The organism is Nocardia vermiculata NBRC 100427 (genome assembly GCF_001613265.1).
Taxonomy (GTDB): Bacteria; Actinomycetota; Actinomycetes; order Mycobacteriales; family Mycobacteriaceae; genus Nocardia; species Nocardia vermiculata.
On the sequence record NZ_BDCA01000030.1, the window covers coordinates 1 to 57,233 of the forward strand.

Consider the following 57,233-nt stretch of genomic DNA (forward strand, 5'->3'; position numbering starts at 1 on the left):
CGTGCTCGCGGCCGTCCCCGCTCAGGTGAAGGAGGACCAGAAGCAATGACCATCATCCGCCGCGCCGCCGAGACCGAACCGACTGTCCGGCCGATCATCGAACCCGACAATCTGCGTGACGACCGAGACGAACTAGCCGGCAACGCACCACAGGACCACGCCGAGACCATCGCCACCATCCCGGCTGACGCCGCACTCGCTGTCCGCGCGAGTGAAAGCGCTGATGGGATCACAGATCTCCACCACGCCGAGCAGCCAGCCGACGACCTCGAACCGTTGCCGCCGCTGTTTCACGTCATGGCCGCGACGCCCAAATCCGGCGCAACAACGCTCGCCGCGTGGGCTGGATGCGCCGCCGAGGTCGAAAGGGATCTCCAGTGGCGGCCGCCGCCCGATAGCAGCCCTCACCTGGTTATCACTGCACCGAAAAGCCCCGACGGCGTACGCGCCGCCCGGCAGCTGGCCGGGGCACTGAGCAGGACCGTCGGCGGCGGGGTCCACGTCGCAGCGATCGCGCTTCTCGAGGACCAGCCTCGCCCAACTCTCGCACTTCGCGAGCTGATCGAGGCCGCAGAACGCGCCGGAATCCCGATCCACACCCTCGCCCACGACCCACGAATGAGGTTTCCCACCGACCTCGAACACGAGCGCGCCTGGACCCCGCAAAACGCTGAGCACCCGGCAGTTCCCCCCGTGCTCGAACACATTTACCGCCACGTGTTCCACCACATCGCCGCGAAGGAGACCAGCAAATGAGTGCCATCACCACTGCCGCAGTACTCGCCGTCAGCCAGCCCACCGCCGACGGCGGCCCCTTCGAACAGATCGCGCAGAAGTTCCTCGGCCTGCTCTGGGCGCTGTCCGGATGGGTCGCGCTAGCCGCCTTCCTCGGCGGTGCCGCCGTCTACGCCTATCAGAAGTGGACGATGCAGAATTCGAGCGTCCTGGGCTGGCTTTCCGGTGTCCTGCTGCTCATCGGGTGCGGCGCGATGGGTGCCACCATCATCAACTGGGCCATGGGCGCATGAATCGGCCCACGCTTCTCGCTGATCAGCTCCCGCCAGCGGTCCTAGACCCACTGTTGGACCTCGGCGGGCAGCTGATCGGATTAGCCGGCTACTTCGCTCTCGGAGCGATGCTCGCGGCCATCATCTCCGGCTGCGTCCGCTACCACGAGGGCGCAACCATCACCACATTCTGGCGTGAACTGCTCGTCATCCTGCTCTGCGCCGCGCTCGCGGCCCGCACGTTCGATATCGCTTCTTGGCTGCTTTGAAAGGACCCAATCCGATGCGCATGCGTAACCGAGTTGCCGCACTCCTCGTCGCTGTCGCGGCCCTTTCCGTAGCCGGATGCGGCGGCGGCCACGAAGATGGAACACCGTTGACCATCACCCAATATCGCGGTGCCGATTGGGTCACCGACGGCGCGGTCACCGCACCGACCTCTCCTGGTCGAGGCAACCGAATCCACTATCCGCACACCATGGATGGTGCCGTGATGGCCGCCGTGGATTCGCAAACCCTGCTCGACACCGCCCCAGACGACGCATTCGGGGCGATCGCACGTGACTACTTCTCCATAAGCCCCGGCCTCACGTCCTACCTCGCCGCTCGCGCCAACATCTCGGTCACAGGCCAGCCCGATCCGAACCGCCTGCCGCGCATAAAAGGATTCCGATTCCTGGACTACCAGGACAGCGCCGCCACCGTCGAAATCCTCTTCGAACAGCCGGACAAATCGATCAGCGGGCTGACCCGCAATCTTGTCTGGCTCGGCGAAAATTGGCTCATCCAGCTACCCGACCCCAAAGACAACACACAGGTGATCAAGGCATATCCGGACCTACCCGACAACCTCGAACGCCTCCCACAGACGTAGCTACACCACCAAATACATGGCAAGCCAACGGAGTTGGCGCGGCAGCCCCGCACCACGCACCCCATCGAATAAGGAGCACGGCATGAAACGCAGGACCATCGCCGCGTGCGCCGCCGCACTCGCCGTCGCGGTCGGACTCAGCACAGTCGCCGCATGCAGTGAGACCAACGACAACGGCGGTAGTCCAACCAATCCCGGCCAGGCTGACGCCACCGGCCAGCCGCTCAAACAAACTCAGTGGTTTTCCGAAAACTTCGGAACACCGCTGATCGCATCCTTCGACGCCAACCCAAAGACCATCGAACAAGCCAACGACATCCGCGGAGTAACCCTCCCGCAGACCGATGCCGCGCTCGACGGCCCAGTGATGTGGCAACGGGTCCGCTGCGGCGTCCTGCCATTCAGCACGACCGACGGCCCAACCAATCAACGCGGTGACACCATCTACGGCGGATATTCACACACCCCGCTGGGCGCCGCTATCGCCGCCTACCAGCTGGGCAGCTGGAAAGACACGGCTGCGAGCGCGGATGCGCTCCCTACGGTCCTCGCGCCCGCCGACCGTAAACGCCTGCGCCCAGACATCGTTGCGTACGCGCCCGACAGCCGATTGAACGATCCGAGCTGTGTTGCTCGGCAAAAGAACATCTTTCGGTTCACCCGCTGGAAGGCCGATGCACTGTCCGACACCGTGATGCGCGTGCAGCTCTGGGGCCCCACAGGCTCCCCGGGGCAGGGACTCGCCATCGACACCACCGTCGTGTGGAGCGACGGGGATTGGTACCTCACTGAACAGACCGCAGCGACGACCCGGCTGACCAGCAGCCAGACACCCGAGGTACCGCCGTTCACTCCAGAGCCGGTCGGGTGGTCGACGTGGTAACCATTCGCCGCGCCGCCACAGCGCTGGTAGCGGCGCTTTTCGTTCTCGGAGCGCTTGCCAGCATCGCACAAGCAGAGCCGACGGCTCCCACGCCCAGTACTTCGCCGACCACGACCACTCCTGCGACACCAACCCCAACTACCGCGCCGCCGGCGACAGCTCCAACCACCACGGAGCCCGCGCCTTCGTCGAGTGAGGATCGGCCGGCCTCCAACGACGACGAATGCAACGGCATCAAAGTCCCAGTGGTGGGAACCTGCATCCCGACCCCCGGCAGCCTTGCCACAGATGCGGCGAAAGATGCCACCAGCAGCTTTTTCTCCGACATGGTCGACGCGGTCCTGGCCGGGTTCGTATGGATCATGAAGTACGTCCTACAGCTGTTCATGAACGTTTCGGTCGACGTCTCTGGCACCCAAGGCGCCATCCAGAAGATGACCGCTTTGACCAGCGACCTCCAGGGAATCGCGCTCGGGCTCGGGCTACTCATCGCCGTGATCGCCATCCTGTACCAGCGCGCGATGCTGTCCGGCGACAACGCCGCCCCCGAAGCATTCGGCGGGCTGGTCCGCTGGGCCGTCGCCTCAGCGATGGCCGCGCCGATCCTGCTGGCCATGTCAGGAGCCAGCGACGCCTTAGCGAGCTGGATCTTTACCAGCACCGCCGGACCGGAAGGTCCCACGCATGTCGTCGATGCCCTGGACTCGGCGCTCTCCGGACGAGACGCCCGACTCAAAACCGAGGACGTGATCAGCCTCGCGCTGTGCCTGCTAGGACTGCTCGCCTACATCGAATTGATGATCCAACTGGTTCTCCAGAAGTTCTGGATCATCTACGCCGCCGTTGCCTTGCCGATCGCTGGTGCTACCAGCGTCATCGGCGGCGGGAAAACCGTATTCTGGGCACTCGCCCGCCTCGCGCTCGCAGCGCTGATGTTCAAGCCCATCGCGGCGATCTGTTTCGGGGTGGCATTCCTCCAGATCCGAGGCATGGACTCCGGCGGGGATGTCCTGGTCGCGGTCACGCTCATGGTCGCGCCCGCGTTCATTCTGCCGCAGCTGGTTGCCCTCATCGGCACAAACGTCAGCTACGCCGGTACTCCGATGCTGCGCGGCACCATCCGCAATACCCGCGCCGCTTCCGGTGCCGTGGCCGGTGGTTTGGCCAGCTTTGCTGGTGGGTTCAAAGCAGGAGCAGCCGGCGGCGGTGGCCGCGGCAGTAGTGGCAGTAGCAGTGGGGGCGAGCGATCCAGCGCGAAAGCTGTGGGGTCCACGTCCGGATCGGGTAGCTCGGCGGCCTCCCCCGCGCCGAGCTCGGCCCGGCTGACCGGTGCCGCCGGGGTAGCGAACAAGGCGACCTCGGCAGGAACGAGCGGGACCCGCACCCGAGCAGGCGCAGCTCCCGCACCTACTACCGCCGGAGCCGCAGGCGGCACAGGAACCCGCACAACTGCCGGGGCCAGCGACACAAAAGCCAGCAGTAGCACCACCAGTGGCGAGAAACGGGCCGCGAACACGAATTCGGCCACTGCACCCGCGGGCGGCCGCGGGACTGACAGTGCAGGACGCCGACGGAGTACCAACGGTGACGGCTCCGGCGAAACCGCAGCACCGACCCGAAACCGTGGCGGCCGCAACAGCAGTCGAAACGCTGCGGCCAGCCCAAATAGTGACAGTCGCCGCCGCAGCACAACTGACGGGAACACGCCCACACCGCAGACGACGCAGAGACCCAGACGCCGCACTGCTCGCTCCGGCACACCACGTGATTCGTCGTTCACCCGAATCGTCTGATCCCCCCGATCTTCCGACACCACCAAGGAGCATCTGAAATGGGTTCCCAGAAGTACGCCGGATGGCGCAAACCAGAGTCCACCGGCCTGATCCCCGGCCTGTCCGGAACTATGTCGATCGTCGCCGTCGGCGCTGGCGCGCTGGCTATCGGCTCCGCCTACCTGCTGCATTCCATGACAGGAGCAGCCGTCATTCTCGTGATCGCGGTCCTGCTCATCGGCCCCAGCATGCTCCGGTTTCAAGGCACTTCCGCCGGCGACTATTTCGTTGCATGGGCACGCAGTCTGCCGATCCGCCGGCGACTGGCGCATCGTTACCGCACAGGTCTGTTCGCCCAGGTCCCCGGTGGACATTCCCGCTTGCCCGGCCTGGCATCGCCCATCATCTTGGACCGGCTGTTCGACCCGATGACCGGCGACGATATCGGCGCCCTGGTCAATACGGTCCATCGCACCGTCACCATCGTGATGATGTGCTCCGCGACCGGTCGCGGCACTCAGCCCGAGGACGCCACCAATGCCCAGGTCGCAGGATGGGGAGAATTCCTCCGCCGGGCAGGCGAATTCGGCGACGTCGCCGGGATAGCCGCGGTCACCGAGACCTCCCCAGAGACCGGGGCGCGCTACGGCGTCGAAATCGACCGCCGCCGCCACGATCACGCGCCCCGCCGAGTCCTCCAGCTCATGGAAAGCCGAACCGGCTACCCACTCGACCCCGACCCGGACGAGTGGATAGCCGACGAACCCACCAGTGAGCTGGCCGCCGACCGAATCCGCTACACCCAACGTGTAGCAGTCACCTTCCGGTACAGCTCCGGAAACTTCCGCTCCGGAATCGAATCGGTCTCGCGCCACCTCGAACAGCTGGCCGATGCCGCCGCTGGCGCTGGGCTGTTCGCCACCTTCGCCACCGTCGGCGAAATCGTTGCCTTCACCCATGCCGCCTTCAACCCCGCAGCTGGCCCCATCCTGGATGAGTCCATGGCGCGCACCGGCGATCCGGGCATCACCTGGGATGACGCGGGGCCGACCTACCACGATGACGCGCACCGCTACTACATCCACGACTCCGGAAAGTCATTCACCTTCCGCGCCTACGACTTCCCGGTCCGCCCCGTCGAAGACAGCATCCTGGAAAATCTGCTGGCCCCCACTCACCGCGCACCCTACAAGCGCGTCACGATGATCTACCGCCCCTACCGGCCACAAGACGCGATCGAGACCACCGACTCCGACTACCGCGATGCCTTCCAAGCCGTCCAACGCCGCAAACGAGGCTTGGTCGACGCCCGCCAGCAGATGCGCTTCGACGACATCGCCGCCACCCGTGACGACCTGGCCGAAGGCCACGGCCTGACCCGAGTCGGAATGCTGGTCACTGTCACCGTCCCCGTCGACGCATCCGGCGTCGACGAAGCCGCATTCATCCGCGGCGCCGGCGTTGCCGCGTCGACCAAATTCGCCGCTTGCTACGCCGACCAAGGCGCGATGTTCCTGTCCGGACTCGGCATCGGCGTCTACCCCGACATGGACGAAACCGATATGGCCGACATCCTGGCTGCCTAACAGGCCCGGGTCGCATTCGCCCAGCTCACGCCGCACCAAACACCCATATGGCCGCTATAGCCCCTATATAAGGAAGTCCACAATGGCAATCCAGCTTCTTTCCTCCCGCCCCACCGGAAGGCAGGAAAACGACGCGCGCGGAGCCGACGGCGTCATGGACGCCGACGAGGTGGCCTACCTACGTGAAGCCATGCCGACGATGAGCGTTGCGCAGAAGTTCAATGCAGCACGAAAGCTTCGCGCTCACGAGCTGGCAGTGTGGCGCGCCAGCTACGCCGCTGCCCGCCTGCCGTGGCAGGCCGACCGTCGCCCGACCCCGCGCGGCTTCTATGCCCCCAACGGCGGCTACATGAAAAAGCCGATGCCGATCCCCGAGATTCGCGGCACCACCAACCGCGTGTGTGGCTTGTGGCCGTTTCCGCGCAGTACCGAGTTCGTTTCTCCCGGTTGGCCGGTCGGCATTCAGGACGAAACAGGTGCTCCGTTCTTTTTCGACCAGATGGCCTGGTTCGACGCCGAGATGATTTCCGCACCGGTTGGAGTCGTGATCGGTCCCAACGGCTTCGGGAAGTCGACGTTGGGCCGCCATTTTGTTCTCGGCGGGCTGGCCAGCGGCCGGCAGCTCATCTGCCCAGCCGACATCAAACCCGACTACCGGCGGCTCTGCGAGCTGCTGAACGACAACCACGACGGCCGAGAAGAAGGCCAGATCATCGAAGTCGGTCCCGGCCACGGCGTTCTCAACCCTCTCGATCCAACGTCATACGCGTGGGCGATCGACAAGCTTCCCGATCGCCACCCCGCCGTGGGCGGGCTGATGGCCGAGCTGCATCAGACTCAGCTGTTCAATGTCGAGGCACTGGTGAGCTTGCGGCGCCGAGCGCCCCTCGAGGATTTCGAATCCACCGCCATCAGCGCAGCGCTCGCCGAGCTCTATGCAGGCGGTCGGTTCTCACCGGCTCGCCCGCCGATCATTTCCGATCTGATCGAGCAGCTCGAAAACCCGACCGAAGATATGCGCTACGCCGTGGCCGCCCCGAGCATGGCGGAATTCTCCGCTACCACTCACCGGTTATTGCAGTCGCTGAAGTCGCTGACTGTCGGCATGTTCGGCGAGAGCTTCAACGGCCAGACCACCACACGTCTCAACCTCACCGCCGCGATGATCGATATCGACCTGTCGATCATCAATGTGCACTCCGGGCGTGACTTGCGCGCGGCGATCATCGCCCTGACCGGTATGGAAGCGCAGGCCGCCGTCTCAGCTCGGATGACGTTGTCCGACAACGGACTGACCCGAAAAACCGTCACCGATATCCACATGGACGAGCTGTCGCAGCTGCTCGATGTAGGCGGCAGCAGTCAGATCAAGACCTTGGACCGGATGACGCGCACCAACCGCACCGATGGCGTTTCACTCATGACCTACACCCACACCGTCACCGACTTCACCAAGGTCAGCGGCGATATCACCGAGCAAGGTAAGGCCACCGGATTCATCAGCCGAAGCAAGATCACATTCAGCGGCCCGATCAACGGCTGGGAAATCGACGCCCAGCAGGGACTGATCGACTACACCGACCGCGAACGCGCCCGCCTCCTGTCGTGGACATCCGCGCCGCCGCCGGCGCAGACCGGGCACCGCACGCTGCCCCACCCCGGCAAAGGCCGCTTCATCGCCAAATGGGGTGACGATCCGGATCGACCGGGCCTGGCATTCCGGACGTGGATCAGCCCCCTGGAACGCGAACTCGGCATCCACGACACCAACACCGGCATGGCGACGGACTGACCGATGACCGCCGCTGCTGTCGTACTGGTGCGCCACTGGCGCAAAATCCTCGCTGTCCTGCTCCTATTGCTGCTGCTGCTCGCCAAATGTGCCGCAGAACAGAACAACACCGCGTGTGGAACCAACACCGGCCCGACCACCGTGAACGGGCCCTTGGCCTACCCGCTGGACCCCAGCGTCGAAATCGGCTCTGGATATCGCAGTTCGGACCGGCCCAACCACCGCGGCGTCGATTTCCCCGTGCCCGAAGGCAGCCCGATCTATGCCTTCGCCGACGGCACAGTCACCGCCGCCCAGGACACCGGCGTACAGGGATTCAGCGCGTGGATTGTCATCAGCCACGTCATCGACGGAAAACCCATGTCCACCGTCTACGGCCACATGAACCCCGGCGGCGTGCTGGTGAAAGTCGGCGACCAGGTAACCGCCGGCCAACTCATCGCTCGATCCGGCAACTCCGGCCAATCTTCCGGCCCTCACCTGCATTTCGAGATCTGGAACGGCGACCGGCTAGCCGGCGGCACAGACACCGACCCGACCCCCTATCTGCAACAAGCCCGCCAGGCCGCCAGCGGTGGCGCCAGCCAGACCCTGAACGCCAATCAGCGAGCGGCGGCCGCCAGTTCGGCTACCGACCGCAACGCCGCCATCGTCATCGCCACCGGCAAACAGATGGGCGCCCCCGATGAGGCCATCGTCAGCGCCCTGGCCGTGGGACTCGTCGAGTCCGGCGGACTGAAGAACCTCGCCTCCGACGCCGTACCGGAATCGAAGAACTACCCGCACGACGGCGTGGCCCCCGGCGACTCCGACTCGGTCGGCATCATGCAGCAGCAGTACACCCAGGGATGGGGATCGGTGAAAGACCTCATGAACCCCGCATTCCAAGCGCGCAACTACTACACCCGATTCCTCGCCAGCGACTGGCAGCACAAGTCATTCACCGAGGCCGCCGCCGACATTCAACGACCCCGCGAAGACCTGCGCGGCAAGTACGGCGAGCGGGAAGCCGACGCCCGCGCGTTGTTCGCCCGCCTGCAAGGCGTAGCGCCGTCAGGCGCTCCCGGCGGATGCACGCCCGGCGGCCACGCGCCCGGCGGACCGACCACACCCGGCGATCCGGACGGTGGAGCCGCCATCGTCGCGGCCGCCCGCTCCCAAATCGGCCAGCCCTACGTCTGGGGCGGCGGCGACACCAACGGCCCCACAGGCGGCGGTTTCGACTGCTCCGGGCTCACGATGTACGCCATCGCTCAAGCCACTCACGGCTCAGTGTCGTTGCCGCACTACACCGGTGACACCAGCAATCCTGGCCAGATGGGACAAGGCCAACCCGTCTCCGACTTGTCCCAGGCTCAGCCCGGGGACCTCGTGTTCTTCGGCTCCGGCGGCACCGCCGAACACGTCGGCGTGTACGAGGGAGCCGTGAACGGGGTGCCCACGATGATCCATGCCCCCACCGAGGGCCAGGACGTAACCGAAGCACCAGTCGCCGACGGCGGCCAACTGATCGCGATCCGGCGATACACCAACCCCGACAACAACAGTCGCGCCACGGTCGCGGCGTCCGGTACCCAAACCACGACAGGAGTGCAGTAATGCCCAGACTCCGATACCGCTCAATTGCCGGATTCGCCGCCGCCCTGGTTGTCGCCGCCGTTGCCCTGACCGCGTGCACACAATCTGGTGACGACACCTACGGCGAGCACGACACCCACGGCACCGGCGTGCCATCCGGCGCGAGCATCGAGACACTACCGCCCCTGCCGGCCCCATGGACCGATCTCGATCGAACCAACCCCGAGGCCGTAGCGCTGGCTGCCGTACGTGCACTGTTCGATTGGCGGCCCGCCGACGGCGACACCGGGCCCGAAGACGCACTCGATCGGGCTCGACCGCTGCTGACCCCGCGTGCCGCAGATTCCTACCGGCCCTACCCGATCCCCCGCCCGATCTGGGAATCGTGGATGAACAGCGGGGCCTCCATCACCGCTTCCAGCGAAGTCAGCAGCGAGCAGCATCCTGCGGACACCGACACGACATGGCAACGCAAGATCTCCACCCGCATTCACGCGGTCGCCACCGGGGACCTGAGTGCAACCACGCTCGTCACAGTGACCAAACAGCCGTTATGGACCGTCACCGCGGTGACGACCCTCCCGAATTGACCAGCAGAAATGCGAGGCAAGCCAACGAAGTTGGCGCGGCAGACCTTCGGCGCGTAGCGGCAACTCGCGTCGAGCAAGGCAGCCGCAGATGGAAAAACCGGGCACCGACCGGCGTGTCCTACCTAATCAATCCCATTGGAGCGACTAAGAATGATCCAGGCCAGCTGGCCTGAGTTCTTGAGGAGCACCATAACCCCATAAACGAGGAAAAGCCCCCCGGTTGCCGCCGGAAGGCTTTTCAAGTCCCTGAAGGACCATGCTTTGGATAGCGGTTCCCAGGGTAGCAAGCACACGCGTGCCGCTCAAAGCATCGCGACCGCCGTCATTGGTCACGATCGTGTGAGCACCGAGGCTGAGCTACCCATACGTGTCCCCGCGAGAGGCTGCCACACCTCCCCGCGCCGCCGGCGAACGTCGGCGCACCCGAGTGCCGCCGCGCTGTTCGTGCTGCCGCCGCTGCGGCTGACACTGCCCGAAGACGCCTACACCGGCACCGAGGACCAGCCCGCCCCGCCGTGCTGGTGGGGCCGAGAACGCTGGATCGCTCACTGCCTGGCCCTCTACGACGAGCATTACTCAGCGCTGCGCGCCGCTCAGACCGTCGAGTCAGTGAGCCGAAAGACCTTCGCCGCCTACGTCATCGCCGAATCCTCCGGCGCGGACTACGCCACCGGCCGCAACAGCCGCGTGACCGTCGGCCGCCTTCAGCGCGAGGTCTCCCGCAGCGAATCGACCATCCACCGGTGTCGCCGCCTGCTCGCACGGTTCGGATGCCGCACGGTCGTATTCGGCCCTGGAATCCTGAAGCTGGCCCGAGCCGCAAAGTAGAACGCGCCGGTAACTGTTGATTGGGCTTACGGTTTCGGTTCGTGCGGCGGGAGTGGTCGACTGAGGATCTGATCGGGTCGTGGACGCTGGTCGGCGACGACTGGCAGCTGGTGAAGAACAAGTCCGGGGCGACGCGGCTCGGATTCAGTGTGTTGCTGAAGTTTTTCGAGATCGAGGGCCGGTTCCCGCAGGGCCCTGATGAGCTGCCTGTGGTGGCGGTGTCGTATGTGGCCGAGCAGGTGAAGGTCGATCCCGGCCTGTTCGAGGAGTATCGGTGGTCGGGGCGGACGATCGAGTATCACCGGGCGCAGGTCCGGGAGGTGTTCGGGTTCCGGGAGTTCTCCCGCGGCGATGAGGACAAGTTCGCGTCGTGGCTGGCTTCGGAGGTGTGTCCGGTCGAGCTGCGTGAGGAGCAGCTGCGTGAGGCGCTGCTGGTGCGGTGTCGTAGCGAGCGCATCGAGCCGCCGGGCCGGATCGACCGTGTGATCGGTTCGGCGCGGGCGAGTTTCGAGCAGCAGTTCTGCGAGCGCACCGTGGCCCGGCTGAGCGAAGCGTCTATCGACCGGCTGAACAACCTGATCGCGATCGGGGCCGCACCGCCTGTCAGCGGGCGGAATCTGTTGGCGGAGTTGAAGTCCGATCCGGGCAAGGTCAGTCTGGAGACGCTGTTGCGGGAGGTGGACAAGCTGGCGGCGGTGCGGGCGCTGGAACTGCCGGCGGATCTGTTCGCTGATGCGAGTGAGAAGCTGGTCGATGCGTGGCGGGCGCGTGCGGCACGGTCGTTCCCGTCGGATCTGCGGGAGGCCCCGGAGCTGATCCGGTTGACCCTTTTGGCGGCGTTGTGCTGGGTGCGGTCGGCAGAGATTACCGATGCCTTGGTGGATCTGCTGATCGAGCTGGTGCACAAGGTGAACACGCGGGCGGATCGGCGGGTGGAGAAAGAGCTGACCGAGGATCTGCGGCGCGTGCGCGGCAAGGAGAACATCCTGTTCCGGCTCGCTGAGGCCGCTGTCGATCATCCCGACGATATCGTACGCGATGCCTTGTATCCGGTGGTCGGGGAGAAAACGCTGCGGGAGCTGGTGAAAGAGGCCAAGGCCAACGATCAGGTGTTTCAGGCGCGGGTGCGGACCGTGTTGCGCAGCTCGTACTCCAACCACTATCGGCGGATGCTGCCGGCGTTGCTGGCGGCGCTGGATTTCCGGTGCAACAACACCACTTACCGGCCGGTCATGGTGGCCCTCGAACTGCTGGCGCGGTATGCCAGTGTCGACGGCAAGGTCCGCTTCTACGACATTCACGCGCTGGCCCCGTTCGATGGGGTGGTGCCCAGGGCGTGGCGCGAAGCGGTGGTCGATGAGAAGGGTCGCGTCGAGCGCATCCCGTACGAGCTGTGTGTGCTGGTCGCGTTGCGCGATGCGATCCGCCGCCGCGAGATCTACGTCGACGGCGCGGGCCGGTGGCGCAACCCCGAAGACGACCTGCCCGGCGATTTCGACACCGCCCGCGAGGTGCACTACGCCGCGATCCGCCAGCCCCTGGACCCCACGGAGTTCATCACCGGGTTGCAGCAGCGAATGAGCAAGGCTCTGGGCAGTCTCGATCAGGGCCTGGCCGAGGGCACCACCGGCGGGGTCCGGCTGACGCGGCGGCGCGGGGAACAGTGGATCAGCGTCCCGAAACTGGAAAAACAGCCGGAGCCGGAGAATCTGGAGAAGATCAAGGCCGAGGTCACGCGCCGTTGGGGCACCCTCGATCTCCTGGATGTGGTCAAGGACGCCGATTTCCTCACCGACTTCACCGCCGAGTTCACCTCGGTGGCCTCCCGGGAGGTCATCGACCGTGACACCCTCCGTAAGCGGCTCTTGTTGGACTTGTTCGCGCTGGGGACGAACATGGGGATCCGGGCGATCGTGAACACCGGCGAACAGGAGGAGTCCGAAGCGGCGTTGCGGCATGTGCGCCGGCACTTCATCACCCGCGACAATCTGCGGCGCGCGACGACGAAGCTGGTGAACGCCACCTTCGCAGCACGGGATCCGCACTGGTGGGGTTCGGGCACCTCGTGCGCGTCGGATTCGAAGAAGTTCGGGTCGTGGGAGTCGAACTTCATGACCCGATATCACCAGCGCTACGGCGGGTACGGGGTGATGATCTACTGGCACGTCGAGCGCCGCAACGTGTGCATCTACTCCCAGCTCAAATCGTGTTCGTCGTCGGAGGTGGCGGCGATGATCGAGGGATTGCTGCGGCACTGCACCGACGCGGAGATCGAAGCCAATTATGTGGACACGCACGGTGCGTCGGTGGTCGGGTTCGCCTTTACCGAGCTGCTGGGGTTCAAGCTGCTGCCTCGGTTGAAGAACATCGGTTCGATCCGGTTGTACCGGCCCGACGACGCGGGTGTCTACGGTGAGCTGGGGCCGGTGCTGACCCGCCCGATCCGGTGGGAGTTGATCGCGCAGCAGTACGACCAGATGGTCAAGTACGCCACCGCGCTGCGGCTGGGCACTGCCGAATCGGAGTCGATCCTGCGGCGGTTCACCCGCGGCGGCCCGAAACACCCCACCTACCAGGCCCTCGAGGAGCTGGGCCGGGCGGTGCGCACAATTTTCGCCTGCGAATATTTGGCGTCGGAAGACCTGCGGCGCGAGATCAACAGTGGGTTGCAGGTGGTGGAGAACTGGAACTCCGCCAACACGGTCGTGTTCTACGGCAAGGACTCTGCACTCACCGGCGCCGACCGCGAGCACGCCGAGGTGTCGATGCTCGCCCTGCACCTACTCCAGTCGGCGCTGGTGCACATCAATACCCTGCTGCTCCAGGCGGTGTTGGAGGATCCGCAGTTCCATGACCTGGTCGGCGACACCGAACGACGCGCGCTTTCGCCGCTGTTCTGGTCCAACATCAACCCCTACGGCCGATTCCGGCTCGACATGACTACCCGTCTGGACCTGACCCGGGACAAGGTTGCGGGATAGCTCGCCGAGCCACGTGCCGAAATGGTGCGGGGTCGAGTCAGTGGGTGCGCACGATCAGGATGTCGCATCCGGCGTGGCGGGCCAGCCGGATCGCGGGGGTGTCGAGAACGCGGCTGGTAGCGCGGTCGGTCCAGGTGTGTAGCGGGGGCTGGCCGATGACGATGGTGTCGGCGTGGTGAGTGGCGGCCAGCCGTAGCAGCGCGCGCAGGGCCGGTTCGGGCAGGAGGCGGGTGTAGACCTCGGGTGCGCCGTGGGCGCGGGCGCGGTCTTTCGCGAAGCGCGTGAGGGTGTCGGCGGGGGTGGTGCCACGCAGCTGGTAGTCGTCGGGGCCGACGCGGTCGAGGTCGACGCCGAGGGTGCGGGGGTCGAGCGGGTGGTTAACGCAGGTGATCAGGAGCCGGGCTCCGCGCTGGCGGGCCAGGTCGGCGGCGCGGTCGACGACCCGGTAGCCGCCGTCACCGGTGTCGGTGTCGGCGGCGGCGATGATGGTGCGCACCCGCGGGACGGCGGGGGCGCTGCGGGTGCGGCGCTCGAGGACCGCGACCGGACGGGGGTGGAGCCGGTCGGCGAGGGTGTGCAGCCAGTGCGGTAGCGGGTTGTGGTGGGATGTCATGGCTGGTCTTCGGGGTGAGGGTGGTAGGAGGGGCCGGGGGCGATCAGGGCCACGACGGCGCCGGCGGCGGCGATGCCGGCCAGAGCGAGGGTGGCGCGGTGGGTGCCGTGCAGGAAGGCATCGCGGGCGAACTCGGCCAGCGGCCGGGCGACGGGCCCGGCCTTGTCCGCCACGGCGAGCGCGGCGGCCAGCGAGTCGCTCACCGGGCCGCGCGCGGGCGGGGGCAGCTGGGCCAGGGCCGGCTGGATGCGGTGGTGGTATCCAGCGGCCAGCACGCTGCCGGCGACGGCGATGCCGATCGCGGCGCCGATTTCACGGGCGGCGTCGTTGACCGCGGCGGCGATGCCGTGTTTGGCCCGCGGGGTGTCGGCGACGATGGCGGCGGTGGCCGGTGCCGCGCACAACCCGAGCCCGGCGCTCATGATCAGCACCGGGCCCAGGAGGTACAGGTAGGTGGTGTGGGTGTCGATGCGCGAGAGCAACACCAGTCCGGCGGCGATGACGCTCATGCCGGTGGCGGTCATGACTCGTAGTCCGGCTCGTTCGCACAGCCAGGGCGCGGCGAGGGAAAGCCCGACAAGCGGTCCGGCCATGGGGGCCAGCGCGAGCGCCGATTGCAGGGGGCTGTAGCCGAGGATCAACTGGAAATACTGCACGATCAGGTAGAACAGGCCGAAGGTGACCAGGAACTGCAACGCCAGCGATACCACTCCGGCGGCGAACCCGCGCCGGGCCAGCAACCGGATCGGCAGCAGAGGGTGAGTCACCCGGGATTCCACGAACACGAACACCGCGGTCGCGGCCAGCGCGGCGGCCAGTGTGGTGAGCACCTGTGGTGAGATCCAGCCGTGTTCGGGGGCCGCGGTGAGCGCGAGCACGAACACCCCGACCGCCGCGGCCGAGGACACCGCCCCGGCGACGTCGACCGGTGGCCGGTCTCGGTCGCGGGATTCGGTGAGCGTCAGCGCGGCGAGGACCAGGACGGTGGCGGCGGCGGTGAGCGCGACGAACACCGCCCGCCACGAGAACACCTGCAACAGCAGACCGGATCCGAGCAGGCCGATCACACCGCCGGATCCGGCGACTCCGGCCCACACCCCGACCGCGCGGCCTTGCTTGTCGGCGGGAAAGCCCGCGGTCAGGATCGACAGTGTCTGCGGCATCACCAGCGCCGCACCCACACCCGCGACCCCACGCGCGGCGATCACCCAGGCCGGGCTCTCCGCGAACAACGGAATCGCCGAGCCGGCGGCGAAGATCACCAGCCCGGACACCAGCACGATCCGGCGCCCGTAGCGGTCACCGACCGCGCCCCCGGCCAGCACCAGGCACGCCAGTGCCAGCGTGTAGGCGTCGACCACCCACGTCAGCTGCGCTTGGGTGGCGCCGGTGGACTCCGCGATCTGCGGCAGCGCCCCGTACAGGGCCGCCATCGACGCGATCACCAACCCCACCGACACACACGACACCACCAGCGTCCACCGCTGCCCACCCGACAAGCGGGCGGGGACGGGTATCGAATCGATTTGCGGGACAGCCACCAAACCTCCCAAGAAACGCTAACGGCATTATCGTTTCGCTGCTGTCGGTAGCGTAACCCCACCCGCGGCGTGAACACCAGGGTTTGCCGGTCCGGCACAATGAGGTCTGTGAGCTCCACCTCCGCCCTCAGCGACGACGACGCCGGTCAGCGGGTCGATCCGCGCCGGGCCCGCTCCCGCGAACGGCTTCTGGACGCCGCGACCCGGCTGCTGGCCACCGGCGGAATCCACGCGGTCACCGTGGACGCGGTCACCAAAGCCTCCAAGGTCGCCGCGACCACCCTCTACCGCAACTTCGGCAACAGCGCCGGACTACTCGCCGCCGCGTTCGAACGCCTCCTGCCCCAAGTCGAGCCACCCACCGGCACCGGCAGTCTGCGTGAGCAGCTCACCGACCTGCTCACCCGCCAAGCCACGCTCATCGACCAGACTCCCGTCCACCTCACCGCCCTGGTCTGGCTGGGCCTGGGCCCCACCGAACCGGTCGACCCCACCGAACCGGTCGACGCGGCCGACCCGGGCCGCGGTGACGGCGAACTGCACTCGCTACGCGCCCAGGTCATCGACCGCTACCGGCAACCGTTCGACCACCTGCTCACCAGCCCCGCCGCCCGCGCCGAACTCGGCGAACTGGACCCCACCTACGCCATCACCCAACTCGTCGGCCCCCTGGTCTTCACCCGCCTCACCGGCATCCACCCCATCACCCCCGCCTACTGCCGACAACTCCTCGACGACTTCCTCACCGCCCACACCACCTGACCGGCCACCCCCAACCAGAGCGCAGCGGAGCCGCCTGGAGTGAACCGGGGTGTTCCGTAAGCCGATCCACCACCGGAACACCCCGGTCGCAGAACCCAGGCCCTGGTCACGGTGTTCCGTAGAGGTGTTCCGCTAATTGTTCCGATGAACCCTCCCTATATGGAACACTTCGGGACATGAGCACCCCGTTCCGCGTCGGATACTGCCGCTGTTCCACCGACGAACAAGACGTCGAGATCCAAACCGAGCAACTACTCGCGCTCGGGGTGCCGCACGAGCGGATCTTCATCGACAAAGGATTCTCCGGAACCACCCGGAAAAACCGGGCCGGGCTGGACAACGCACTCACCGCGGTCACCTCCGCCTCAGCGGCCGTCACCGACCGGCAGGTGGTGCTGACCACGACGAAATTCGACCGGTTCGCACGCAACATGGCCGAGGCCGGCGAAATCCTGACCAGCCTGCGCGAGCGCGATGTCTTGTTCGGACTCGGCAGCCAGATCTACGACTGGGCCGACCCGTTCGGCAAACTGTTCCTGCAAACCCTCGCCATGGTCGCCGAATTCGAGGCCAACCTCGGCCATCTGCGCACCCGCGAAGGCATGGCCAAGGCTCGCGCGAAGGGCCGCCTCAAAGGCAAACAGCCGAAACTTCCTCTCGCAGCACGCAAAACGATCCACCGCCGCTACCACGACCCCGCCGACAACGCGAGCCTCGCCGACCTCGCCGAGGAATACAGCGTCGGCCGCTCCACCATCCACCGCATCATCAGCGGCCCCACACCACGGGTCTGATCAAGATCTCGCAGGGCCACACCGCGGGCCCACCGGACACCTCAACCTCGAACCAGCCTCTACGCGAAGCTACTTTGCGGCTCGGGCCAGCTTCAGGATTCCGGGGCCTATTCGCGGGCCGTCACCGGACCCTCGCCGAGCGCCTGGAGTCCTGGAAGCGCAACGACCGCGCCCGAGGCTGGGCCGCCGTATGCGCACTGCACGAATCCACCACCCTGCCTGTGGATAACTCAGCAGTAAAAACACTCCTTGACCAGGGATTTGGCACCCCACCGGAGCGAAGCTACGGTTCTTCTTTCCTCTCACGATCGAAATCAGTTCCTTCAGCAGAAAACGAGATGAACCGACGCGCTTCGCGCGGCATCGACAAGAGGAGCCGCGCCAAACAGCACCGCGCCTACGACCAGAGAGCCCTATTGCTGGCCGAGAAATGCCGTAGAGACGAACGAATCCCGCTCTGGGTACGTCGAACCAGCCGTAGCCAGCTGGCGGCCGCCCTGACGCGCTACGCCGTCGCCGGATGGATGGTCGACGACGTGTACGGGGCGTTCGAGGAGTTCCGGATCTCCGGGAAGAAGCTGATCAGCAACCCGGACAAGCCCGTCGGGTACCTGTGCCACATCCTGCGATTCGTGCCCCCGGAGGTACCCCCGGCCCTGCTCGACCGGGCCCGTGCCGTCGCCGAGGACGAGGCCGAGCGCGCCGCGAACCGGCGGCTGTTCGCCGAGATGCGCGCGGCGGCCATGCGCGCGGCCGCCACGGACTCCCCCGGCCGTGCCGCCGCCCGCGCGGTCGTTGTGCAGCTGGCCCACCGCAACGTGGGCCAGGAGCGCGCCCGCGGCCGCCAGGCCGACGCCGACGACCGGGCGCGGGCCCGCCGGACAAACGCTGAGGCCGACCGGTGACCCCCCCGATTCGGGGTAGCCGGGTCCGGCCGGCCTCAGCGTCCGTGAAGAGGGATCTAGCTGGCCTTGCTCGTGGTCTGACTCGGGTAGAGCCCGTGGAGAAGGCGCGACACCGAGCCGATGGACACTCCGAGTTCCGCGGCGATCTCTTTGTACTTCGCTCCCCCGGCTCGCAGCTCGCGGGCCCGCTCGCTCAACGCCGCCGAGCGCCCCTCGAAATCGTCGCGCGGTTCAGCGATGAGCCGCCGAATCGTTCGATCGGAGCACTTGTGCTTGGCCGCCAGTTCCTTGGCCGTCTTCGCCCGCCGCACCGGGTTCTTCGCGGTCATGTGTCCTATCCCTCCAAAGCATCCGCAAGGATCGCGTCGATATCCAACCGTGAGCCACGCCGTCGATTCGCCGCGGCGATGGCCGCCCGCCGTTTATCGGTCATCGTCTGCCCGCCCTTGCGACCACGACGGGCGAGTTCTTCGGGTCCAGCCTTCGCCGCACTCATTTTCCCACGTCGCGCCTGTTCTTCAGCGAACGACCGGCGAATGTGTCGCCATGTCCACCGCGAGATGGATCGCGCGATCTGGTTTACCTCGGGAAACAACAGGGGGCCCTTGGTGAAGCACGACCCGATCAGCTCGACATTGCGGTCCCAGGCGTAGTCGCTCACCGCGGATTCCCACAGCCCGAGGTCGGTGTAGTCGCCGCGGTGCGGATACGACCATTTGCGCGTGACCTCGAAAATCTCCACGTTCCGACCGGTGTCGGTGTCCGCCAGCTTCTCGCGCCGCTCGCGCGCCCCCGACCATTTCGGCAGAGCCCCGAGCCGTTCCAACGGGCCGGCCAGGTCCTTCAGTGAGTACACCGCGTAATCCGGGCCCCATAAGGGCAAATGTTCCTGGTGCCGCGGATTCTTGGTTGTCCGGCCACCGTAGGCTACGTCGCCGCCCAACATATTGTTGAGCCCGGACTCCACCCGCGACAACAGATTGACTGGCCGTCGATGGCCGGCGTTGGTCAGCACCACCGGCGCCGCCAGAGCGTAGACGATATGTCCGTTGCGCAGATGTGGGTTCAGCGCGATGTAACTCGGTGGCGGCAGCCCGGCCAGGCCCACGATCTCATCAGCTCGGCCGCCGTCGTGATCGGTGATGATGAGCGACTTCATCACCAACGGGTTTGCCTCGATATAGGGACGCTCCAATGCCGCGGGCCTGGACATACGGTAGTAGCCGCCGTGCTTGCTCGTGCCGGCCAACGGCCGCCGCGGTAACCAGTGTTCTTCGAACGGGAATGGCGGCGCGTCTACGTCGGTCCAGTCGTCGACCTCGGTGTCCATGGCCAGCAGTCTGCCCCAACCTCTCGACTGATTAGGTAGGACACGCCGTAGCGGCCTAATCCGGTAGTTCAGGGTGAGCGGGGGTTAAATCAAGGATTTCGGGATTTGATTAGGTAGGACATCTCGAAGCCACCTAATCAAGTGATCCCGTTCGTCCGGTGTGCGAGACGAACGAGGCTGCCGCACCAACTTCCGTTGGCTTGCCATCTGGACCCTATCGGTTGCGCCGGGCCGGGGGGACGTGTTGGTTCACCGTTTCGTTGCGGCCGCCAATCGGCCAGAACCGAGGTCTGATCGGCGGGTACGCGTCGGCGATCAGTGGCACGATCGAGCGCATGACCGACACCGAGCAGCCCTACCGGGTGGTGGACTCGCACAACCAGGGATGGCACCGCGAGGGCGGGCCCGAGGGGCTGTACCGCGGATTCGACGCGACCAGCACGACCAAAGTCCTGGAACACCGGCCATACGACGACATCGTGCGCGAGTTCGGCCCAGTCCGGCCCGTGCTCCAGCCGCTGGAAGAGGACCGCGAGCAGCTGCGCGCCGCGCTGGAGACCGCCGGCCGGAAAGCAGTCGGCTCCTTGGCCTCCGCGCTGGAACAGGTGCACCACGAGATCCGCGAACGCGCCAGCGAGCCCGGAGACAACTACCGCCAAAGCGGCTACCGTTTCGCCGTCCGCGCGATGACCGCCGGACGGCCCGGATCGTGGGAATCCGAATTTCTGCACCACGTCTGGATTTTCGGCAACGGCCTGAACCTCTGGCCGTACAAGCCGAACGACCACAACCCCGACGAGATGCGCGCAACCGGCCCGAACCCGAAGCGGGTCCACATCGAGGCCCGCGACCAGATGGCCGCCGTCCTGCGCCGCTGGGTGGACTCCCCCGACCGGTACACCGAGGTCGCCGAGCACCTGGCCGCCATCGTGAGCAACTACGCCGACGAGGCGCACGGGCCCGACGGATGGGCGAAAATCGCCGACCAGTGGCTACAGCCCGGCGGCCTGGCGAAGGACGACATCCACGCCTGCTACGGCCTGCTCTACAGCGTGTCGGAGCACTTCAGCGCGGACAGGATCTACGCCTAGAACGCATATCGGCGGTAGCGCCCCTATGGGCACTACCGCCGGTATCGGCCGCCTTCGCGCTGGTCAGACAGCCTTGCGCTTCGGAATCTCCGGCCACTGAGCGCCGTCGTTGTACCGCGCTTCCAGCTCCGCGCACAACTTCGTGATGGACCAGCGGATGAACGCCTGCTGCTGATTGATTCCGGTGTGCGGGTAGGTGTACGCGATCACCGATTCCATCCGGTCCTTGAGATCTGACGGCAGCGACAACAGCACATCCGAGGAACCCGCCAGCCGCTTGCTGCGCTCGCTCCCCTCCCCCGACTTCTTGCCCTTACCTGCGGTTTTTCCGCCACCCCTAGGGGCGCTAGTGGAAGAAGGGGCACTAGCGGTGCTCGCCGCTGTCGCGGCCGGTGCGGCGGCCGCGGGCGACTCGGCGGCCTCCTGCTCGCGCTGCACGCGCGCCGCCTCAGCACGACGTTCCTCGCGAGTGAGAACACGAGTCGGCCCAACATTGCCGAGCCCTGGTTTCTGCTGGCCACTCACTGGCGAGTCCTTTCCACGATGCGGTTCGCGACGAGTTGGAAGTCTTCGGCAGCGGTTGAGGTCGGCGCGTGCGCGAAGATCGGCACCCGCCGGCCTTTCGCCTCCGGCACCTTCACCGTGTGGGCGATCGTGCCCACGAACCGGCCGCCGTCTTCCCAGGCGCCCCAGTCCTCACTCAGCTGGTTGCGCACGTCCTTGCTGACCTGGTTGCGGCCGTCGAATCCGCAGACGACCAGATACCTGATGTCGATGTCCGGATTCAACTCTTCCTGCACGTCAAGGATGGTTTTTCCGAGATCTACCAGGCCGCCGATCTCATCCGGGCCCGGTCCGACCGGCGCGAAAACGTCATCGGCGGCTGCCAGCCCGGCCGTGGTCAGCTCACCGAGCGCGGGCGGGCAGTCGAGCAGCACATAGTCATAGCCCTCGATGCTATCGAGCTGCCGGGCCAAGCGTAGCTGTCCCCCGCTGCCGAGCCCTTCTCGCTCCAGCTTCTTCATAGCCTTGTGAGCTGGGGCTACGTCAATCCCGAACTCGGTCGACTTGATGACCTCCACCAGCTTGACGCGCTCGGCGCGGTCCGAATGCAGCACCTCGTACATGGTCGCGTCGTCCGGGGCCAGCTCGACACCGAGGCCCGTCGTCGCGTTGGCCTGGGGGTCGAGGTCGATAACGAGCACCCGCATACCCATGGCCGCCAGCGCGGCTCCGAGGTTGATGGTGGTCGTTGTCTTCCCCACTCCCCCTTTTTGCAGCGCTACCGCGATGATGCGGCATGACGCCGCAGACGTACTGGTCATAGTCCACCGTTCCTTCGGAAGTTCAAACAGCAGGTCAGGCGGCCGGACGAAGCCCCCTTCTACCGCAACCATATCAACCACATGGCCCACATGGGCGCTATTGCCCATACTAGGGATTATTACCTATAGCGCCACTACAGGCGCATAACACCCATAGCGGCGCAAGAGCCCATATCTGAGGGCATCACCACTAATAGCACTAGTGTCTATAGTGCCACAATATCCCCTACTAGCCATTTCGCACATAGTGTTACTAGTGCCCATATGGGCACTAGCGCTAATATGGTTCTGGTGTCGAAATCGGTCGAGCCGTATCCATCCGTCCAGCACGGCATATACGGTATGTCCTGTCGCCACTGCTGCCACCACCCGGAATCAGCCTAGGTAGCGGCAATAGTGCCACTACTGCCCATATGGGCAGTAGTGGACAGTATCAACGGAATGGTTACTAGAGGCTCTATCTACCATAGTGGGAGTAGGGGAGCGGAGAGGTTAGGTGAACGCCATGACGGCGACACAGCACCTGGTCGGCGACGAGACGGACCGGTTCCACCGCGCAGCACTACGAGGCCGCGAGCAGCAGCGCGACGCCGCCGTTTACGCCTGCGAGCAGATGCGCGCGGCCGGGATCGAGCCCACGGGGCCCGAAGTCCGCCAGTGGCTCGCACAGCACGGCCGCACGGTCGGCCGCACAACGGTGTGGAAGGTGGTCACCGAGTACCGGCGCGAACACGGCTTGCCCGACCTGGACGACGGACTGTTCAGCACCGGGGGAGTGAACACCGAACACGACAGCGAACAGAGCACCGAACAGCCGTCAGGAGGCACCAACGTGTTCACTCTCGACCAGGCCGACCCCGCCGCGGGCCCGGCCTCGGCGGCCGCCGACGAGACGCCGGAGCGGGGGAGCGGTGAACACGCCACCGAACAGCACGAGCAGGTGAACGTCACTGACGAAACAGCCGAACACCGGCAGCCTGTCGCAGTGAACGCCCCCGCCGCGCCCGCCGAGCGTTCACCGGCGGACATGGGCGATAGCGGCCATATGGGCACTACTGCCGACAGGGCGGCAGCCGAGCAGGTGAACACCGAACCCCCGATCCCATCAACGGCGGCCCGGCCTGGCCGCGGACTGCCGACATGGCCGGTTCTGCTGATGGCCTTCCCTGCATTCGTCGCCATCTGGTCGGGATGGGTCGGACTCGGCGAGGCGACCGGATTCGGGGTCGTTCACCCGCTGCCCGGCATCGCCGATGGCTTCGCGATCAACAGCGCGATCACGTTGCCAATCGGGGTCGAGGCGTACGCGAGTTACGCCCTCTACGTGTGGCTGTCCGGCCGGATCAGGATGCATACGACCCGCACCTACGCCATGGTCTCGGCGTTCGTCAGCCTCGCCATCGGCGCGGCCGGCCAAATCGCCTATCACTTCATGGAAGCCCGCCATATCACCGCCGCGCCCTGGTGGATCATCACCATGGTTGCCTGTCTCCCTGTCGCCGTGGTCGGCATGGGCGCGATCCTGGCTCACCTGATCATCCGCGAACGTCACGTCGAGAACGACTGAACAACCCGCATCCCCCGCGTAAGCGAACACGAGGGCGGCCCTCGGACAGTTGGAGCCTGTCCGAGGGCCCTCGGCGTGTGTTCAGTGAACGCAACCACGAGATCCAGGAGGCAAGCCAACGAAGTTGGCGCGGCAGCCTCGATCCGGTCCCTGTTCAGCGAACGAGCGAACACAGGATGCAGCCGATCCGATGCGTTCATCCCGTTCACTGACCACGGGGTGAACGCGCGACCGGAACACCCCGTGCCCGCCGCGCGGCAGGCGCCGAAGATGAACAACCAACCGAGCTGTTCACCGCCGTTCGCGTGAACCAGGTGAACAGAGGGAGCGCCCTACAGTGGAACGGACCAGCGCCAAGAAACGACACACGCCGGGTTGCCAAGCCGCGACGAAACAAGGCCGCCGAAGCGGGCCCGCTATCACCGCGGGCAATGCCCAGGGCGGAAGGACGGGGGAGAGGCCAGTGCCGGAGCGTTCAATGTTCGAGACGAACGGGGAGCCCGCCGACGCGGCCGCGACTGCCCGACTCATCAAGTTGGGATATCTCCGTGCGGACAACGCGCGGCGATTTCAAGACGGTCTGAAACTCCTGGTTTCCCACCTTCAGCATGAGCCGGTCCCGAACCCCGCAGTCCTCGCGCAGCGGATCGAGGACTACGCGGCTCGGCCCCGGCCGTACCTGCCCCGAGGATCACGCGATCTCGGGACCTCCGAGACGTTCACAGCATGGATCAGCCCCGCCCGAATCCTGCTCAAGCTGCCGGGCACACGGTCGTTCATCCACGACAACAGCAACGCGGCCCGGCGTCGCCAGACCGGCACAAGCCGATCGGAATACGTGCCCGCCAACCCAGTAGCCGGCATCGCCGAGTTCGCGGCGCGTATCGCGATGGAGCGCGGAGAACCCGCCGGCCTGGCCGAACTGCTCGGCCATCCCGACGAACCCGCGATACAGGTTGAAGCATGGGACACGCCCGCAGGACCGCTATTCCGCATCGAGACCAACGGAAATCACCGCGTCGCAGCGCTGGCCGCACTCGCCGTTCCGTGCGTCCTGGCCGAGGTGCGGCTACACACGGGCCTGTTCGACACATCGCCGACAGCGGACCTCGATCAGATGGACGATATTGACCGGTACCGCCGACTCCTCCACACCTTCGGCGTAGCCGCGTTCTCGGACACCGGCATGATGGGAGCCTTCGCGATCAGCTCCCGATGGCCGATCCTGATCCGTGATCCTGAGTCCGCCGTGAAGTCGCTCACGTCTATGGAACAGATCATCGGTTCTCCGATCACCGGAAACATCGGCCAGATTCCCCGATCATGGTTTGCCAGCGGCGACGAGTTGCGCGCGTTGTCACGCGATCTGGACACGTCGTTGACTCGGTTCCTAGCTGGTCATTCAAAGCCGCGAATGCGCCGGTTCAAGTGGCGATCACCCGCCTGAAACTGCGTACCGGGACCAGTGGCCGCCGATGGATGCCGTGCAGCCCGCTACGCTGGCAAAAGAGCGCTATCAACCGCAACACTCCAGGAGGCAGATCCGTGGCGATCACCAAAGAAGTCGTAGTGAACTTGGCCGACGATCTGACCGGCGAAACCATCCCCAAAGGCGGCGGCCGCACGGTGCGGTTTGGGATCGGCACACCCGACAAGTTCGTGACCTATGAACTGGAACTCACCACCGCCAACGAGCAAGAACTAGAGGGGTTTCTCAACCGGTACAAGGAGGCAGCCCGCATCGTGAAACCCGATGCGCCGAGGCGCGGCACGAAGACCGGCGGAACCACAGATTCCGACATCCGGAAGTGGGCCCGCTCCGCAGGCTTGGAAGTCCCCGCACGAGGAAAAATCAGCGACGAAATTCGAGCCGCCTACCGAGACCGGAACAAGTCGAAGAAGCCAGCACCAAACAGCACGACCTGGGTGGGGTAGCAGGTGAGGTAGAGCTTGGGGAGGAGCTACCCCTTTCATTACCTCATGCTGTACCCCATACTGAAGTAGGCGGCATAAGGTCAGCACAAGGCGCTGACCTGTGGGTTCCCGCTCGCCCCCGCCCCTTTCTCCGCTGCGCTCCGATTTGAAGACCACCCTTGCTCTGCGAAAAGCAAAAGATTGCATACCAAGGGTGGTCTTCAAAACCAGGGGCGGAGGCGAGCGGGAACCCACAAAAGATGAAGAGAGAAAGAAAGAGAGTGTGTATGTGTGATGGTCAGGGCATGTATTCCGCAAGCTCCATAAGCACATGCCCTGACCATCACACATACACACATCAAACATCCCTGCCCTTCACCTTTGAAGGGTTCCTTCCAACCCCTGCCCCTCCTTCCAGGCGGGGTTCCTCCCCCCTTCCGCCCACGCCCCCCTCCGGGGGGCTGGCGGGTTCGCCGCCTCCGGCGGCCCGGTCCCACATCCGTGGGCCCGCGCTCGGTGGTGGGGGAGGGCGGCTTCGCACCCTCCCCCACCACCTCGAAGGAACGCCTTCGGCGTCCGTTTTATCGGCGACGCTGACGCGTCGCATCGGTGGTGGAAGTCGTGTGTTTATCGGAGCGTTCTCAAGGCGGCTTCAGACTGCGATCGGTCCGAGTCTGCCGCATCCGACAGGTCGAGCCCCCAGCGTGCTTTCCTGCCGCCGCAATTGTGTCCGTTGACATGCGGTTATGGCTCGGATCTGCCCCGGTTTTGGGTTACTATCGACGGGTGTCACACCGAGGTTTGCCGCTTTCAAGTCGCTGAGGTTGTTCCCAAATGCCCGATCAAGAGTCACGCACATGGACGTTCATCGACACGATTTCCGTGGCGCCGTCGATGGTTTCTGTCGTGGATCCTGTCGTGATTCTGACCGACGCCGGTAGCGCTTTCTCGCCGCTGCACGGCGGTTGGATCTGCGATGTTGATCGGGCCCGCGCATCGGCTGTGATGCTTGCGCAGGCCGCGCGCCTGCGCCGGCGTCCCGCTGTCTCGAATCAGCAGTTCCGATTGACTGGCCCACAGTCGGGACGCCGCGCCGAGGGCGGCGTGCCCGAAGTTCAAGGCGTGCGGCTGCCAGCGCCGGGAGAGCCCGGCAGCAAGGCGATCGAAGTCCGTATCTTCTGGGCCGGGATGCAGTTGCTCGCGGACACGCGAGATCGGCTCACGAGCGAGCAAGCGGGCGAGATCGAGCGCGCTTTTCGGGCTACCTGCGGCGCAGGTTTCTACGCGCGTTCGACAGGCATCACGGAATCGGCTATCCGCGAGACGCTGACCGACGTTGTCGAGCTGGCCGAATTGCTGCTGAGTGCCCGCGACTCGCGTGCGGCATCGACGATATCTGTCAGTGGCGGGCGCGACGATGAATCCACGCGAGCGGTGGGTTTCCTGGCATCAGGATTGCCGTCCGCCGTCACGATCGAGATGCGGGAGCAGTGACCCATGACAGTGATTTCGAAACGCGATAGCGAGTCCACAGGGAGGGCCGCGAGCCGGACGCATCCGAATCTCACCGCGCGAGACGTGCAGGTGCTCGAATGGCTACGAGAGGTCCGTATCGCATCCTCGACGGGGCTGCGCGCCGCTTACAGCCATTTCGGCGGTGAGGAGCTGGACCAGCGGCGGTTCTCGCGCCGCGTGATCAAGCTGGAGAAGTCCGGCGTCATCGGATCGGCTTTCGTCACCCACGGACGACAGCACAAGGTGTATTGGCCCGCCGAGCGAACCTACCGTCTGGCGCGGCGCGAGCTTGCTCACGATCTGCTGTTGGCCGAGTTCTCGATATGGCTGGTTTCGCAGCGGCACGAAGGGCTAGCCCTGACCGATCATCTACCGGCGGGCAGCTGGCGTACTCCGGCGTTCACCGCGGACCATCCGCTGAACACAAAGTCCCACGCCGCCGACGGGATGCTGTGGTTGCCCGATAACAGCATCGGCCTGATGGAAATCGAGTTGTCGCCGAAGTCAGGCCGGAAACTGCGCACCGTTCTGGACTCCCACGCCGCGCGACTCGCATCGAACAGCGAGACGATCTCCGGCGTGCTCTACCTGACCACCGAGCGGGCCGGAAGGACGGTCGCGAAAGCGTGGCAGGAGTTCGGCCATGCCGTTGACCATCCGGGCCGATTCCAAGTGCTTCACGCCGTCGATGACATCACCTTGCAACGGCTGAGCGAGCTGGCCGAATTGGGCTGAACACGGCGAGAGGATCACCGTCATGACGGCCATCTATCGGGAGCCGAGTTCGGCGCAGCTTCAGCTGTGGGACGAGCCCCCGGCCGTGCCAGTCGAGGAGCGGGCCCCGGCCGGATATCGGCCGGGCCGAACCCGAGCGGCCGCGCGCTGCCCGTCGTGCCAGCACCGGGCCGCCAGCGCCGCCGAGGACGCGCGAATGCGCGCCGATATGGGCGTGCTCTGGCTGCACCCCGACCCGGCCGCACCGGACGGTGTCCGCGAGGCGGCCCACTGCCGGCACTGCCAGCCCCGGCAGGTCGCCGATACCGAATGCGTCCGATGCCTCGAAGGCGGGCCGCTGCTCGCCGACCAGTTCGCCGCGGACTCGGCAGCGGGCCGGGTGCCGGCCGAAGTCACGGCCTGGCTCGCGCGCCACGGATGGCACACCGCCGACGGGCCCCTGATCTGCCCCAACCACCACCAGGGCCAGAGCTACCGCGACACCAAGCCCTACCGCACCTAGCGCAGCTCCCGCAGGCTCACCACCCAGCCGAGGCCAGCTGAAGGCGGTTCCGTCCCAGCCGACCGCCCGGCGTGCGGACCGCGGCCGCGCGCCGACAAAACGCTGACCAGCACGATTTCACCGGTAGAGCACTCATCGGCGCACCCCGCCACCCGGCGCGGACCCTGGCCAGCCGGATTCCCGCCCCGAAGCTGGACTGAGCCACGATGCCCGACCCCCGGCCCTCACCGACAAGGCCGAACATGTCTCCGCTGCGCTCCGAGCCTTGCCAGCGCCACCGGCCGCCGTGCCGCGTCGCCTGCGTCCAACACCGGAAGCGGGAGATCCAGCAGGGCCCAGGCCCCGAGCCCGCCGAACACCAGGGAGCCACCATGAGCGCCGTCACCATCGAAATCACCGGCCACCTCGCCGCCGACCCCGCCGAACTCCGCATCACCCCGACCGGAGAGTCCGTCACCAGCTTCACCGTCATCGGCAACGACCGCCGCCGCGACGACAGCGGCGAATGGGTCGATGCCCGGACCACCAGCATCCGCGTCACGGTCTGGAAAGCCCTGGCCGAGCACGTGGCCGACACCCTGACCAAGGGAACCCTGGTCACCGTCACCGGCGATCGGCTCACCGCGGACCTGTGGACCGACCGCGACGGCCAGCCCCGCGCCACCCTCGAGATGCGCGGCGTCCGCGTCGGCGTCGAGCTGGCGACCCAAACCGCCAAGGTCATCCGAGCCCCGCGTCCGGCCTGACCCGGCCGTTCACGACGCCCGGCCGGTAGCCGGCCGGGCCCGCCCGACAGAAGTGAGTCGGCCCCCGGTGCACCGGGGGCCGACTCACGTTCTCGCTCCCAAACGGGAGCGACGGCGAGTTGGAAGCACCACTTCCTTGGTCTGGGCGCATGGCGCGCAGATTCTTGGCCACTCACCGATAGCCGATGCCGAACACCGTAGCGCCGCAGACCACATTCCCGGAGCAGGACTCGCGGCGGAACCGGTCACGTCGCCGCGAGATGCGCGCCCCCTGCCGGGTCCGGACCACCGCAAGGGCGGCCAGCTGAGGAATCCGGCCCACGGGGGCCGGATCGGGAACGGATCTTCTTTTCCCTTCTGGCCTTCCGATTTTGACCGGCGGTGCCCTTCGCGCAACCCGCCGCTGCGCTCCGCTTGGGCCTGCGGCCGACGAAGAACTTTCCCTACCGCGGTCGCTGCGCTCCCTGGAAACTTCCCCGCCCGACGGGTTGCACTCGAGGCCCCTCATACCGGTCCAACTCTCCCTTGCCAGAAGGGCAAAGAAAGCGGTCGGGGCCACCCGGCCGCGAGAGCCGGTGAGGCTCTGGACCGTTGGAGCCGGTCCAGGGAATCGTCCCGCGAGGAACGGAGCAAAACCCGATGTCAGACAACATTTTCGGCGAAGTCATCCACGCCTACACCCGCGCCGAGGCCCTGGCCGACGGCTTCATGCACGACATCAGCGAACTGGCCAGCGAATACGGATTCCGCTATCCGGTCCACGTCGCCCAGTACGCATGGGCCGAGGCGATCTCCTGGCCGCACACCGGCGCCTGCCAGGACGAAACCGGCCGCGCATGGGATGTGCTGACCATGGCCCGACTCGCCCTCCAGGCCGCAATCCGGCGCGGCGTCACCTCCGGGCCCGTGCGGTTCACCGTCGTACGGATCACCGAGCCCGACCGGACCGACCCGGAGCCGATCACGCTGGAAATCGAGCTGGGCCCCGGCGACCAAGGCGAACCGGTGTTCACGATCACCGCAGGCCCCGACCGGTAGCCCGCCCGCGCGGGGAGGCATCGGCATACCGCCGCCGAGGCCTCCCCACCCGGCTCCATTCCGACCGGATGCGCACCGCGGGCGGTGCGGGCCTCTCTGCGGTCGGCCGGCAAAGAGTGCGACCCCTCCGGGGATCGGGCCACCGCAAGGGCGACCGGCTGAGGAACCGGCCTGGCGGCCGGACTGAAAAAGAGTTCTTTTCGCCTTCTGGCCTTCCGATTTTGACCGGCGTCCACCTCCGCGCAAGCCCTAACTCCGCTCCGCTCCGGCCTACGGCGCCAGAAACTTTTCCCAAACGCGGTCGCTGCGCTCCCAGGGAAAACTTTCCGGCCCAGGGCTTGCACTCCGGCGGCCTCCTGCCGGTCCAACTCTCCATGCCAGAAGGCGAAAAAAACGGTCGGAGCCACCCGGCCGCGAGAGTCAGGAGCCGAAGTGCCAGTTACGAACACCACCACCGCGAGCGCCGTCAAGGGCCTCACGCTGCACGTCTACCGCAACGCAGCAGCCGAGATGGACCACACCAACGGCGGAATCACCGCCACCGCAACCCGCGTGACCCTGGTCGGAATCAGCGTCGAAGATCTGGGCGGCGAGGTTACCCGCCTGCCCGACTGGCAGGTATCGACCCCCACCGAAGACGCCCCGCCCGTGGTCGCCGTGGTCAACCGCCGGTGGAACGGGACCGCCCGTTACGCCTTCCTCGCCCCGGCCGAGATCCGAGACAACGAAATCCAGCGGCCGCCCGCAGGCCGGTACATGTTCGGCGGCAACTACGCCGCCACCCATGACAGCCGATTCCGAAACGCGCTGTCTTACTACCTCAACAACGAGGGCCCCGACGTGTTGCGCGTCCACGACCGTACCGAACTGTAACCCACCACCCCGGCCGAGAGCCGAACACAGAAGGGAAAACCGAAATGCAATACATGAAGGTCGAGACCGCCGGAGACGTTCGCCGATGGGACAGCTACATCGTTGCCGTGCCCGACGATTGGGACGCCGACGCCGAGAACAGTGACCGCCAGCTGCGCGACCTGATCGCACTCGGCAAGGGAAAGCACCAAGGCACCGATTACGAAGGCGAATACGATCCCGTCCCGCCCGACGAATTCGAGATCAGCGAATTCGAGCCGACCCAGGCCCCCGCGGAATAGCACCGGATAAAGCAAGAACCCGGACGGTTGGAGCCCGTCCGGGGTCTTGCCTATCCACTGTAGGCCAACCGCCGGCACCACCGGATTTCGCGCGGGGCGCGGCCGCGCGGGGCGCGTCCGCGCCGCGGCGGTCTCGACCCAGCCCCGCGCCGCGATCCAGCCCTACCGCCACCGTGCAACCCTCGGACAGGACCCGGTAGCCGACCGGGCACCGAACCCGAGTGCACGAGAAGTCGCGCTCAAACAGGCGAGGTGTCGATCCTCAGACACTGTCCACGTACTCGCGCGATACGCCCCGCGGCGTCAACCGCTGATCCCCCGGATACAACCCCAACCCCGGCAACTGAGAATCGATCTCAGCACGGGTCAACGGGGCCGACACCGGTGCCAAACTCACTCGACCCTCCAAATCCACCCACTGCCCCTCCGGATCAACCGTGCGAACACGAACCACACGGCCGGCCTCCACATACACCACACCCCGAAGACGCTCCCGCCGATCCAGCGAGATCCGGGCCTGCGGCTCCGCCAACCGCCGATCAATCTCCCACTCCGGATCAACAGCACCAACGAACTCGCCAGCCAGCTTCTTCACCATCCGCGCCGACCGATACGCCACCAACACACACCCCCGAGCCGGCACCGGTTGCAGCAACTCCGGCAAATCCCACCGCAGAAAAGCCTCACGCGCCCACCCATACGGCGCGATCACCGCCGCATCGGAATACACCGTCACCGTCACATGACGACCCCGCTCCAACTTCTCCCGCAACACCCGCAACGCCGGCCGCGCCGCCCGCGAATTCATCGGCTCATCAATCACAGAATCCGGCACCGGAACCACCTCCCGACCCTGCGACCACACCCCCTCAGACATCAACACCCCCACCGGGCGATCCCACCACGCCACCACCGTCGCCTCACCATCGCGATACGCCCGCGATAACTCAGCCGACAGATGATTCCGCAGGTAGTCATACTCGATCACACGCATACGCACATTCTCCTTACGCACCTGACGCACAAGCCGCCGCGATCGGGCAGTGAATCAAGCAAACTCGATGGATAACTCACTGGAATCGCACCCCTTCCGACGCCGACTCTAAAGAGTAAAATCTTACGCAAATTACGCGCCTTATGCAAATATGGGTGAGGCCATCGGCCGAGACGAGACAACCACCTCACTTGCCGTACCAAGAGAAGACGCATCAGAGCTACCGCGACACCGCGCCCTCCCGGACCTCCGCCGCTCCCGCACAATCACCGTGGCAGCCGTGGTGCGTTCGGCGGGGTCACCCTCAGCCGCACCTACTACCCGATCAGCCACGGCAGCCCTAGGGGGCCGCCGATCGCGAGCAAAGCTCGCGCGGAGTCCGGGGCCTGGGAAGTGGTGGAGTCCCTTCGATCGACCTAGACGCAGTGGTCTATCACCCCGGAACCCGGCAATCCAGGGCGCCTTCGGCGTCGCTGACGCGATGGCGCAAGCGCCACCCTGGACAGCCGGAACCCGGGGTGATCGGAGACGACCACTAGGCCGATCGAAGGGACTCCACCACCACCGCACCCGCGCTGCGCGTGCCGGCCCCTGACGCCGATCGCAACCTGACGGTTGCGGCGGGGGGCTCCGCCCCGCCGAGCCCCCCGCTCCTCGCCGGAGGGGCAGGCGCTCCCGAAGGAACGGGCCGCGAAAAGTCAAGCTAGACAACACAATAGCGGGTGACATGCCCCACAACCACAAACAACCCTCCCTATTGCGTAATGTGCGTAAGAAATGCTATTATAGATACATAAGGCAGAGAGGGAGGCAGACACAATGAGCAACACAGCAACTATCGAGGTTCAGGAATACCAGACCATCCAGGGGGACACCGCCTACTGCGTCACCAACGGCACAATAAACGTGCTGATCACCCCGCCCGGAATCGGCAACACTCGGTGGGAAGTCTGGAAATCCGACAGCATCGCCACCATCGCCCGCACCGCTACCGCCGAACAGGGCATTGCCCGAGCCCGAACCTGGCTCGCCGCCCACTAGCCCCAGAAAGCCGAAAATTTGCGTAAAGTGCGTAAGATTTGAAATATAGAAACTAAGGAGCGTGAATAATGGCTATCACCACAACCCCCATCGATTTCGGTCAAGCCCTGCACATTCTCGACGGAAGCATCCACGTCGAATACCGAGACGGCAAATACGTGTGTAGCCGCCCCATGGCAGGAAAAGGCGGATCAATCGAATTCAGCCCCCACGGTGGCCACCTCTACAACAACGGCGAACGCATCGGCACGATCTACCTGGACGACACCGACACCGCCGAATATTACCGCCCCTACTGGTCGCAACACATCACACGCCCGTGCGAATGCGGACACGGAGAAATCGCCGATTCTGTAACCCAGCACTTCACCACCGCAATAGAAACAATCGCCGACGCAACACGCACGCTGGTTTGCTAATCGACCACACCATTCGCCCTACTCGAGGAGTCTCGAACCCATGTCGACACACAGTCTCGCCCCGGCGGTCGCCGCATCCATCATCGACGCACACGCACCCGAGCTGGCACTACTGGCCGAGATAGGCGCCGCGCCGCACATCGTCGCCACCGGCGGCGGCTGCCACGCAATCGAATTCGACGCCACCCCGTCCGGGTCGCTGTATCTCCTGCTGACCACCGAAGACCACCAGCTAGCTACCAGCCGCGCCGAAATACAGTCCTGGTGCCTGAGCATCTACGACCGCGCCGAAGACGACGCGTGGAAGACATGGGCCGAGGCCGACACGTTCCGGGCCGCCTACCGCGCCGTCTGGCGCGCCTACTTCACCGCCGATCACATCGAATAATCGCCGAGCGCACTTGCCAATAGCGCGTAAGGTGCGTAAGATAATATTTATAGAAACACCGCGACGAACAGGGAGTGAACGAGTAATGGCCCGACGCAGGAAGTACAGCGACGCCGACCGCGCGGCCCGTGCGGCCGCCGACAAGGAGATCCGGGACGGCGGAAACGAGCTGTTGAGCGACCCCGAAGCGGTCGCCGGCATGATCGGCGCGCTGGCCCGTCTCACCTGCCCGAAATTGCTGCGCTACTCCCTGGGCAACGTCGCGCTGATCTTCCGGCAGGCCGACGAACGCGGCATGACCGTTACCGATGTCGACAGCTACAAGGGATGGCGCAACCGCGGCCGCAGCGTTCGCAAGGGCGAGAAAGGGCTACGCATCAACGCACCCAAGGGCACCGAGAAGACCGAGGCGGACGACAACAGCACCAGCGAAGCACCCGCCGAACAGGCCGACACCACCGGAGAAGGCGACAACTACCGGGTGCGGTTCCGGATGATGCCGGTATTCGACATCAGTCAAACCGAGGGAATCGAGGATTTCGAGGACGAACCGGCAGCCGTCGAGCCGGTTACCGAACCGGCAGCCGCCGTGCGGGCCCGACTGCTCGAGCAGTTCGCCGCCCTCGGCTACACCGTCACCGAGGGAGCAACCCCGGGCACCGACGACAACGCCCACACCATCACCGTATCCACCGGCGCACCGCTCGAGGAGCTGGCGCAAGCCCTGGCAGCCCTACTCACCCGCCCCGCCGCCGACCGACCAGCCCGACCGGTCAGCGCCTCACACGGCGGCGCCCACATCGCCGCCGATGCTGGGCCCGGAATCCCCCTCGATCTGGGCGAATTCGGCACGGGCAGTGCAGTGGCCGAGATCGACCACGACGCGGCGCGAGTCTACTACCGGGTCACCGCGCCGAGCGTGCGCGGAACATTCACCGTCGAGTTCGCCGACGCCGCCGAAACCACCATGTGCGAGACCCGCCGAGTCTGTGTCAAATACGGCCGCGCCGACAAGGCCGGGCGAGCCTATGGCCAGTTCGGCGAAGATCGACCGGAACGGCCGACGGTCAACGGGATTGCCCTTGCCAGCGAATCCACCGTCACCCTTACTACCGCCGATGTGCTGCGATGGCTGTACGTGGCGCGGCTGTACCAGGGCCGATACGGACTCGACACCGACCAGGTGCCGCAGCGCACCGGCGAGCGTGTGCGCGCCGTCGTGCGGGCAATCCTGGCTCACTTCCAGACGTTGCCCGAGTTCGAGGCACTGTTCACCCGCGCAGCCGCCTTGCACGCCCCAGCATTGCAGCAGATGCAGGCAGACCGTGCCCGCGAGTTGGCCCGACACCTTGCCAGCATCGAAGCCCAACGCCAGGAAGCCGAGGCACGGGCCCAGTACTTCGCCGACCTGGCCGCCGGCCGAGAGACAGCCGGCGCACCGCCCGAGACGTTCGCCAGCTGAGGTCGACCCCCCACTCTCCCGGCAGTGACGCGGCTCACAGCCTAGAAAGTGCGTAAGGTGCGTAAGATTTGATAATATAGATACAGACGGGCGGGGGACCGACCCGGGACCCCGCCCGCCGATCCTTGAAAACTCCACAGCGTGAACCAATCCCGCGCCGGTCGTGAAACGCGCCCGGCGACCAATCAACGGAAGGAAACAGCAGTGACCACCCCCATCGACGAGCCCCGCACCGAGAACTACGACCGCAGCATTTCCGCCAGCTGGCCCGTAGGCGAACCCGACGCCGAGAACTGGCAGGCCCGCGCCGATCTGACCGTGACACACATCAAAGGCCGCGGATACCGCGCGACCCTGAGCACCCACCACGAACAGGCCAGCGGCCCTTACGTCACGCGAACAATGAACCTCAGTTTCGACCGGTGCCGCACCGAAATTCACACCGCACCGGCCGCGCGGTTCTCCCGCAAGAAACTCGGCGAAATCTACAACCTGGCGCTAGACCAACTCCGCCAGCGATACGAGTCCGAAGACGACACCGTCGCCCAGTATTTCGACGAACACTCGCCCGTCTTCGATTACTCCGGCGCACCAGCGAAGAACTAACCACCCCGGACACCCGCGATCTCGGACGATCGGAACTCGCCCGAGATCGCGGGAACTGGAATCGGAACTCCGCTGCGCTCCGTGCTGAATTTTTTCAGCGGCCGGTCCTCGGCCGCCTCACCTCGATCACCCGAAGAGACTGACCGACCACGGACGGGAAATCCCGCCGGGCACCAGCAGACTCACTCATGAAAGGGCCACTCATGACCACAATCCGTATCGGCGCCGCCCGCGACCTGGCAGCCACCGTCAGCGTCCTGTCAGAACACAGCGCAGCCCCCATAGGAGCCCAGGCACTCGTATTCGTGCTGATCACCCGAGGAAACGAGGTCGAAGGCGTCTGGTCCTGCGACGAAATCGACTACTTCGACCGCGCGAACGCCGCAGCGCTGGCCCGGCACTTCCGCGGCCGCCGCGCCATCGCGTTCGTAGTCGACAACACCACCGCCGACCCAGCCACGGCCGCAGAAGACCACGACCTGCTCATCAGCGAAGCCGGCTACGCTCTCGCCGAGCACGCCATCACCCTCACAGGCGTCTACGTGACCACCGGGCTGGCCCCTGGCGCCTCGATCTGGTCGCACCGCACCGGCGAACATCTGGGCACCGCCCCGGCGGTACTGCCCAAAATCGCCGAAGCACTCACAACCCACCCATGCCGGGTAACTCAACCGATCACCGGTGCCCGAGACCACCAGAATCCACTGGTCGGCCTGCCAGCCATCGCCTAACCAGGAGAAACCGAGCAAAGCCCCGGGCAGTCGGAACCTGCCCGGGGCCTTGCCGCCCCACCCTAGAACACCCGAACGGCGTCGGCCCGACCCACCGAGCCCACCGCGGGCACGGGACCCGGAAAGGAACTGACCTACAGATGCGCACGGCACAGCTTCGGCGAACGCATGAGACATGGAGTCGCCACGGACGAAAGCGATTCGCACACGGCCAATCCCGGTTCGGTGAACCCGGAAAAATCACTTTGGAGGCCCCGAGGCGGGCGGCATCACGTGATTCACACCGACCGTAATGGGTCATGGGTGGTGGTGCGGCCGGGTAGTGCACCGTGAACCTGTAGCCGGCTACTGGTGAATCGTCCTTGGTGGCAGGATGGCATCAGGGCCACTGCCCGGCGATCCCCTTCCCGGACAGCGGCCGGCTAGGAGAGCCCCGACGGCTGAAAAGTTCGTCGGGGCCCTCGCCGTATCCAGCTCGCCGGACGCCGGCGTCCGGCGCGATATCGAACAGAGTCAGCGGCCGCTCCCTGGCCAACGCGCGCTGTTCGGCGTGCTCCCGCGCCTGCGCACGGCGGGCATGGTGGCCGCCGCCGACAACCAGACCAACCGCCACAGCGCCGTTGTCAAGTCTGGGGGTGCCGGACCGAACCAGCGAGGATGCGAGTCGAAGGAGAACGTCTCTGCGATGTCGGTGTCCGACCGTATGGTGGTCGAGTGACCGATATTGCCCCGCTCGCTGCATCAACTCGGGCAGTGTTCGGTGTCCTGGGTATGAATGCCGTAGTGCGGGCTGGGCGGACGGTGCACGCGGTCAGTATTGGGCAATGGGTCGCCGATGAGGAAGTGCCCGAGCTTCTTTGCCGTACGGGTGTCGCGGGGTGGTCGCCGACAGCTCTAGCGCCCACGCGCGCAGAAGTCACCTGCGTGCGATGTCTGCGCCGGATCGGCGCGTCCGCGACTGCACCGCAGCAACTGCTGCTGTTCGGCAACGATCCTGATCTCGAGTAGTCGTCGACTGCGGAGTGCGGACGTAGCTGGCCGCGGTGCAAGCCAGGAAACGGGTACCCGTAGTCGAGTGGCGGACACCGCACGTTGGGCGGAAACTGTTTGGGATATCTGCCGTTTCGAGTACAGATCAGGAGGGCAGTGTGTCGGACCCTCATACCGACTTGCGGCAGGATCGGCCGCACAGCGCTCGCATGTACGACTATCTGTTGGGCGGAAAGGACCACTACCAGGTCGACGCGACCGCCGCCGAGGCCGCGTTGCGGCAGTATCCGGCGGGCCGCACCATCGCTCAGGTGAACCGTCAGTTCATGCACCGCGCTGCGAAACATTCAGCGGAATCGGGAATCCGGCAGTTCCTCGACATCGGCACGGGAATCCCGACCGAACCCAACCTGCATCAAGTGGTGCAGCAGGTCGCCGCGGCCGCCCGGGTCGTCTATGTCGACAACGACCCGATCGTGCTCACCCACGCTCGAGCCCTGATGACCGGTACCGCTGAGGGGCGAACCGAATACGTTCAGGCCGATATCCGAAACCCGCAAGCGATTCTGGACAACCCGCAAGTGCGGGAGGTCCTGAACTTCGACGAGCCGATCGCGCTGACCCTGATCGGGCTGCTGTATTTCCTGCCCGACCACGAGGACCCGCACGAAATCCTGGCCACCCTGATCGATGCTCTGCCCAGCGGTTCGCATCTCGCGATGACGCACGCGACGGCAGATTTCGACGCTGCCGCCGAAGCCGCCGCGCAGGTGTACCGCAACAACGGTGTGCCGACCCAGTTACGTTCGCGCGACGAGTTCGCGGGGTTCTTCCGTGGCGTGGAATTACTGGAACCGGGTGTGGTGCCGCCGCATCGGTGGCGCGCTTCCGTCGAGCCGCTGCCCCATCTCGACGCTGAGGCGTCGCTTTACGCCGGGATCGCCACGAAACGGTAGACGACCCGGACGAGGATGGAGCTCGATCATGCCGTCGTGCTGGAGTAGTTCGGCGGGATCGGTCTCCTTCGCTCACAGCCACAGTGCGGCTCATCGAGCGGTGGCGTGTAGACCACCGCGCCGCATCGGCGGCATGCGTGGGTGCGGTGTCCGGTCCGATCGGAACCCAGACACGGGACCCAGCCGACCGTGACACAGTCGGTGCCGACGAGGTGGTGGCCGTTGACGCACCGGGCCGGCGCTGGCTCGACAGTGCCGACGAGCGTCCTCGGTGGCACCACTCGCCCACCGGCGAGGTAGTAGGGCCGGTATCGGCGTTCGCGGGCGGTGGTCACACCATAATGGTAATCGAATATTTGTTCGAGCAAAACCAAAAGCCGAGCGGAGTTGTGATTGTTCGAAGTCGTGTTCAGTGCTGACCTGCGGGTTCGGTTCTGGTTGAAGAGGACTTCGATCGTCGGCGTGTCTCGAACTCCGGTTCAGTAGCGTGCTTTTCGCTCGTACTCGTCTTCAGTGAGGGATCAGGGATGGCCGGGGATTCGTCGGTGGCTGATCGCGGTGTGCTGTCCGCAGAGGAGGCGCGCTGGCAGGTGGCGGTGCGGCGGGCGGAGGTGATCGGCCGTCTCGCGCAGTTGGATCGGGTGAGCGTGGCCGCTGCCGATGAGGCCGCCGCGGAGTTGGGGGTGACGCAGCGGCAGGTGTATGCGCTGGTGAGGCGGTGGCGGGCTGGTGAGGGGGTGGCGTCGGATCTGCTGCCGCGCCGTTCGTCGGGTGGCCGGGGTGGTGAGCGGCTGCCGGAGGAGGTGGAGGAGATTGTGCGGTCGGTGCTGCGGGTGCGGTATCTGGCCCGGCAGCGGCGTTCGGTGGCGGTGATCTGCCGGGAGATCGATCGGGAGTGCAAGGTGCGCGGGTTGCGGCCGCCGTCGCGGTCGGCGGTGCAGCGCCGGATCGGCAGGCTGGATCCGGTGAAGACTGTGACCGCGCGGGAGGGGCAGGGGGCGGCCCGGTCCCGCAGGCCCGCCGGCGGGGTGGCGCCGCCGGTGACGGGGGTGTTGGAGCGGGTGCAGATCGATCACACTCCGGCGGATGTGATCGTGGTCGATGAGCATCACCGGCTGCCGATCGGGCGGCCGTATGTGACGGCGGCGATCGATGAGGCCACCAAGTGCGTGCCCGGGTTCGTGCTCACTCTGGAGGCACCGTCGGCGACCTCGGTGGGACTGTGTTTGGCACACATGGCGATCGACAAACGCGCGTGGTTGGAACGCATCGGGGTGCGGGCGGTGTGGCCGATGAGCGGCAAACCCGTCCAGCTGTATACCGACAATGCGACGGAGTTCAAGAGCGAGGCCCTGCGCCGGGGTTGTGACCAGCACGGCATCCGGGTCGGCTACCGCCCGCCGGGTGCCCCGCATTACGGCGGGATCGTGGAACGGCTGGTCGGGACGATGATGCGGATGGTCCACGAATTGCCGGGTACGACGTTTTCCGACACTCGCGAGCGCGGCGATTACGACAGCGACGCGAAAGCCGTTCTCACCCTTGCCGAGTTGCAACGCTGGATGGCCCTGGCGGTGGCCTGCTACCACGGCGAACCCCATGACGGTTTGGGCGGGCGGACCCCGGGTGGGGTGTGGGCGGAGAAAGTCGCCGAGCTGGGCGCGCCACTGACGGTGACGAACGAGACGGCGTTTCTGGTCGATTTCCTGCCGGTGGAGCGGAGATCGTTGCGGCGCACCGGGTTTGTGCTCGATCACGTGCAGTACTACAGCGACGCTTTGAAGCCGTTGATCGCGCGGCGCGAGCAGCTGGGGAAGGTGGTGTTGCGGCGCGACCCGCGCGATATTTCCCGGATCTGGGCGCTGCATCCGGAGACCGGCGAGTATCTGGAGGTGCCGTACCGGACGTGGTCGCGGCCGGCGATCAGCCTGTGGGAGCAGCGGGCGGCGGTGGCCCGGTTGCGGGAGACCGGCCGCGCCGAGATCGATGAGAACGCGCTGTTCGCGATGGTCGAGCAGATGCGCCACATCACCGAGAACGCGACCGCGACCAGCCGGCGAGCGCGCCGCAACACCGAACGCCGCAAGACGGTCCCGGCACGCAGCCGGGCGCAGACCCTGCCGCCAGCGCCACCGCCGTCACCGGCGGGATCGGGTGCTGGGCCGGTGGCGGTGGCGCCGTTCGAGGTGATCGAGCAGTGGTGAGCATCGGTGAGCCCCTCGACCTGTCGCATCTGCATCCGTCTGCGCAGCGGCCGGCGATGCTGCCGGATGCCGAGCGGATCCAGTATGTGCGGGCGGATCGGTGGATCGGCTACACCCGCGCGACCGAGGCGTTGGCGCGGCTCGAGGGGCTGCTCACGATGCCTGGTAAGCAGCGGATGCCGAACTTGCTGCTCATCGGTGCGACGAACAACGGCAAGTCGATGATCATCGAGAAGTTCCGCCGCGACCACCCGCCGGTCTCGCACGCCGATCGGGAGGAGATCCCGGTGCTGACCATGCAGATGCCCTCGGAGCCGTCGGTGTCGCGGTTCTATGTCGCGGTGCTGGCCGCACTCGGCGCGCCGATCCGGCCGCGGGCACCGCGGCTGGCCGAGCTGGAACAGCTGGTGTTGCGCCTGCTGCGGACGTGCGGTGTGCGGGTGCTGGTGATCGATGAGCTGCACAATGTGCTCGCCGGGAGGGGAGATACGCGCCGGGAGTTTTTGAACGTGCTGCGGTTTCTGGGCAACGAGCTGCGGATTCCGCTGGTCGGTGTCGGTACCCGGGACGCCTATCTGGCGATCCGTTCCGATCCACAGCTGGAGAACCGGTTCGCACCGTTCACGCTGCCGCTGTGGGAGCCCGGCGACGAGGCGTGCGCGTTGCTGGCGAGTTTCGCGGCGTCGTTCCCGCTGCGGCGGTCCTCTCCTATCGCGACCGAGGAAATGGCGTCATACCTGCTCACCCGGTGTGAGGGCACGATCGGGGAGCTGACGGCGCTGCTGTCGGACGCGGCGATCGCGGCGATCGAGTCCGGGGAGGAGACCATCAACCAGCGCACCCTGCTGCTCGTGTCGTATGCGGGGCCGACCGAGCGGCGGCGGATGTTCGAACGCGAGCTGGCGTGAGCCCAGCGCCGCCGCGGCGCTGGCCGGTGCACCCGGCACCGGGTGCGTTGGAGTCGCTGTCGTCGTGGCTGGACCGGCTCGCCCGCGTCTACCAGGTGCCGGTGACCGATCTGCTCGGCCCGAATCTCGGTGTGCTGGTCGGCATCCGCGATGTTCTCGACGAAGACCCGCCCCCGGCGGTGTTCGCCGCGCTGGCCGAGCGCACCGGTGTGCCGGCCGGGCAGGTGCGGGCGATGACGCTACCCGGGTGGGTGCCGTGGCTGTTCGACGCCTACCCGCTGCCCGAACGCGACGCCACCGACGCTTTCTACACCTATGTCCGCCAATATTCGGTGCTGCTGGCACCGCAGGAAGCGCCGCGTTTCGAGGTGACCAGTCGCCGCCGCTGGCGGGGCCCATGGATTCCGCAACACCCGTTGCGACGCTCGTGCCCGCAGTGCGCGGCCGGGCCCGCCCCGGCCCGCGCACTGATCTGGCAGTTGCCGCTGACGGTGAGCTGCCTCGAACATCGCTGCCGGCTGACGCCCGACACCGAGACCTTCGCGGCCGAGGTCGCGGGTCTGCCCTACGAGCCGGTCCCGATCGGTGACCCAGTGGCGACCCTGGACGGCTACACCCGTCAAGCTCTGACCGAGGCCACAGTGGCGTTGCCGGGCCGCACGGTGCACGCGGGGGTGTGGTTTCGGCTGCTGCGCTGCTTGCTCGACGAGCTCAGCCTCGCCGGTTCCACCGTCACTCGAAGCTCGCAGCAGCTTCTCGAGCAGATCTGGGACGCGACCGGTGAGCCGGTGCGGGCCGGGCTGCCGGTGTGGCAGCCCTACGAGAATCTGGAATGGCCCACCCAGGAGAAGCTGCTGACCGCGGCCGCGACCGCGCTGGTGCTTGCTGCCGACCGGCGCATCCAACCCAGGGGGACTCTGGCCGGATTGCTGAGCGAACCGCGCTCGATGCCCGTCTACGACGGTGACTCACCGTGGCCACCGGCCCCTACTCCTGCCGAACGGGCCGGGCGGGAACTCGTGCAGGCGATGAACGCCTGGTACGCGCGGGCCCGCGTTGATGCCGATGCCGCCCGTGCGATGCTGCGGTGGCTGACCGCGCTCAATACGACTCCGGCCCACGCCATCGCGCACCGCGACGTGCTGATCGGTGAGGGCATCCCCGCGCGATTCCTGCGCGACGATCTACTGGGATGCCCCGGCGAACGTACTCGGGACGAAGCCGAAATCCTGCTGGTGGCCGAAGGATTCGACCGTAGCGACGTGGCCCATGAGCTGACCAGCTTCGTTGCCGAGACGACAGCGCTGTGGGACGTGACCGATGAGGGCGTGCTGATCGACGAGGACGAACTCGCCCAGATCCGCGCCCGCTTGGAGTTGTGAGCGTGCCCCGATGGCCGATACACCCGCAACCGGGACCGATCGAATCGCTGTCATCGTGGCTGGAACGGCTCGCCACGGTCTATCAGCTGCCGGTGAAAGTGCTGCTGGCCGACTTGTGTGCCGATTCCGGGCTGAACATTCGCCTGGTCACCTCGACCTTTCCGCACCCAGCGCTGCTGGCCGCGCTCGCCGACCGCACCGGCGTTCCAGTGCCCCGGCTGGCGACGATGACCCTGTCCGGATGGGTACCGTGGTTGTTCGAGAAACTGTGGCCGCGCGAGTTCGAGCATCAGCAGTTGTTCGACAACTATGTGGGGCGCCACTCGGTGTTGCTGCTGCCCGGGACCATCGACCGCGATATCGTCCGCCGTGTCAAATCCCGATGGGACGGTCCCTGGCTGGCGTCCCCGCGCAGGCCGCGAGCCTGCCCGGTCTGCGCCACCGACCCGGACTCCGGCCGCGCCCTGGTGTGGGATCTGCCGCTGATGATCAGCTGCGTCGAGCACCGCTGCCGCCTCGAACGCGCCGGCGCCGTCGCGATCGGTGCCATCTCGGCCCCGGCCGCGGTGGACGAGACGGTCACCACGATGGACGGCTACACCTACCAAGCACTCACCACCGGGCTGGTGCGATTGCCGGGCCGCACCGTGCACGCCGGGGTGTGGTTCCGGCTGCTGCGCTGCGTGCTCGAAGAACTCTGCGTGTCCCGCCTGTCGTGCAGTGCCCGCACGGGCGCTGTCCTGGAAACCATCTGGGACACAATCGAACTCCCGATGCGCGGGCGGATCGTCGCGATGCTCGAGCCCTACGAGTGCCTGGACCCCGAGGTCGCCGAGACGCTGCTGCGCGCTGCCGCGTTGGCGCTGGCGCTGGCGGCCGAACGGTCCATTCCGGCGCTCGGGGAACTCGGGCCCGCGCTCGCCCCAATGCCCTATCGGCAGGTGCCGCCCGGAGATCCCCCAGTGCGACCCTGCACGCCACCCCGGCGGGACCTGTTGAATCCGCCTCGCTGGTGGCCCGCCGCGCCGGTGCAGGCCGGACCACCACCAGATTGGCCACAGATCGCTCGCCGTTATGCGCTCAAGCGAGGGTTCCCGGCATGGGTCTTCGGTGGGCTCACCGACGACCCCGGATTCGACTAGCTGTCGGGGTGATCCGGGCAGACAGGCCCGGCGTCGGTGACACGCCAGCGGCGCACCGCCAGCCAGCGCCGGACCAGTGCCGGGATTTCGCCGGTGTCGCGGAGTTCGGTGGCGTAGACGCCGGTGAGCAGGGGGCCGCCGCAGTCGCAGGCCGCGCACTCGATGTCGGCGATCGGCACGTCACGGGGGCGGCACCGGTGGCAGTGGCGGGCCTCGATGAGACCGCCGTCGTCGGCCGGTTCGAGCCAGATGACCTTGATGTCTTCGAGGAGTCGCCCGCGTTCGGAGGTCTCGCGGGTGGTGTATCCGCAGGCGTCGTTCGGGCAGACCGCGGGCGGCTCGGGCAGGTTCATGCGAGCGGTCTGCTTGAGCCGCCACGCCAGATTCGGCCGCTCGCGCTCGAACTCGCGTGTGCTGGCGCTGGTTTCAGCATGTTCGCCGGCGGCGTTGTCGTCGTCCGCCGGTAGCGGCCGGATCGGATCCGGCTCGGGTACGAGGCCACCGAGGTCGACCAGGCCGGTCGGCGCCGCCTCCGTCACCACCGAGCTGGAACCGCCCGGGGAACCAGGTCGCCCGTCGATGGGATCACCGGCGGGGACACCGAGGGTTTGCGGTGTGGCGGTTGCGGTTTCGGTGATGGCCGACACGACATCTGGTGCCGGGTCTGCCTGGTCGACCACGACGGTGGCCGGTGCACCGGGTGTCGGGAGTGGGGTGGCGGGCCCGGAGTGGGGCCGGGTGCCGATGCTGTTCTTGTCGAGGTGGCCGTAGAGGGTGCCGCGTTTGACGCCGAGGATGTCGGCGATCTGCTGGACGGTGTGTCGGCCTTCGTCGTAGAGACGCTGGGCCTGTTCGATCTGGTGGACGGTGAGCTTGGGCCGCCGGCCGCCTTTGCGGCCGCGGGCGCGGGCGGCTTCGAGCCCGTCGCGGGTGTTGGCGACGATCAGCTCCCGCTGAAACTCCGCCAGCACCGACAGCATGCCGAACATGGCGCGCCCCTCGGCGGTGTCAGTGTCGATGCCCTGTTCGAGCACCTTCAGCCCGATGCCGCGCTCGCGCAGATCGGCGCCGAGGTTGACCAGATGCAGCATCGACCGGCCGAGCCGGTCCAGGCGAGTGATGACGATGGTGTCCCCGCGGCGCGCAAGAGTGAGGACGAGATCGAGTTTCGGTCGCGATGCCTTCGCGCCGCTGGCAGTATCGATGTGGATGTCGCCCGGTTCGACTCCGGCGCGTCGCAGCGCGTCGATCTGGTGGGCGGGGTTCTGCTCGGCGGTCGACACCCGCCCGTAGCCGATCAACATGGTGTCGAAAATAGCCGAAATCGGGTTTGCCGACGTTGTTTCCCGGCACGGGTTTTCGACACTTTTCTCCTGGGGTTTCTCCCGCTCACGCAAGGTTGTCGGCAAATGATCGTTTTCCGACAACCGCTATCTGAGCCGAACACGCTCCCCAACCAGGTTCGCGCCGAATCCACTGCATCAGTGCACACCTGGTTTGATCTGGTTCAATTCATCGTTTGCCACCTGACTTTAATTGATGGCACACTATGAATACCGACCCAGGTCTACACGAGGAGTGTGCTGCATGGCTGTCCGGTTCAAGCTCGGTTACTACTCGCCGGTCTCAGACGACCCGCTGAATCGGGGTTACGTCGGCTACTTCCCGCGTATGACCGAAGAGGAGGCATGGACAGCAGGCCGGGGCGTATGGAAGGCCAACAAGGAACGGTTAGCCCGAGAGAAGTTCGCCCTCATCATCGGTGATGGCCGGGTGTGCGCCGTCGCCGAGATCCACGGGGTGTCCGTGCATGAGGATCGCGTCGCCGTCGACGGCGAGGTGCTGGCCGAAGGTCACCCGGTCCGCGAAGCCTGGATCGGCAAACCCGATCCGGTGGTCAACGCCTCGCAGAACCCGGTCGGCTACTGCGACCTCCCGGAAGAAGCCGAGTTCCGCGAACGTCCCTGCGGCTGCGGGTGCGGTGAGATCTCCACCCGCGATTTCCTGCCCGGCCACGACGTGCGCGCCTTCCAGGACCGTGTCCGCACCATGTTCGCCGGGTCGGCGCTCCAGTTCTTCCGCTGGGTCGACACGACGGCCGCCGAGCACGGACTTCCGCTACTGGAGGGCAACACTCGCACCGTGACAGCCGACGATCCCGGCGACGACGAGGCCGAGAAATGGCCGCTGTCCGCACGACAGGACCCGGCCGCGGCCGGCACCGGCCCGGTCGGCACCGCTGCGGAGGGTGAAACACGATGAGCAGCAACAGAATCGGTCAGCGCGTCGTCCACACGGAATACACCTTCTGCGCTCGCTGCGGGGAGACGACCGCTTTCCCCGCCGGTGTCGCGACCCCCGACGGCCTGGGCGAGGTCCGCACCTGCGAGAACGACTGTGGTCAGCAGATCACCACACCCCTGCTGGTGTGGACCGACGACAAGAACGCCGAGGTCACCTTCGAAAGCTGACTGCGAAGAAAGGAGTATTACGGGCTCGCGGTCGAGCAGATGGCGCCGCATCGATGACGAGGTGCTGGCGCATATCAGCCCGGCACACAGCGAGAACATCAACTTCTTCGGCGCCATCGAGGTCGACATCGACGCCGAATTCGCCCAGCTCGGCCCGACCGGCTACCGGCCGCTGCGCGTGCGCGACACCCTGTTCTGATCTCACAGGTCCGCCGGCCCGCCGGGCGTCACCCATGACGCGATCACCCCATAGACCAATCCGCATTTTGAGATATCATCGGGTTATGCCGATTAAACCTGGCCCGGTCGATGGATCGGTGCGTGACGATCTCGCCGGCGCGGTGGCGTTGTTCCACAGCCTGTCCGACCCCACCCGGCTGGCGATCGCGCGCCACCTCACCCACGGGGAGGCGCGCGTGGTCGACCTGACCAGGGCGCTGGGGCTGCCGCAGTCCACGGTGTCCTCACACCTGGCGTGCCTGCGTGACTGCCAGCTGATCACCGGCCGTCCCGAGGGCCGCCAGGTCTTCTATGCCCTGGCCCGCCCGGAGCTCCTGGATCTGTTCGCGGCCGCGGAGACGCTGCTGGCCGCGACCGGCAACGCGGTCGCGCTGTGCCCCCACTACGGCACCTGCGCCGACACCGAGGAGGAGGGGGCCTGATGAGCGATGCGTGCGGCTGCGGCCACGACGAACCCACCACCGGCGACGGCGCCGAACGCGAACCCGAGAAGCTGTGGGAAGTCGGCGAATTGCGCTGGGCCGCGGTGTCCGGTGTGTTCCTGGTGGCCGCGTGGATCACGAGTTGGACCGGTGGGCCCGATATCGCCGTGCGGGTGCTGGAGTGGGTGGCGCTGCTGGCTGGCGCCTATACGTTCGTTCCTTCCACAGTGAAACGCCTGGCGCAGGGAAAGATCGGTGTCGGCGCGCTGATGACCATCGCCGCTATCGGCGCGGCCGCGCTCGGCGAGGTGAGCGAGGCCGCGATGCTGGCGTTCCTGTTCTCCATCAGCGAAGGACTGGAAGAGCATTCGATCGCCCGCACCCGCCACGGTCTGCGCGCGCTGCTTTCGCTGGTGCCCGACACCGCGACCGTGCGACGTGACGGCACCGAAACCGTTGTCGGTCCCACCGAATTGCGGGTCGGGGACCGCATGATCGTCAAACCGGGTGAGCGGGTCGCCACCGACGGCATCATCCGCACCGGCCGCACCGCCATGGACACCTCCGCCATCACCGGGGAATCCGTGCCGGTGGAGGCCGGTCCGGGTGATGAGGTGTTCGCCGGATCGATCAACGGCACCGGTGTGCTGGAGGTCGAGGTCACCACCACCGCCGCAGACAACTCCCTGGCCCGGATCGTGGCGATCGTCGAGGCCGAGCAGTCCCGCAAGGGCGCGGGCCAGCGCCTGGCCGACCGCATCGCCACACCCCTCGTCCCGGGAATCATGGTCGCCGCCGTGCTCATCGCCGGAATCGGTGCGCTGTTCGGTGATCCCGTGGTGTGGATCGAACGCGCGTTGGTCGTGCTGGTCGCCGCGTCGCCGTGTGCGCTGGCCATCGCGATCCCGGTCACCGTGGTCGCCGCGATCGGCGCGGCCAGCAAACTCGGCGTCCTCATCAAGGGCGGCGCCGCCCTCGAAGCGCTCGGCACGATTCGCGGGGTCGCCCTGGACAAGACCGGCACCTTGACCGCCAACCGTCCCGCCGTCATCGACGTCGCCACCATCGACGGGGTGACCCGCGAGCAGGTGCTGGCCGTGGCCGCAGCGCTGGAGGCTCGCAGCGAACACCCCCTCGCGCCAGCGATTCTCGCCGCCGTCGACCACACCGAACCGGCCACCGACGTCGAGGCCGTCACCGGCGCCGGGCTCACCGGGCGGCTCGACGGCCGCCACGTGCGGCTCGGCCGTCCCGGCTGGCTCGAGCCCGGGGTACTGGCCGCCGACGTGGCACGGATGCAGGAAGCCGGGGCAACCGCGGTCCTGGTCGCCGACGACGGGCGGGTCATCGGCGCGATCGCCGTGCGCGACGAACTGCGCCCCGAAGCCGCCGAAGTCATCGCGAGGTTGGATGCCGACGGCTATCACGTCGCCATGCTCACCGGCGACAACCACACCACCGCAACAGCTTTGGCGAAAGACGTCGGCATCGATGAGGTGTATGCCGAACTGCGGCCCGAGGACAAGGCCCGCCTGATCGAGAAACTGCGCGGCCAACGCCGGACCGCGATGGTCGGCGACGGCGTCAACGACGCCCCCGCGCTGGCCACCGCCGACCTCGGTATCGCCATGGGCGCCATGGGCACCGACGTCGCCATCGAAACCGCCGATATCGCCCTCATGGGCGAAGACCTGCGTCACCTGCCGCAGGCATTCGGGCACGCGCGCCGAGCCCGCGCCATCATGTTCCAGAACGTCGGCCTGTCCCTCGGATTAATCACGATCCTGATCCCCTTGGCGCTGTTCGGGATCCTCGGCCTCGCCGCCGTCGTGGCGGTCCATGAACTCGCCGAGATCGTGGTCATCGCCAACGGTGTGCGCGCCGGACGCACCACACCACTGGCTCCCGCCCCCGGCCGGCCGGCGGCACCGCTGCCGCGCGCCGCGACGGCAGCGACCTCGGCATGAGGACTGCCGACCGCGCCCCGGCCTGGCGGACCCGAGTTACCGCGGCCGCTGTCGTGGTGGTGCTGGCCGCGCTCGATCTGGGGCTGAAAGCCTGGGCCGAGCGTGGCCTGACTGCGGGCCGCACGATAGAGCTGCCCGTGGTCGGGCTGCGGCTGGCCCACAACCCGGGCATCGCGTTCAGCCTCGCCGACACGCTGCCCACCGCCGTGTTGCTCACTGGCATCGGGGTGATCATCACCGGCATCGCGGTGCTCACTTGGCGGGCCACCGGCCCGGGGTCCTCGATGGCCTGGCCGCCGCTGGCGGTCATCCTCGCCGGCGCGATCGCCAACTTCGCTGACCGCGCTGGCGACGGCGTGGTCACCGACTACCTGCACACCGGCTGGTGGCCCACCTTCAACCTCGCCGACACCTACATCACCTGCGGCGCCCTCGCCCTGGCCGTGCTCGCCCTGCGCCCGGCCCGCACCGGGGCGAGCACCGGCAGCGAAACCGAGTACGACGCCCGGTAGTATCGCGGTTGTGATCGCTGCCCCGCCCGCTGCGCGACGAGCCGGTATCGCCCGGCTGCTCGTCGTGCTGGCCGTGTTGGCGGGCATCGTGGCGATCCAGAACGCGCACTGTGCCACGGGCTCGGCGATGACCATGAGCCCGACCATGACCGCCACCCTCGCCATCGGCAGCGACGGGGACATGCCGCACCACGGGATCGACCCCCTGACGCACTCGGGCCCGCGCGACACCGTCACCGCCGCCGCGCTGACACCGCGCGCGAATGCCGATCACCGCACTCCCGCGCTGGCCTGCGATATCGCGATGGCCTGTCTGGCGGTGTCGCTGGCGCTGCTGGTCGCCCTGGCCTTCGTTCACCCCGCACTGATCGGGTCCCCGCATCGGCTCCCGCTGCCACTGCGGGGCCGGCGCCCGGCATCGGCGCCGCCGCGCCCACCCAGCCTCGCCGCACTCTGCGTCCTGCGGACATAAACCGGCACGCACCGGTTCGTCACCCATGACGAACCGGCAGCCCGTGCTACGCACCGCCTCGCCATTGTGGCGCGCCCCGGAAACCATTCACGTCCGGCAGCACCCAGTGCGCGCCCGCCGCCGCAGGGATTTCCCACTGCGCCGCCGTCCGGTAGCGGCGTCGTATCCCCAGCGACCACCGCACGCATGAGCGTCGGATCGCCCCCTGGGCTCCGTCCCAGGCCCTGCGGTGCACGGTGCTCACCGATGACCTGCCCGTATCCGGCGGCCTTGTCCCCGGGCCCGGGCGGACTCGGTGACCGCACGGCTGCTATCGGCTCTGTCACTGCTGTGCTCCGACCGAAAGGCCCTTGCTGGGTATGACCGTCGAATCCGCCGAAGACCACGCCACCACGACCCGCACCGCCGCGCCCGCCGCGGGTGCGTTCACGGCCGAGGTGTTGACCGAGCGCTGCCGTGCGCTCGCCGACGCCGGTGACCACGCATGCATCGGGATCAGCCCGTTCAACAGCTACTTCACCACCGACCGCATCACCGCCCTGGCCCGCTGGGCACGCCCACGGTTCGCCTCGGTGCACTTCTACGTGCCCGACGGCCCGTCGGCCTACACCCTGCAAGCCCTCGGCTACACCCCGCAACAGGCCGCCCACAAGGCCCGCCGCCAGGGCCGCTGGCTCGGCAACAAGATCCGCCGGGCGCTCACCGACCTCGGCGTACCCGACCCCGAGCCGCTGGTCCTGGACTCGGCCGCCCTGCACACCAACACCACCTATCAACGCCTGCACGCGGAGGTGTCCGGACAGTTCGCCCGCGATCCCGACTTCGCCGCCGCGTGTCTGAGCGCGTCGGGATGGGTGCTGGGCCAGCGACTACCCGGCACCGCGGCCCCCACCGACGAGCAGACGCGTGCGGCCGTGCGGTATCTGCTCGCCGAGCTGCCGCTGTTCACCGACACCGCCGCCATCGTCGGCACCACCGCCTCGGTGTTCTGCTACCACCAGCCACCGGCGTTCCTGCGCGACCTCTATCACCACCGCCTGGCCTGGAAACCCGCACCGCACCAAGGGTTCCTCGTCCTGGCCCCCACCGGCGAGCGCGCCGACCCGACCACCCGGCCCGACCATCCGAACCGATAACAGAAAGGAGGACCGATGAACCCGCTCCAGATGATCTGCGACTGGCTGTGCAAAGCCATGGGCCCCTGCTGCCCGATGTAACCGATCCCTGCGGGGCGGCGCCCGTCGTCGCCGACCGGCACCGCCCCGCAGGCCGACACCTTCTCGGGGGTGAGCCGACCCCGCCCGCACGTCACACCACCGCCCAGGGCAGTGCGAGCCGGCCCCATCAGCAACCGGGCATCACCGACATCGACGCCGGCATGTGCGCTGGCAGCTCGACTGCGGCAGCGATCCCCCGCCCATCAGGGCTACTGCCGCGGAGCCCGTGGGACATCGCGCGATCGAGGTGCCGGTCAGCGGCAGCAGTTGGGATCCAGCACCACGCACAGCGCGGCGAGGGCGTCGCGTTTGGCGTGGTGAACCACGTTCATCCCGACGCGTTCGGAATCGACCAGTCCCGCCTTGCGCAGCTGCGAAAGATGATGACTCACTGTCGATTCCGTGAGGCCTACCGTGGCGGCGAGGTCACCGCCGTTCTCACCGCTGTCCGGGCTGGTCAGCAGTAGCGACATCAACTTAACCCGCACCGGATCCGCGAGCGCCTTCAGACGCAGCGCGACCTCGAGGGCAGCGGTGTCATCGACCGGCCCCGCGGCCACCGGCGCGCAGCACACCGGCGCGGACATGTCGATCACGGGCAACGTCTTGGGCATGACACCGATCCTACCTGCGGGATTGACATATGTCGAAAAGGTGGCAGACTCAGTCTCGCCCACTTCTTCGATATATGTCTCACTATGGAGGTTCTCATGTCCCGCGTGCAACTCGCCCTCAACGTCGACGACCTCGAGCAGGCGATCACCTTCTATTCCACGCTGTTCAACACACAGCCGGCCAAGCGTAAGCCCGGCTACGCCAACTTCGCCATCGCCGAGCCGCCGCTGAAGCTGGTCCTGCTCGAGAACACCGGCCAAGGCGGCACGATCAACCACCTCGGTGTCGAGGTCGAAACCTCCGAACAGGTTCACAGCGAGATCGCACGCCTGTCGGAGGCGGGGTTGTTCACCGAGGAGCAGATCGCGACCACGTGTTGTTTCGCCACCCAGGACAAGGTGTGGGTCACCGGTCCCAACGCCGAGAAGTGGGAGGTCTACACCGTCCTCGCCGATACCGAGAACTTCGGCACCACACCGGAATTCGCCACCGATGACGCCGAGGCCGTGCAGGCGTGCTGCGGCACCGGCGGTAGCGCTGCCGCGCTGCCTCTGGCCGATGAGTCGGCGGCGTGCTGCACCCCCGCCGCGAAGGACAAGGCGGTCGCCGCAGGCGCGTCCTGCTGCTGAGGTTCGCCCGGGCGCGGCCGTTGTCGTCGGTGCGGCCGCGCAGCATCATCGACAACGAAAGAACGGTAGTGACAACTCGATACGACGCTCTCGTCATCGGCGGCGGCCAGTCCGGACTCGCCGCCACCCATCACCTGACGCGGCGCGGCCACACCGTTGCGGTGCTCGAGGCCGGCCCCGAGACGGTCGGGTCCTGGCCGCGCTACTACGACAGCCTCACCCTGTTCTCCCCAGCCCGCTACAGCGGCCTTCCCGGCATGAGCTTCGGCGGCGCCCCGGACCGGTACCCGCATCGCGACGAGGTCGCCGACTACCTACGCCGCTACGCCGCCCGCCTGGACGCCGACGTGCTGTGCGGTCGGCGCGTGGACACCGTCACCCACGACGGTGAAGCGTTCACCGCCCACACTGGCGCCGGGGAGACCTTCACCGCGACGCGGCTGGTCGCGGCGACCGGTTCGTTCGACAACCCGCATCTTCCGGCGCTGCCGGGTGCCGACGGGTTCTCGGGGAAACTGTTACACGCCAGTGACTACCGGTCACCGGACGAGTTCGCCGGCCAACGGGTGATCGTGGTCGGGGCGGGCAATTCCGCAGTCCAGATCGCCACCGAACTCGCCACCACCGCCCACGTCACACTGGCCACCCGGGCACCGGTGAAGTTCCTGCCCCAACGCCCGGGCGGGCGCGACGTGCACTTCTGGTTCCAGGTGACCGGATTCGACCGACTCCCGATCGGCGCCTACCTGAACACACCGCCAACGCAGCCGGTCCTCGACACCGGCCGCTACCGCACAGCGCTCGCCGCCAATCGACCCGACGCGGCGCCGATGTTTACCCGCCTCGACGGCGACAACGCGGTCTGGCCCGACGGCACCCGCACGAAGGTGGACGCGATCATCGCCGCGACCGGATACCGGCCCCACCTGCCCTACCTCACCGACCTGCACGCCCTCACCGACACCGGGCAGCCCCGCCACCGCCGGGGCGTATCCACCACGGTCGCGAGGCTGGGGTATCTGGGCCTGGAATGGCAACGCACACCGGCATCGAACTCGCTACGCGGAGTCGGCCGCGACGCGAACTGGCTGGCCCGCCGCCTCTAGGGTCGGGTGGTGAGTGAATTCACCGGCTGTTCGCTTGCCTCGCGATATCGACAACAGTCAATATCGATGCATGTCTAAACCAGAGGGACCGGAAGTGCTGACCGCGCCAGTCGGATGCGCACCCACAGAAACCGTCGGGCGCGCGTTGACCGGCGCGGAAGCAGCCGAGCTGGCGGTCATGTTCAAAGCCCTCGCCGACCCGGTCCGGCTGCGCGTGCTCTCGGCGATCGCCGCCCGCGCCGGCGGCGAAGCCTGCGTCTGCGACGTCTCCGACGGCCTCGACGTCACCCAGCCGACGATCTCGCACCACCTGAAGGTGCTGCGCGAGGCCGGGCTGGTCACCAGCGAACGCCGTGCCTCCTGGGTCTACTACCGCGTCGTGCCCGAAGCCCTGGAGAGGCTGTCGGCCGTGCTGGGCCGACACGCCGGATTGGAGGTGCTGGCGTGACGACCACCGAACACGCGACCCGTCCCGCGGTGGTGGGCAAGCTGTCGACGCTGGACCGGTTCCTGCCGGTATGGATCGGGGTCGCCATGGCCGCCGGTCTGCTGCTCGGGCGTCTGATCCCCGGCCTCGGCGACGGGCTCTCGGCGGTCGAGGTCGACGGGATCAGCCTGCCGATCGCGATCGGACTGCTGGTCATGATGTATCCGGTGCTGGCCAAGGTCCGCTACGACCGCCTCGATTCGGTCACCGGCGACCGCCGCCTGCTCATCGGCTCCCTCGTCCTGAACTGGCTGCTCGGGCCCGCGCTCATGTTCGCCCTCGCGTGGCTGCTGCTACCGGATCTGCCCGAGTACCGCACCGGCCTGATCATCGTCGGCCTCGCCAGATGCATTGCCATGGTGATCATCTGGAACGACCTCGCGTGCGGCGACCGCGAAGCCGCCGCCGTCCTGGTCGCGTTGAACTCGATCTTCCAGGTCGTCATGTTCGCCGTCCTCGGCTGGTTCTACCTCTCCGTCCTGCCCGGATGGCTCGGCCTCGAACAGACCACCATCGACACCTCGCCGTGGCAGATCGCGAAATCGGTGCTGATCTTCCTCGGCATCCCCCTGGTCGCCGGATTCCTCACCCGCCGCCTCGGCGAGCGCGCCCGCGGCCGGGACTGGTACGAGTCGAAACTGATTCCGCGGATCGGGCCCTGGGCGCTGTACGGGTTGCTGTTCACGATCGTGATCCTGTTCGCCCTGCAAGGCCACCAGATCACCTCGCGGCCTTGGGATGTCGTACGGATCGCGGTACCGCTGCTCGCGTATTTCGCGATCATGTGGGGAGGCGGTTACCTCTACGGCCGCCTGGTCGGCCTCGGCTACGAACGCACCACCACGCTGGCGTTCACGGCTGCGGGCAACAACTTCGAACTCGCCATCGCCGTCGCGATCGCCACCTACGGCGCCACCTCCGGCCAAGCCCTCGCCGGCGTCGTCGGCCCACTGATCGAAGTCCCCGTCCTCGTCGGCCTGGTCTATGTCTCCCTCGCCCTGCGTAGCCGATTCCCCCACACCGCCTCAGCGGAGGTGGCTCGGTGACCGCGACACCGTCGGTGTTGTTCGTGTGCGTCAAAAACAGCGGCAAATCACAGATGGCGGCCGCGCTCATGCGCCACCACGCCGAAGGCGAGATCCAAGTGCACTCGGCCGGCACCCAGCCCGGCGACACCCTCAACGCGTTGTCGGTGCGAACGCTCGCCGAGGACGGTATCGAGGTCGGTGACGAACATCCGAAACCCATCGACCCAGCTCTGGCGGCCAGCGTGGACGTGATCGTGGTCGTCGGCCGCCAAGCCCGTCTCGATCCCCCACCGGGGCCACGAATGCTCGTGTGGGACACCGATGAGCCCTCCGAACGCGGCATCGACGACATCGAGCGGATGCGCCTGATCCGCGAGGACCTCGCGACCCGCGTCCACGCCCTCCGTCACGAGCTCACCCGCGACCAACCACCTCGGAGCACCCCATGACCACACCGGCCCCCGCCGCCAGAACCGCCGCGACGATCGATCAAGTGACCGCGTTGGCCGCGGCCGCCGACCACCTGCACCGCGAGTTCGCCGACACCTTCACCACAGTGGTGATCGACCGGTTCCTGCACTCGTCCTACGACGAACTCGCCGCCCGCGCCACCGTCGTCAACTACCTACCGCTGCTGGCCGAACGCTTCGCCCGCCAACGCCTTCGGGCTCTGGCCAAACTCGAAGGCCACCCCGGCACCGGAACCCCCGCCGTGCTGTTCCTGTGCACACACAACGCCGCACGCTCACAGATGGCCCTCGGATTCTTCACCCACTTCGCCGGCCACCGCGCCACGGGCTGGTCCGGCGGAACCACACCGATCGACCGCATCGAGCCCGCCGTCATCGACGCGATGGCCGAGGCCGGTATCGACATCACCGGGGAATTCCCCAAACCCTGGACCGAGGAAATCGTGCGCGCCGCCGACGTGGTGATCAGCATGGGCTGCGGCGACGCCTGCCCCACCGTCTCCGGCGGCCGCTGCGAGGAATGGGACCTACCCGACCCCACCGGCGCCGACCCCGCCACCGTCCGCGAGATCCGCGACGACATCGAAGAACGCGTCCGCGCCCTCGTAGCCGACCTTGACGGCATATGGGGTCCAGTGACGCGAAAAGTCGCGCTTAGCGGTATCTGAGCTGGTCGGGGGGCGTGTGGCTGACGGATTTGCGGTGTGGCCAAGTCACCGATGCGGTGACTCCGCTGTTCGGATTTTCGGTTGATTCGATCGAAATGTGAGCGTTGTTGTGCCGCTGGTGGTTTCATGTGCGGCTGTGCGTGATGAGGGCGCCGTGGAGTACGGCCGGTTCGGTGTGCTGTCGCGGATGGATTTGGAGCGGTTCTTCTACCTCGATGACGAGGACCGCAAGTTGATCTCCGAGCGCCGCCGCGACAGCAACCGCCTGGGCTTCGCCCTTCAG

General features: G+C 66.8%; 62 protein-coding genes and 1 pseudogene (1 of these 63 running past the window's edge). 54 read left to right on the top strand and 9 right to left on the bottom strand.

All coding sequences use genetic code 11. The features are described from left to right. Positions 1-45 precede the first annotated feature (45 nt). From NV2_RS24690 to NV2_RS24745, 12 genes are all read left to right on the top strand, one after another. Entirely contained in the window at positions 46-756 is a 711-nt protein-coding gene (locus tag NV2_RS24690) for a hypothetical protein (protein ID WP_067879173.1), read from the top strand. Further along, a complete protein-coding gene (locus tag NV2_RS24695; protein ID WP_067879176.1) occupies positions 753-1,028 on the top strand; it encodes a hypothetical protein in 276 nt (91 codons plus the stop codon). Before NV2_RS24690 ends, NV2_RS24695 begins: the two co-directional genes overlap by 4 nt. After that, on the top strand, positions 1,025-1,276 hold the full coding sequence (locus NV2_RS24700) for a hypothetical protein (RefSeq protein WP_157103070.1): 252 nt from the start codon (positions 1,025-1,027) through the stop codon (positions 1,274-1,276). Before NV2_RS24695 ends, NV2_RS24700 begins: the two co-directional genes overlap by 4 nt. A gap of 107 nt (positions 1,277-1,383) precedes the next feature. After that, on the top strand, positions 1,384-1,881 hold the full coding sequence (locus tag NV2_RS24705; RefSeq protein ID WP_157103071.1) for a DUF8175 domain-containg protein: 498 nt from the start codon (positions 1,384-1,386) through the stop codon (positions 1,879-1,881). 16 nt (positions 1,882-1,897) lie between these two features. Next, the gene (locus tag NV2_RS24710; protein ID WP_157103072.1) at positions 1,898-2,764 is read left to right on the top strand and encodes a DUF8175 domain-containg protein; all 867 of its coding nucleotides are present in this window, start codon (positions 1,898-1,900) and stop codon (positions 2,762-2,764) included. Next, positions 2,749-4,557, top strand: coding sequence for a hypothetical protein (locus tag NV2_RS24715; RefSeq protein ID WP_157103073.1), 1,809 nt, complete (start codon positions 2,749-2,751; stop codon positions 4,555-4,557). Before NV2_RS24710 ends, NV2_RS24715 begins: the two co-directional genes overlap by 16 nt. Before the next feature lie 38 nt (positions 4,558-4,595). Continuing rightward, entirely contained in the window at positions 4,596-6,122 is a 1,527-nt protein-coding gene (locus tag NV2_RS24720; protein WP_067879190.1) for an SCO6880 family protein, read from the top strand. A gap of 82 nt (positions 6,123-6,204) precedes the next feature. Next, positions 6,205-7,914 carry a putative type IV secretion/conjugal transfer ATPase gene (locus NV2_RS24725; RefSeq protein WP_157103074.1) on the top strand — a complete coding sequence of 570 codons (1,710 nt, stop codon included), beginning with the start codon at positions 6,205-6,207 and terminating at the stop codon, positions 7,912-7,914. Positions 7,915-7,917: 3 nt separating this feature from the next. Beyond that, positions 7,918-9,513, top strand: coding sequence for a peptidoglycan DD-metalloendopeptidase family protein (locus NV2_RS24730; RefSeq protein ID WP_067879195.1), 1,596 nt, complete (start codon positions 7,918-7,920; stop codon positions 9,511-9,513). Then, positions 9,513-10,082, top strand: coding sequence for a hypothetical protein (locus tag NV2_RS24735; protein ID WP_067879200.1), 570 nt, complete (start codon positions 9,513-9,515; stop codon positions 10,080-10,082). Before NV2_RS24730 ends, NV2_RS24735 begins: the two co-directional genes overlap by 1 nt. Before the next feature lie 339 nt (positions 10,083-10,421). After that, positions 10,422-10,910, top strand: a complete 489-nt coding sequence (locus tag NV2_RS24740; RefSeq protein ID WP_157103075.1) for a hypothetical protein — start codon at positions 10,422-10,424, stop codon at positions 10,908-10,910. 41 nt (positions 10,911-10,951) lie between these two features. Then, positions 10,952-13,891 (top strand): Tn3 family transposase, encoded by a 2,940-nt coding sequence (locus NV2_RS24745; protein WP_067879205.1) that lies wholly within the window; start codon positions 10,952-10,954, stop codon positions 13,889-13,891. Between the two features lie 37 nt (positions 13,892-13,928). On the opposite strand, the gene NV2_RS24750 is transcribed toward NV2_RS24745, so the two are convergent. Both NV2_RS24750 and NV2_RS24755 read right to left on the bottom strand, forming a co-directional pair. Next, positions 13,929-14,504, bottom strand: coding sequence for a universal stress protein (locus tag NV2_RS24750; protein WP_084475399.1), 576 nt, complete (start codon positions 14,502-14,504; stop codon positions 13,929-13,931). Next, the gene (locus tag NV2_RS24755) at positions 14,501-16,045 is read right to left on the bottom strand and encodes an MFS transporter (RefSeq protein ID WP_245662765.1); all 1,545 of its coding nucleotides are present in this window, start codon (positions 16,043-16,045) and stop codon (positions 14,501-14,503) included. Before NV2_RS24755 ends, NV2_RS24750 begins: the two co-directional genes overlap by 4 nt. 99 nt (positions 16,046-16,144) lie before the next feature. Here NV2_RS24755 and NV2_RS24760 point away from each other — a divergent pair, with 99 nt between their 5' ends. From NV2_RS24760 to NV2_RS24770, 3 genes are all read left to right on the top strand, one after another. Further along, on the top strand, positions 16,145-16,807 hold the full coding sequence (locus NV2_RS24760) for a TetR/AcrR family transcriptional regulator (RefSeq protein ID WP_067879207.1): 663 nt from the start codon (positions 16,145-16,147) through the stop codon (positions 16,805-16,807). A gap of 176 nt (positions 16,808-16,983) precedes the next feature. After that, the gene (locus NV2_RS24765) at positions 16,984-17,601 is read left to right on the top strand and encodes a recombinase family protein (RefSeq protein WP_067879210.1); all 618 of its coding nucleotides are present in this window, start codon (positions 16,984-16,986) and stop codon (positions 17,599-17,601) included. A 338-nt stretch (positions 17,602-17,939) separates the two neighbouring features. Beyond that, on the top strand, positions 17,940-18,506 hold the full coding sequence (locus NV2_RS24770) for a hypothetical protein (protein WP_067879213.1): 567 nt from the start codon (positions 17,940-17,942) through the stop codon (positions 18,504-18,506). A gap of 56 nt (positions 18,507-18,562) precedes the next feature. On the opposite strand, the gene NV2_RS24775 is transcribed toward NV2_RS24770, so the two are convergent. Both NV2_RS24775 and NV2_RS24780 read right to left on the bottom strand, forming a co-directional pair. Beyond that, positions 18,563-18,835 (bottom strand): RNA polymerase sigma factor sigma-70 region 4 domain-containing protein, encoded by a 273-nt coding sequence (locus tag NV2_RS24775; protein WP_067879216.1) that lies wholly within the window; start codon positions 18,833-18,835, stop codon positions 18,563-18,565. A gap of 5 nt (positions 18,836-18,840) precedes the next feature. Next, positions 18,841-19,836, bottom strand: coding sequence for a replication initiation protein (locus NV2_RS24780; RefSeq protein WP_067879219.1), 996 nt, complete (start codon positions 19,834-19,836; stop codon positions 18,841-18,843). Between the two features lie 335 nt (positions 19,837-20,171). Between NV2_RS24780 and NV2_RS24785 the strand changes: the two genes are divergently transcribed. After that, a complete protein-coding gene (locus tag NV2_RS24785; protein ID WP_084475418.1) occupies positions 20,172-20,927 on the top strand; it encodes a hypothetical protein in 756 nt (251 codons plus the stop codon). A gap of 63 nt (positions 20,928-20,990) precedes the next feature. Here the strand turns inward: NV2_RS24785 and NV2_RS32405 are convergent, their stop codons facing one another. Then, positions 20,991-21,365 (bottom strand): hypothetical protein, encoded by a 375-nt coding sequence (locus NV2_RS32405; RefSeq protein ID WP_245662766.1) that lies wholly within the window; start codon positions 21,363-21,365, stop codon positions 20,991-20,993. Positions 21,366-21,448: 83 nt separating this feature from the next. After that, entirely contained in the window at positions 21,449-22,360 is a 912-nt protein-coding gene (locus tag NV2_RS24795; protein ID WP_245662767.1) for a ParA family protein, read from the bottom strand. A 397-nt stretch (positions 22,361-22,757) separates the two neighbouring features. Between NV2_RS24795 and NV2_RS31965 the strand changes: the two genes are divergently transcribed. The 10 genes from NV2_RS31965 to NV2_RS24845 all read left to right on the top strand — a co-directional run bounded on the left by NV2_RS31965 (position 22,758) and on the right by NV2_RS24845 (position 31,423). Then, a complete protein-coding gene (locus tag NV2_RS31965) occupies positions 22,758-23,819 on the top strand; it encodes a hypothetical protein (RefSeq protein WP_210749761.1) in 1,062 nt (353 codons plus the stop codon). Between the two features lie 478 nt (positions 23,820-24,297). Continuing rightward, complete coding sequence (locus NV2_RS31780; protein WP_067879227.1) at positions 24,298-25,266, top strand: hypothetical protein; 969 nt, start codon at positions 24,298-24,300, stop codon at positions 25,264-25,266. Positions 25,267-25,364: 98 nt separating this feature from the next. Next, the gene (locus NV2_RS31785; RefSeq protein WP_067879230.1) at positions 25,365-25,754 is read left to right on the top strand and encodes a histone-like nucleoid-structuring protein Lsr2; all 390 of its coding nucleotides are present in this window, start codon (positions 25,365-25,367) and stop codon (positions 25,752-25,754) included. An 813-nt stretch (positions 25,755-26,567) separates the two neighbouring features. Then, positions 26,568-27,227, top strand: coding sequence for a hypothetical protein (locus NV2_RS24815; RefSeq protein WP_157103076.1), 660 nt, complete (start codon positions 26,568-26,570; stop codon positions 27,225-27,227). Between the two features lie 84 nt (positions 27,228-27,311). Beyond that, complete coding sequence (locus tag NV2_RS24820) at positions 27,312-27,983, top strand: hypothetical protein (protein ID WP_067879237.1); 672 nt, start codon at positions 27,312-27,314, stop codon at positions 27,981-27,983. Between the two features lie 22 nt (positions 27,984-28,005). After that, positions 28,006-28,485 carry a hypothetical protein gene (locus NV2_RS24825; protein WP_067879241.1) on the top strand — a complete coding sequence of 160 codons (480 nt, stop codon included), beginning with the start codon at positions 28,006-28,008 and terminating at the stop codon, positions 28,483-28,485. A gap of 371 nt (positions 28,486-28,856) precedes the next feature. Then, the gene (locus NV2_RS24830; RefSeq protein ID WP_067879244.1) at positions 28,857-29,231 is read left to right on the top strand and encodes a single-stranded DNA-binding protein; all 375 of its coding nucleotides are present in this window, start codon (positions 28,857-28,859) and stop codon (positions 29,229-29,231) included. Positions 29,232-29,870: 639 nt separating this feature from the next. Beyond that, on the top strand, positions 29,871-30,269 hold the full coding sequence (locus tag NV2_RS24835) for a DUF6573 family protein (RefSeq protein ID WP_067879247.1): 399 nt from the start codon (positions 29,871-29,873) through the stop codon (positions 30,267-30,269). 432 nt (positions 30,270-30,701) lie between these two features. Further along, positions 30,702-31,142, top strand: a complete 441-nt coding sequence (locus NV2_RS24840; protein WP_067879250.1) for a DUF8317 domain-containing protein — start codon at positions 30,702-30,704, stop codon at positions 31,140-31,142. A gap of 44 nt (positions 31,143-31,186) precedes the next feature. Beyond that, the gene (locus NV2_RS24845; protein ID WP_067879252.1) at positions 31,187-31,423 is read left to right on the top strand and encodes a hypothetical protein; all 237 of its coding nucleotides are present in this window, start codon (positions 31,187-31,189) and stop codon (positions 31,421-31,423) included. 262 nt (positions 31,424-31,685) lie between these two features. On the opposite strand, the gene NV2_RS24850 is transcribed toward NV2_RS24845, so the two are convergent. Continuing rightward, a complete protein-coding gene (locus NV2_RS24850) occupies positions 31,686-32,417 on the bottom strand; it encodes a hypothetical protein (RefSeq protein WP_157103077.1) in 732 nt (243 codons plus the stop codon). Positions 32,418-33,236: 819 nt separating this feature from the next. On the opposite strand from NV2_RS24850, the gene NV2_RS24855 reads away from it, so the two are divergent. From NV2_RS24855 to NV2_RS24905, 13 genes are all read left to right on the top strand, one after another. Further along, positions 33,237-33,458: a hypothetical protein gene (locus NV2_RS24855; RefSeq protein ID WP_067879258.1), complete on the top strand. Its 222-nt coding sequence runs from the start codon at positions 33,237-33,239 to the stop codon at positions 33,456-33,458. Positions 33,459-33,526: 68 nt separating this feature from the next. Continuing rightward, positions 33,527-33,877, top strand: coding sequence for a hypothetical protein (locus tag NV2_RS24860; protein ID WP_067879261.1), 351 nt, complete (start codon positions 33,527-33,529; stop codon positions 33,875-33,877). A 40-nt stretch (positions 33,878-33,917) separates the two neighbouring features. After that, a complete protein-coding gene (locus NV2_RS24865; protein ID WP_067879264.1) occupies positions 33,918-34,265 on the top strand; it encodes a hypothetical protein in 348 nt (115 codons plus the stop codon). An 85-nt stretch (positions 34,266-34,350) separates the two neighbouring features. After that, on the top strand, positions 34,351-35,727 hold the full coding sequence (locus NV2_RS32735; protein ID WP_067879267.1) for an ArdC family protein: 1,377 nt from the start codon (positions 34,351-34,353) through the stop codon (positions 35,725-35,727). 204 nt (positions 35,728-35,931) lie between these two features. Continuing rightward, positions 35,932-36,333 carry a hypothetical protein gene (locus NV2_RS24875; RefSeq protein WP_067879270.1) on the top strand — a complete coding sequence of 134 codons (402 nt, stop codon included), beginning with the start codon at positions 35,932-35,934 and terminating at the stop codon, positions 36,331-36,333. A gap of 203 nt (positions 36,334-36,536) precedes the next feature. After that, positions 36,537-37,064, top strand: coding sequence for a hypothetical protein (locus tag NV2_RS24880; RefSeq protein WP_067879272.1), 528 nt, complete (start codon positions 36,537-36,539; stop codon positions 37,062-37,064). A gap of 373 nt (positions 37,065-37,437) precedes the next feature. Further along, complete coding sequence (locus tag NV2_RS31550; RefSeq protein WP_157103078.1) at positions 37,438-37,782, top strand: hypothetical protein; 345 nt, start codon at positions 37,438-37,440, stop codon at positions 37,780-37,782. Beyond that, entirely contained in the window at positions 37,779-38,072 is a 294-nt protein-coding gene (locus NV2_RS31555) for a hypothetical protein (RefSeq protein ID WP_157103079.1), read from the top strand. Before NV2_RS31550 ends, NV2_RS31555 begins: the two co-directional genes overlap by 4 nt. A gap of 140 nt (positions 38,073-38,212) precedes the next feature. Continuing rightward, positions 38,213-39,010 carry an SAM-dependent methyltransferase gene (locus NV2_RS24885; protein WP_067879275.1) on the top strand — a complete coding sequence of 266 codons (798 nt, stop codon included), beginning with the start codon at positions 38,213-38,215 and terminating at the stop codon, positions 39,008-39,010. Positions 39,011-39,555: 545 nt separating this feature from the next. Next, the gene (locus tag NV2_RS24890; protein ID WP_245662768.1) at positions 39,556-41,214 is read left to right on the top strand and encodes a TnsB C-terminal domain-containing protein; all 1,659 of its coding nucleotides are present in this window, start codon (positions 39,556-39,558) and stop codon (positions 41,212-41,214) included. Continuing rightward, positions 41,211-42,122, top strand: coding sequence for a TniB family NTP-binding protein (locus NV2_RS24895; RefSeq protein WP_312030911.1), 912 nt, complete (start codon positions 41,211-41,213; stop codon positions 42,120-42,122). Before NV2_RS24890 ends, NV2_RS24895 begins: the two co-directional genes overlap by 4 nt. After that, positions 42,119-43,504: a TniQ family protein gene (locus NV2_RS24900; protein WP_067879281.1), complete on the top strand. Its 1,386-nt coding sequence runs from the start codon at positions 42,119-42,121 to the stop codon at positions 43,502-43,504. Before NV2_RS24895 ends, NV2_RS24900 begins: the two co-directional genes overlap by 4 nt. After that, positions 43,501-44,646, top strand: a complete 1,146-nt coding sequence (locus NV2_RS24905; protein WP_067879284.1) for a TniQ family protein — start codon at positions 43,501-43,503, stop codon at positions 44,644-44,646. The genes NV2_RS24900 and NV2_RS24905 overlap by 4 nt, the downstream gene beginning before the upstream one ends. Here the strand turns inward: NV2_RS24905 and NV2_RS31075 are convergent. Further along, a complete protein-coding gene (locus NV2_RS31075) occupies positions 44,643-45,950 on the bottom strand; it encodes a recombinase family protein (RefSeq protein ID WP_084475407.1) in 1,308 nt (435 codons plus the stop codon). The two genes, NV2_RS24905 and NV2_RS31075, sit on opposite strands and share 4 nt — an antisense overlap. Before the next feature lie 283 nt (positions 45,951-46,233). On the opposite strand from NV2_RS31075, the gene NV2_RS24915 reads away from it, so the two are divergent. The 8 genes and pseudogenes from NV2_RS24915 (at position 46,234) to NV2_RS24945 (ending at position 51,866) form a co-directional block, all read left to right on the top strand. Beyond that, entirely contained in the window at positions 46,234-46,908 is a 675-nt protein-coding gene (locus tag NV2_RS24915) for a hypothetical protein (RefSeq protein WP_210749759.1), read from the top strand. After that, positions 46,905-47,117 carry a hypothetical protein gene (locus NV2_RS24920; RefSeq protein ID WP_067879287.1) on the top strand — a complete coding sequence of 71 codons (213 nt, stop codon included), beginning with the start codon at positions 46,905-46,907 and terminating at the stop codon, positions 47,115-47,117. The genes NV2_RS24915 and NV2_RS24920 overlap by 4 nt, the downstream gene beginning before the upstream one ends. 12 nt (positions 47,118-47,129) lie before the next feature. Continuing rightward, positions 47,130-47,316: pseudogene (locus tag NV2_RS31080) on the top strand (hypothetical protein); the annotation flags it as partial. A gap of 85 nt (positions 47,317-47,401) precedes the next feature. Then, entirely contained in the window at positions 47,402-47,779 is a 378-nt protein-coding gene (locus NV2_RS24925) for an ArsR/SmtB family transcription factor (protein ID WP_067879290.1), read from the top strand. Next, the gene (locus NV2_RS24930) at positions 47,779-49,746 is read left to right on the top strand and encodes a heavy metal translocating P-type ATPase (protein ID WP_067879293.1); all 1,968 of its coding nucleotides are present in this window, start codon (positions 47,779-47,781) and stop codon (positions 49,744-49,746) included. The genes NV2_RS24925 and NV2_RS24930 overlap by 1 nt, the downstream gene beginning before the upstream one ends. Then, positions 49,743-50,258 carry a signal peptidase II gene (locus tag NV2_RS24935; protein WP_067879295.1) on the top strand — a complete coding sequence of 172 codons (516 nt, stop codon included), beginning with the start codon at positions 49,743-49,745 and terminating at the stop codon, positions 50,256-50,258. The genes NV2_RS24930 and NV2_RS24935 overlap by 4 nt, the downstream gene beginning before the upstream one ends. 10 nt (positions 50,259-50,268) lie before the next feature. Further along, positions 50,269-50,730, top strand: coding sequence for a hypothetical protein (locus tag NV2_RS24940; RefSeq protein ID WP_067879298.1), 462 nt, complete (start codon positions 50,269-50,271; stop codon positions 50,728-50,730). 359 nt (positions 50,731-51,089) lie between these two features. Then, the gene (locus tag NV2_RS24945) at positions 51,090-51,866 is read left to right on the top strand and encodes a tRNA-dependent cyclodipeptide synthase (protein ID WP_084475409.1); all 777 of its coding nucleotides are present in this window, start codon (positions 51,090-51,092) and stop codon (positions 51,864-51,866) included. A gap of 335 nt (positions 51,867-52,201) precedes the next feature. Here NV2_RS24945 and NV2_RS24950 read toward each other — a convergent pair whose 3' ends face one another. After that, entirely contained in the window at positions 52,202-52,561 is a 360-nt protein-coding gene (locus NV2_RS24950) for an Rv2640c family ArsR-like transcriptional regulator (protein WP_067879301.1), read from the bottom strand. Between the two features lie 96 nt (positions 52,562-52,657). Between NV2_RS24950 and NV2_RS24955 the strand changes: the two genes are divergently transcribed. The 7 genes from NV2_RS24955 to NV2_RS24985 all read left to right on the top strand — a co-directional run. Then, positions 52,658-53,191, top strand: coding sequence for an ArsI/CadI family heavy metal resistance metalloenzyme (locus tag NV2_RS24955; protein ID WP_067879426.1), 534 nt, complete (start codon positions 52,658-52,660; stop codon positions 53,189-53,191). A 68-nt stretch (positions 53,192-53,259) separates the two neighbouring features. Continuing rightward, positions 53,260-54,297: a flavin-containing monooxygenase gene (locus tag NV2_RS24960; RefSeq protein ID WP_067879303.1), complete on the top strand. Its 1,038-nt coding sequence runs from the start codon at positions 53,260-53,262 to the stop codon at positions 54,295-54,297. A gap of 70 nt (positions 54,298-54,367) precedes the next feature. Continuing rightward, complete coding sequence (locus tag NV2_RS24965) at positions 54,368-54,745, top strand: ArsR/SmtB family transcription factor (protein WP_067879432.1); 378 nt, start codon at positions 54,368-54,370, stop codon at positions 54,743-54,745. Further along, positions 54,742-55,830 (top strand): ACR3 family arsenite efflux transporter, encoded by a 1,089-nt coding sequence (gene arsB / locus NV2_RS24970; RefSeq protein WP_281198558.1) that lies wholly within the window; start codon positions 54,742-54,744, stop codon positions 55,828-55,830. The genes NV2_RS24965 and arsB overlap by 4 nt, the downstream gene beginning before the upstream one ends. Then, positions 55,827-56,261, top strand: coding sequence for an arsenate-mycothiol transferase ArsC (locus NV2_RS24975; RefSeq protein ID WP_174550631.1), 435 nt, complete (start codon positions 55,827-55,829; stop codon positions 56,259-56,261). The genes arsB and NV2_RS24975 overlap by 4 nt, the downstream gene beginning before the upstream one ends. Next, positions 56,258-56,950, top strand: coding sequence for an arsenate reductase ArsC (locus tag NV2_RS24980; protein WP_067879307.1), 693 nt, complete (start codon positions 56,258-56,260; stop codon positions 56,948-56,950). The genes NV2_RS24975 and NV2_RS24980 overlap by 4 nt, the downstream gene beginning before the upstream one ends. Before the next feature lie 97 nt (positions 56,951-57,047). Continuing rightward, positions 57,048-57,233, top strand: the start of a protein-coding gene (locus NV2_RS24985; RefSeq protein WP_245662770.1) for a Tn3 family transposase. It continues 2,907 nt past the right edge of the window; only the first 186 of its 3,093 coding nucleotides appear in the window; the start codon lies at positions 57,048-57,050; the stop codon falls past the right edge of the window.

Coding starts and splice junctions, on each gene's coding strand:
- NV2_RS31075 (WP_084475407.1), bottom strand. CDS start 45,950: ATGTTGATCGGCTACGGGCGGGTGTCGACCGCCGAGCAGAACCCCGCC.
- NV2_RS24760 (WP_067879207.1), top strand. CDS start 16,145: ATGAGGTCTGTGAGCTCCACCTCCGCCCTCAGCGACGACGACGCCGGT.
- NV2_RS24710 (WP_157103072.1), top strand. CDS start 1,898: ATGGCAAGCCAACGGAGTTGGCGCGGCAGCCCCGCACCACGCACCCCA.
- NV2_RS31550 (WP_157103078.1), top strand. CDS start 37,438: ATGGCATCAGGGCCACTGCCCGGCGATCCCCTTCCCGGACAGCGGCCG.
- NV2_RS24915 (WP_210749759.1), top strand. CDS start 46,234: ATGGCTGTCCGGTTCAAGCTCGGTTACTACTCGCCGGTCTCAGACGAC.
- NV2_RS31780 (WP_067879227.1), top strand. CDS start 24,298: ATGTTCGAGACGAACGGGGAGCCCGCCGACGCGGCCGCGACTGCCCGA.
- NV2_RS24775 (WP_067879216.1), bottom strand. CDS start 18,835: ATGACCGCGAAGAACCCGGTGCGGCGGGCGAAGACGGCCAAGGAACTG.
- NV2_RS24855 (WP_067879258.1), top strand. CDS start 33,237: ATGAGCAACACAGCAACTATCGAGGTTCAGGAATACCAGACCATCCAG.
- NV2_RS24825 (WP_067879241.1), top strand. CDS start 28,006: ATGACGGCCATCTATCGGGAGCCGAGTTCGGCGCAGCTTCAGCTGTGG.
- NV2_RS24965 (WP_067879432.1), top strand. CDS start 54,368: ATGTCTAAACCAGAGGGACCGGAAGTGCTGACCGCGCCAGTCGGATGC.
- NV2_RS24930 (WP_067879293.1), top strand. CDS start 47,779: ATGAGCGATGCGTGCGGCTGCGGCCACGACGAACCCACCACCGGCGAC.
- NV2_RS24850 (WP_157103077.1), bottom strand. CDS start 32,417: ATGCGTGTGATCGAGTATGACTACCTGCGGAATCATCTGTCGGCTGAG.
- NV2_RS24955 (WP_067879426.1), top strand. CDS start 52,658: ATGTCCCGCGTGCAACTCGCCCTCAACGTCGACGACCTCGAGCAGGCG.
- NV2_RS31965 (WP_210749761.1), top strand. CDS start 22,758: ATGACGGCGACACAGCACCTGGTCGGCGACGAGACGGACCGGTTCCAC.
- NV2_RS24725 (WP_157103074.1), top strand. CDS start 6,205: ATGGCAATCCAGCTTCTTTCCTCCCGCCCCACCGGAAGGCAGGAAAAC.
- NV2_RS24780 (WP_067879219.1), bottom strand. CDS start 19,836: ATGGACACCGAGGTCGACGACTGGACCGACGTAGACGCGCCGCCATTC.
- NV2_RS24860 (WP_067879261.1), top strand. CDS start 33,527: ATGGCTATCACCACAACCCCCATCGATTTCGGTCAAGCCCTGCACATT.
- NV2_RS24935 (WP_067879295.1), top strand. CDS start 49,743: ATGAGGACTGCCGACCGCGCCCCGGCCTGGCGGACCCGAGTTACCGCG.
- NV2_RS24945 (WP_084475409.1), top strand. CDS start 51,090: ATGACCGTCGAATCCGCCGAAGACCACGCCACCACGACCCGCACCGCC.
- NV2_RS24815 (WP_157103076.1), top strand. CDS start 26,568: ATGCCCGATCAAGAGTCACGCACATGGACGTTCATCGACACGATTTCC.
- NV2_RS24980 (WP_067879307.1), top strand. CDS start 56,258: ATGACCACACCGGCCCCCGCCGCCAGAACCGCCGCGACGATCGATCAA.
- NV2_RS32735 (WP_067879267.1), top strand. CDS start 34,351: ATGGCCCGACGCAGGAAGTACAGCGACGCCGACCGCGCGGCCCGTGCG.
- NV2_RS24865 (WP_067879264.1), top strand. CDS start 33,918: ATGTCGACACACAGTCTCGCCCCGGCGGTCGCCGCATCCATCATCGAC.
- NV2_RS24770 (WP_067879213.1), top strand. CDS start 17,940: ATGAACCGACGCGCTTCGCGCGGCATCGACAAGAGGAGCCGCGCCAAA.
- NV2_RS24880 (WP_067879272.1), top strand. CDS start 36,537: ATGACCACAATCCGTATCGGCGCCGCCCGCGACCTGGCAGCCACCGTC.
- NV2_RS24795 (WP_245662767.1), bottom strand. CDS start 22,360: ATGGGCAATAGCGCCCATGTGGGCCATGTGGTTGATATGGTTGCGGTA.
- NV2_RS24730 (WP_067879195.1), top strand. CDS start 7,918: ATGACCGCCGCTGCTGTCGTACTGGTGCGCCACTGGCGCAAAATCCTC.
- NV2_RS24920 (WP_067879287.1), top strand. CDS start 46,905: ATGAGCAGCAACAGAATCGGTCAGCGCGTCGTCCACACGGAATACACC.
- NV2_RS24695 (WP_067879176.1), top strand. CDS start 753: ATGAGTGCCATCACCACTGCCGCAGTACTCGCCGTCAGCCAGCCCACC.
- NV2_RS24925 (WP_067879290.1), top strand. CDS start 47,402: ATGCCGATTAAACCTGGCCCGGTCGATGGATCGGTGCGTGACGATCTC.
- NV2_RS24835 (WP_067879247.1), top strand. CDS start 29,871: ATGTCAGACAACATTTTCGGCGAAGTCATCCACGCCTACACCCGCGCC.
- NV2_RS24700 (WP_157103070.1), top strand. CDS start 1,025: ATGAATCGGCCCACGCTTCTCGCTGATCAGCTCCCGCCAGCGGTCCTA.
- NV2_RS24750 (WP_084475399.1), bottom strand. CDS start 14,504: ATGACATCCCACCACAACCCGCTACCGCACTGGCTGCACACCCTCGCC.
- NV2_RS24690 (WP_067879173.1), top strand. CDS start 46: ATGACCATCATCCGCCGCGCCGCCGAGACCGAACCGACTGTCCGGCCG.
- NV2_RS24950 (WP_067879301.1), bottom strand. CDS start 52,561: ATGCCCAAGACGTTGCCCGTGATCGACATGTCCGCGCCGGTGTGCTGC.
- NV2_RS24830 (WP_067879244.1), top strand. CDS start 28,857: ATGAGCGCCGTCACCATCGAAATCACCGGCCACCTCGCCGCCGACCCC.
- NV2_RS24735 (WP_067879200.1), top strand. CDS start 9,513: ATGCCCAGACTCCGATACCGCTCAATTGCCGGATTCGCCGCCGCCCTG.
- NV2_RS24785 (WP_084475418.1), top strand. CDS start 20,172: ATGACCGACACCGAGCAGCCCTACCGGGTGGTGGACTCGCACAACCAG.
- NV2_RS24845 (WP_067879252.1), top strand. CDS start 31,187: ATGCAATACATGAAGGTCGAGACCGCCGGAGACGTTCGCCGATGGGAC.
- NV2_RS24765 (WP_067879210.1), top strand. CDS start 16,984: ATGAGCACCCCGTTCCGCGTCGGATACTGCCGCTGTTCCACCGACGAA.
- NV2_RS24720 (WP_067879190.1), top strand. CDS start 4,596: ATGGGTTCCCAGAAGTACGCCGGATGGCGCAAACCAGAGTCCACCGGC.